Origin of the sequence: Pyramidobacter sp. C12-8 (genome assembly GCF_002007215.1) — a bacterium.
Taxonomy (GTDB): domain Bacteria; phylum Synergistota; class Synergistia; order Synergistales; family Dethiosulfovibrionaceae; genus Pyramidobacter.
This window is the reverse complement of record NZ_MUHX01000014.1, coordinates 1-57,671: the sequence shown is the minus strand read 5'-3', so window position 1 is coordinate 57,671 and position 57,671 is coordinate 1. Positions and strand designations below refer to the sequence as shown.

Here is a 57,671-nt window from a genome sequence, read left to right as displayed (position 1 = left end):
GCGGACGTGTTTATCAGCATCCATCTCAACGCCCTGCCCAAAGGGCGCCATTCCAAAGGCGTGGAAATCTATATCATGGCCCTGCCGACCGACAAAGACGCCATGACGCTGGCGAGAATCGAAAACGCCGAGATAGCCGAGGACAGTTCCGGCAAGAAGGGATCGTCGGACAAGAGAACTGAGATGCTGCTGTCGATCTTGGGCAACATGCAGCAGAATGCCAAGATCGACGAAAGCACCGATCTGGCCGAGGAGCTGTTCAAAGCGGGGCAGGAGAGCCGGCTGGACATGAAGCGAGTCGCTCAGGCGCCTTTCTGGGTGCTGCGCGGCGCGGTCATGCCGTCGGTGCTGATCGAGACGGGGTTCATCACCGAGCTGTCGGAAGCGAAGCGTTTGGCGCAGCCGGCGTATCAGCAGCGGATGGCGGAATCGATCGCATCAGGTATAATAAACTTCATCAACCGTTAATTCCCGAGAGTCCTTGGGAAAGAGATCCTATTTGAGGAGTGATCGACAGTGAACGATGAGATCTCGCGCCGGCCGCGAACGCCCGACCGTGAGGAATATTATCAGCCGCGGCGGCGCGCGCCGCTTTTCCTGCGCGTGCTGGCGCAGCTGAGCGTGATGGTGATCTTTCTGGCGGCAGGTTATTACGGGGCCGATCTGTTTTTGAAGATGCTTGATCGCAAGAACGTGCTCAAGCAGGAAAATGTCGTCTCCAACACGGAGGATCTGCAGCGTCTCCTGGCGGCCGAGGATTCGAACGACAGCGTCGTGGGGCCGCGCAAAGAGCTTGCGGTCTACCCGCTTGGACGCGACGGCATGGTGAAAGCCAGCTTGAAAGTCCTGTCCGAGGTGCAGGAAGACGAGATCATCCAAGCCGTGAACGCGATCTTCCGGGAATCTTCGGAAAGCTGGGCCAACGTCATGGAGGCAAAGCATGTCTATCGCGACGGCATCGCCGTTTATCTCGATCTGCCGCAGGGGTTCGCCGCCGGCCTGGGAAAGATGTCGGAAGAGCGCGCTTTGCTGATGCTGACGGGGATCGTGCGCACAGTCGTGGAGAATTTCCTGCCGGTCAAACAGGTCTATTTCCTTCAGGAAGGCCGCTGGGTGCAGAACGTCGGCTCGATTCGCCTTTCCGACCCCTGGGGATTGGAAAACGCGAACGGCTGAGTGAGAGATCAGCGCGCGGGAAACGCTCGTGCGCGCTGATCTTGTATTTTTTCAAAATTCTCGCGGGCAGAAAAAACTGCTTATCGTTTTATTTATGGAGGCGAAAAGAGATTCATACTTTGACGAGAGAACGGGCCGACGCACTTCGCCCCGTGACCATGGAACGGAACTGGAACATTTACTCCGAAGGGTCCTGCGTGATTTCCTGCGGGCGCACCAGAGTGCTCTGCACGGCCACGGTGGAGGACAAAGTGCCGCCCTTTTTACGCGGACAGGGCAAAGGCTGGGTGACGGCCGAATATTCGCTGCTGCCGCGTTCGACGGCGGTGCGCGTGCCGCGGGATGCCGCAAAAGGGCGAGTCAACGGACGCAGCCAGGAGATCCAGCGCCTCATCGGCCGTTCGCTGCGCGCCGCCGTGGATCTCGACGCGCTGGGCGAGCGCTGCATCACGCTCGACTGCGACGTGATCCAGGCGGACGGCGGCACGCGTACCGCTTCGATCACCGGCGCCTATGTGGCGCTGGTCGACGCGCTGCGCTGGCTGCGCGGGCAGGGGGCTTTCGAGAAACTGCCGCTCAAGTCGTCGGTGGCGGCCGTCAGCGTCGGAAAGGTGCGGGGACGGCTGCTGCTGGATCTGTGTTACGAGGAAGACAGCACCGCCGAGGTCGATTTCAACGTCGTCAAGAACGGACAGGGCGATTTTATCGAAGTGCAGGGAACGGGCGAAGGCGGCGTGTTTTCCCGCGAGGAGATGGCGGGGATGCTTGATCTGGCGTCGGCGGGAATCCACGAACTGACGGCGTTGCAGCGCCGCACGCTGCAATGGGACGACGCGGAGGTCCGTTAGATGATCGTGATGGACGGGGTTTCGCTTCAAAAGCTGGTGATCGCCAGCGGCAACCGGCACAAGTACGAAGAGTTTCGCGCTCTTCTGGCGCCGCTCGGGATCGAACTGATCTTCGGCGGCGATTGCGAACGCCCGTTGAGCGTGGAGGAGACCGGCGCCACTTTTCTGGAAAACGCGGCGCTGAAAGCCTGCGCTTGGGCAAAGCATACGGGGCTGCCCGCCATCAGCGACGACAGTGGCATCGAGGTGCGCGCGCTGAACTGGCAGCCGGGCATTTATTCTTCGCGCGTCGGCGGCGAAGACGACGAAGCCTGCCGCCAGTGGCTGATCGCCAACATGGCCGGCGAGTCGGACCGTTTCGCGCGTTACGCCGCGGCGCTCGTGCTGGCTTTTCCCGACGGAAGCGTTCATTGGCAGACGTTGGCCTACTGCAACGGCCGTGTGATTCAGGAGAAGCGCGGCGGGAACGGCTTCGGTTACGACCCGCTTTTCATTCCCGAAGGATATGACCTGACGTTCGGCGAGCTGCCGGCGGAGACGAAAGCGAAATTATCGCACCGGGCCAAGGCGTCGCAGGCTTTTATCGAGATGCTGCACCGCCTGAAAAGTTGAAAATCAGGCGCGCAGACATTCCTCTTGAGGTCGCCCCGTTGGCCGATTTCCCTCCGGCGGGACTTTGTGGTACAATCATTCGGAATTCATCGGGTAAGATGGATACGAACGATTCAGCAAAAATTTTCGGAGGTGCGCTCCAGTGAAAACTTTTCTTTCCATTGTCCAGATTCTTCTTTGCGTGGTGCTGATGGCCGTGGTTTTGCTTCAGCCGCGCAAACAAGGCCGCGGCGGTATCTTCGGCGGCGCCACGCTGGCCGATCCGACGGCCAATCAGTGGGCGCGTTTCTCCGGCCTGTCCAAGATCACCGTGATTGTCTGCGCCCTGTTCATGCTCAACTCGCTTGCTTTGATCATTCTCTGATACGAAAGAGGCCCGCGATCAATGTCAACTGCAAGCATCGAAACTCTGAAAGACGTTGCGTCGGTAGAAGTTTCCCCTGACCGTCTGCCCAGCGCGACGCACGAGGAAATCCTCAACGGTCTGACCACGGACATCTATTTCATCAGGACCCGCGATCTGCTTGACCATATGGGCCTTCTGAACACTCCCGTCGTGGCGGAGGTCTTCGCCCGCCGCAGCGGCATTTTCGCCGGCGTGGAGGAGACGGCCCGCCTTCTTCGCGGGAAAAACGTCCGCATCGACGCCGTTCCCGAGGGCACGCCCTTCAAGCCGAAAGATACGCTGATGCGCCTGACCGGGCCGTACGGCGCCTTTGGCATGTACGAGACCACGCTGCTGGGCATGTTGGCGTCTTCGACCGGCTGGGCGACGGCGGCCCGCGAATGCGTCGACGCCGCGGCCGGCAAACCCGTGCTCTGCTTCGGCGCGCGGCATGTCCATCCCGCCGTCGCGCCCGTGATGGAGCGTATCGCCGTGAAAGTCGGCGGCTGCGCCGGGGCGAGCTGCATCCTCGGTGCCAAACTGCTGGGGCAGAACCCCTCCGGCACTATCCCCCATGCCGCGATCCTGATGGCCGGCGACACACTCAAGCTGGCCAAAGTGTACGACGAGATCACGCCGGCCGGCGAAACGCGCGTCGTGCTCGTCGATACGTTCAAGGACGAGAGCGAAGAAGCGCTCCGCGTCGCCCAGGCGCTCGGGCCGCATCTGGGCGCCATCCGCCTCGACACGCCCAGCGAGCGCGGCGGCGTCGGCCCCGAATTGATCCGCGAAGTCCGTTACCGCCTCGACATGGCCGGGTTTAAACACGTCAAGATCGTCGCGACCGGCGGCCTGACGCCCGAGCGGATCCGCGTCCTTTCCGAGGCCGGAGCCGACACCTTCGGCGTGGGCAGCTACATCTGCCACGGCGCGCAGATCGACATGACGCTGGATCTCAAGGAAGTTGACGGAAAACCGGTGGCGAAACGCGGCAGATTGCCCGGACCACTGGACAATCCGCTGCTGGTGAGAGTATAATATCCAATTGTGAGAAACGCGCCTCCTCGTTCGAGCTTTGGTAGAGTTGTCACACACTTCCCTACGGCCTCTGATCGATGAAGTGACGGTTGCGCTCCAAACACTGGATCCCTTGGGTTCCCCAGAGCCCGGCGGTCCGATCTCATGCAGTATTTCAAAACAAGAACGTAAAAGGAGAGTGTTTCGAATGACCGGCAACCGGACATTCATGGCTCGCAAAGAGACCGTTCAGCGGAACTGGTTCCTGATCGACGCCACCGACGTCCCCGCGGGACGTCTGGCTTCGCGCGTCGCTCTGATCCTCACGGGCAAGAACAAGCCCATCTATACGCCTCACGTCGACACGGGCGACTTCGTCGTCATCATCAACGCCGACAAGGTCGGCCTGACCGGCAACAAACTGGAGACTTCCAAGGTCCATTCCTACAGCGGCTTTCCCGGCGGATTCAAGGAAATGACCTACGGCGAGGCGATGAAGCGCAGCTCCGTGCGCCTGCTTGAGCGTATCATCAAGGGAATGCTTCCCAAACACAATCATCTGAACTTCGGGCGCAAGCTGAAAGTCTACGCCGGCGCCAATCATCCTCACGCGGCTCAGAAGCCCGTGACGATCACTCTGTAAAGAAGGAGGAGATTCGATGGCTACTTCTTATTACTGGGGTACGGGTCGTCGCAAGAACGCGATCGCCCGCGTCCATATCGCCGCCGGCGAAGGCAAGTTCCTGGTCAACGGCCGCGAGACCGCTGAGTACTTCCCCCGCCACAACTGGCTGAGCGGGGCACTGTCTCCTCTGGTCGTGACGGGGCTCGAGGGCAAGGTCGACGTGTTCGTCAACGCCCAGGGCGGCGGCCTCACCGGCCAGTCCGGCGCGATCAGCCTCGGCCTGGCCCGCGCGCTTCTGAAGATGAATCCCGATCTTCGTCCCGTGCTGAAGAAGGCGGGACTTCTGACCCGCGACCCGCGCATGGTCGAACGCAAAAAGTTCGGTCAGAAGGGCGCCCGCGCGAAGTTCCAGTTCAGCAAGCGTTAATCCTTTTTCGACGGAAAGGCAGTTCGGCACGTTCGCGCCGGGCTGCTTTTTTTATTTGCCTCTTGACACGGAGCGCGTGAAGAGTATAATTTTCCCCATTCTTGATAAATTCCTCGATAGCTCAGTCGGCAGAGCGGGTGACTGTTAATCACTAGGTCGCAGGTTCAAGTCCTGCTCGAGGAGCCAGAAAAACGAAGGCCCTGACGCAAAAAAACGTCAGGGCCTTTTCGTATGCGGACCTTTCGGCGTGCGGAAATTTTTACAGTAGCGATTCCCAGTCGAGGGTGAGCGAGCCGTCTTCCCTGATCACGCAGGGAACGCCGACGAAGTGTTCTTGGCGCGCGTCGGCGAAGACTTCTTCCGTGTCGCGCAGTTTGAGAAACTCTTTCAGCGTTTTGATGTCGGCGTCGATGTCGCGGAAATCGACGCCGATGCCGCGCGCTTCGTACTCGCGCAGCGCGTCGACGGTGTCGGGACAGTTCATGGTGCCATAGACGGTGACTTTCATGGAAATTTCCTCCTTGGAATGAAATGGATGCGCTTGAACACAGAACGTCGATCTTATACTAATTCTTGATAGAAAGTATTAACATAGTTTTCAGGGTGCTGCGGAGGAGTTCAGTCGCTCAGGACTATTTCGACCGCTGCGCGGTCTGCGCAGCTCGCTTTGTGAATCTCCTCCGCAGCGCCTCTGTATTCGGCATTTTAATTGAGAAATAGTATTATTACCGGACTGGCGGGAAGAGTTCGAGCTGCTTCCGGGCGGATTGCCCGAGCGCTTTCTGAACAAGGCGCTTCAACCCGGCCGGCATGGGCAAGCCGGTCAGTTTGTCCGCGGAAACGGCATCGCACCCGGCCGGCGGCTGCGGCATGCGGCAGCTCCACAGATGAAGGCGCACCTGCCAGCGCGTGAACTTCAAAGTCTCTTCCAGCTCAAGGTCGAGACATGGGGCGGTAAGCCGCAGCTCGGCGGTCAGCCGGGAAAGGCAGCTTTCGGCGCTTTCGTCCGCCTCGCCGCGGAGCCATGGGATCTCGTAAAATCCGGACCACAAACCGCCGGCGGGGCGGCGGCGCACGGCGCAGCCATGGGGGACGAGGATCAGCAGCGCCGCGCCGCGGCGCCGCTCGACAACGTTCCGGCGCGTGCCGACGGGGCGCTGCGCCTGCGTGCCGGCCGCCTTGGCGGCGCACAGCCGTCCGACGGGGCACTGCGCGCATTTGCAAGTCGCCCCGGGCGTGCAGACGGTCGCGCCCAGTTCCATGAACGCTTGAGTCAGAATATGCGGCGAACCGAGTTTGAGAATGGCCGCGGCGTGGGCGGCGATCAGCGCCGTCCCCTTGGCCTTGGCGGGGTCTTCGCTCAGATCCAGCAGTCTCGAAAAAACGCGCCTGACGTTGCCGTCGACGGCCGGGACCGGCAAGTCGAAGGCGATGGAGCAGACGGCGCCGACGGTGTACGGTCCCAGACCGGGGAGCGAGCGCAGGAATTCCCGTTCGGCGGGCAGCGTCGTCAGGCCGGCGTCGCGGACGAGCTGCGCGGTTTTGCGGAGGCTGCGGGCGCGGCTGTAATAGCCGAGTCCCTGCCAACAGGCCAGGACGTCGTCTTCGCTTGCCGAAGCGAGCGACGTCAGCGTGGGGAAGCGCTCCATCCAGCGCGCGTAAAAGCTTTTCACCCGTTCCACCTGAGTCTGCTGGAGCATGGCTTCGGAGACGAGGATGCGGTAGGGATCGCGGTCGAGGCGCCAGGGCAGGTCGCGCTTGTGGGAATTATACCATGCGGTCAGCGCTTCGGCGGCTTCGAGGTGAAACTTTTCGGCGTTCATCGGCGGGGCGCATTCCGCAGGGCGCCCGCGGCGTCGTCCTGCGAAGAAAAAAGTTGGCGGGCGGTGAAATGGCGTTTGAGCACGTGAATGACCTCTGAATAGTTCCGGAATGAAAGCGAAGTACCGCTATTATACCAGCCTCCGCGTTTCGGAGAACGATGATTTGCGACAAAACGCGCCGACGCCGCCATTTTTTTGCCGCCGTGTAGTAGAATAGACGAGTTGGGAGGTGGACTGATGCATGAGTTCTCGCTGGTGAAGGCGGTCATCGATTCCGTCGAGTCTCTGGCGGAGGAGAACGGCTGGAAGAGGATAGAAAAAGTGACGCTGCGCATCGGCGCCATGCGTCAGGTCGTGCCGGAAGTCATGAAATTCGCCTTTGCGGCGGCGTCCCGGGATTCGCGGTTGCAGGGCGCGGAATTGGACATCGAGCCGGTTCCGATCCTCGTCAGCTGTCCGCGCTGCGGCCGCACGTGGGGCGAGGAGCGCATGAGCGTGCTGTGTCCTTTCTGCGGTTCGCCCGACGCGCAGATGGAGCAGGGCATGGAACTGAACATTGATTCGATCGAGGTGGAAGACGATGACGCGAAAAAAAATTGACGTACAGCAGGCCGTCATGGCGGCGGATCTTGGCTATGCGCAGAAAATCAGGGACCTTCTCGCGGAAAAGGGGATCCTGATGGTCAATCTGATCGGTTCGCCCGGCTCCGGCAAAACGATGCTGCTGGAGCGGACCCTGACCGGTCTCGATCTGAAGTGCGCGGTGATCGAAGGCGACGTGGCCACCGACCGCGACGCGCAGCGGATCAGGGCGACCGGCACGCCCAGCGTGCAGATCAACACGAACGGCGGCTGCCATCTGGAAGCGAACTGGGTGGCCGGCACGCTGGAACAGCTGCCGCTCGACGAACTCGACCTGATCTTCGTGGAGAACGTGGGCAACCTGGTCTGCCCCGCCGAGTTCGATATCGGCGAAGACTGCAAGGTGGCCGTCTCCAGCCTGCCCGAGGGTTCCGACAAGCCGCTCAAGTACCCGCTGCTTTTCTCCGAAGCGGCCGCCGTGGTGCTGACGAAAATCGATCTGAAACCGTACGTCGATTTCGACGAAACGCTTTACTGGGACGACGTCACGCGGCTCAACCCCAAGGCGCGCCGCCTGCGCCTGTCCAGCCTCAGCGGCGAAGGTTTGGAGTTCTGGATCAAGATGCTGTACGACTGGCGCGAGGCGAAGAAGGCTTGCCGAAGGCCGTGATCGGACGGCGGAGAGCGCATGAGGAAGACAGATGACTGATCCCGAAAAACTGCTGAAGGGGCTGAACGAGGCTCAGCGCGAAGCCGTGACCTTCACGGGGGCGCCGCAGCTCGTGCTGGCCGGGGCGGGAAGCGGCAAGACGCGCGTGCTGACGAGCAAGATCGCCTGGCTGATCGCCGCGCAGGACGTCAAACCGTGGCGCGTGCTGGCGGTGACCTTTACCAACAAGGCGGCGCGGGAAATGAGCGAACGCGTCGAGAAACTGCTGGGCGGTTCGCTGGGCGGCGCGCAGATCTGCACGTTTCACTCGTATGGGCTGAACCTGCTTTTCCGCAACCGCGAACTGCTGCGCGACCGGGGCTACAACCCCAGCTTCGTGATCTACGACCGTTCCGATTCCCTGACGGCCGTCAAACACGTCATGCAGGAACTGAACATCGACACCGAGAAATTCGCGCCCTCGTGGGCGCTGAACAGGATCTCGGAAATCAAATCTTCCGCCGACCCCGCTTCGGTGCAGTTTTCCGCCTACGACAACTTCATGGGCGACGTGTACGAAAAATACTCGCAGGCGCTCAGGGAGCAGGGCGCGTTCGATTTCGACGACCTGATCGCGGTGCCTCTGGCCCTGCTGAAAAGCGATCCCGAACTGCTCGAGCGCGAGCGGGAGCGCCTGCAGTGGGTGCTCGTCGACGAATATCAGGACGTCAACGGCTCGCAGTATCAGATGATGAGGCTGCTCGTCGGCGGTTCGAACAACCTGATGGTCGTGGGCGACCCCGACCAGTCCATCTACGGCTGGCGCGGCGCGAATTACGCCACGATCATGAACTTCGAGCGCGATTTCCCCAACGCCAAGGTGACGCTGCTGGAGCAGAACTACCGTTCCACCGCCATGATCCTCGACGCCTCGAACCGTCTGATCCGGCACAACAAAAACCGCCGCGAGAAAAACCTGCGCACGGACCGGGAAGAAGGCCAGAAAGTCAGCGTCTGGTATCTGCGCGACGAAAAGGCGGAGGCCGAAGCGCTGGCGCGCGAGATCGTCGGCCTCACCGCGGCGTATCATTACGGCGACATCGCCGTCCTCTACCGCATGAACGCCCTCAGCCGCGTGCTCGAACAGGCGCTGATTGAAGCCGGCATTCCGTACCGCATCGTGCGCGGCACCAGCTTCTACGACCGCAAGGAAGTCCGCGACGTCGTCGCGTTCATGCGCCTGGCCGTCAACCCGTGGGATCTCGTGGCCCTGAACCGCGTCGGCAACCTGCCGGCCCGCGCCCTCGGGCCGAAGAGCCTCGAGAAGCTGAGCGCCTGGATGCGGGAAAACGCCAAAGGCGCGGCGGAAGACGTGTGGGGGACCGTGAAAGTGAAAAAAGGTGGCCTGACCGGCAAGGCCGCCGAGGGCGTCGCGCAGCTGGCCGGCCACATGCTGACGCTGCTGGAGCGCCAGCACAGCCTGCCGCTGGCGCTCGATTGGATCCTGAACGGCGTTGGTTACGAGAATCTGCTGATGAAAGCCGAGCCCGCCGATTGGGAAGAGCGCGTGGAAAACGTGCGCGAACTGCTCTCCATCGCGCCGGAAGGAGAAAATCTCGCCGAGGTGCTGGACCAGGTCTCGCTCTACACCGACATGGACACGCAGAACGAAGCGCGCGACGCCGTCAACCTGTCGTCGCTTCACGCCGCCAAGGGGCTCGAATTCCCCGTCGTCTTCATGACCGGCATGGAGGAGGGGATCTTTCCCCACAGCCGCAGTTCCGACAGCCAGGAAGAACTGGAAGAGGAACGCCGTCTCTGCTACGTCGGCATGACGCGCGCCGAGGAAAGGCTCTACATGAGCGGCGCGCGTCAGCGCCGTCTGTTCGGGGCCGTGCTGCGGGAGGGCTTCTCGCGCTTCCTGGCGGAACTGCCCGACGAGTGTACGGAAGTCTTCGAGCAGAAGGAGGAACCCGAACGTTATGGCTACGGTCGTTATCGCCCTTACCGGCGAGCCGGGCGCTGGTAAGTCCACGGCGGCGCAGTGGTTCCGCGCCCGCGGCGCCGCGCTGCTGGACGCCGACGGGATCGTCCGCGGGCTCTGGGACGGCGGCGAACTGCCCCAAAAGGCGCGCGCCCGCTGGGGAGGATCGGTGTTCGGCGCCGACGGGAAGATCGACAGAAAAGCGGTCTCGGCGCGGGTCTTTGCCGACGAGGAGGAATACCGCTGGCTCTGCCGCGCCACCCACCCCGTCGTTTTGTCCAGGATGGAGGCGGCTCTGCCGGAAGAAGGCGTCGTCGTGGCCGAGATCCCCATGCTGTTCGAGGCGGGACGTCCCGACTGGGTGGACAAAGTGCTGTTCATGGCCGCCGCCCCGCGGCTCCGCGCGGAGCGCAACCGCTCCCGCGGGCTCGACGAGACCGAACTGGCGCGGCGGGAACGGTTCTTTATGGACCGCGAGCGGCGCATGGCGCTGTCCGACTGGGTGCTCTGCAACGACGGTTCCGTGGAGAATCTGGAGGCGCAATTGGAAAAAATCTGGCGGGAAATCCAAGCTCTGCGATCCCGCCGCGAAGCGCAAACTGACTGTTGAAAAGGTGAATCCGCATCATGAATCGATTCTTTGCCGAAGCCGGACGGGAATTTATTTCCCTGCTGCCGGCCGTGCCCGCGATCCTGTGGGCCATTTCGTTCCACGAGTTTTGCCATGGCTGGGTCGCGCTGCGCTGCGGCGATCCTACGGCGAAAGACGCCGGGCGCTTGACCCTGAACCCCATGGCGCATTTCGACCTGTGGGGAGCTCTGTGCATGTTTCTGTTCCACTTTGGCTGGGCGCGTCCCGTGCCGATCGACCCCTACAATTTCAGACGCCCGCGCCGCGACCTGTTCCTCGTCTCCGTCGCGGGAGTCGCGGGCAACATCCTCACCGCCGTCGCCGCCGGACTGGCGATCCGCGGGCTGATCCGTTTTTCCCCCGCGGCGCTTTTCGGCAATTACGGCCTGCAGCAGGTGCTGATCGCTTTCGTGACGATCAACCTGAACTTCGCCGTGTTCAATCTGATCCCGGTGCCGCCGCTCGACGGTTCCAAACTGCTGGCCCTCGTCCTGCCGCGGACGGCCCGTCCCGCGTTCGAGTGGCTCGATCGTTACAGCCTGCCGGTGCTGCTGGCCCTGATCTACCTCGGCGTCGTCGGGCGCCTTATGTCCCCGGCCGTCCGCTGGGGGCTGCGTCTGATCCTGGGCTAGACGCAAGGCGGCGTGCTGCGGAAGGATCGGAGGCTGATGATGGAAATTCTCGCTCGCTCGGCAGGGACCGCCGCGCTTTTCGCCGTCGGCTGCGCGGGGGCCCGCGGCGCAAAAAAGATGGGCTGGCCTGCCGCGGCCATGCTCGGTTCGCTGTTCCTGCTGGGGCTTCTCAACCTGTCGGGGCTCCGGCTGCCCTTTTATCAGGCGCCGGTGTCCTTCGTTTCCAAGGTCTTGAGCGGCGTCATCCTCGGACAGCGGATCGACCGCCATATGGCGAACGCGGTCGGGAAGATGCTTTTTCCCGTCTCGCTGGCGTCGTGTTGGATGGTCATGGCTTCCGTTGCGACCGGCGTGCTGCTGTTCGCCTTCGCCGGCGGCAGACTTTCGCTGATGACCTGTCTGGCTTCCTCGGCGGCCGGCGGCATCGCGGAAATGTCGATCTTCGCCATGTCCGCCGGCGCCGACGTGGGCATCGTGGCTTTCTTTCAGTCCGTGCGAATCATCGTGCTTTACGTGACGCTGCCGTTTTCCACGGCCTGGCTGGCGCGCCGCGCGTCCGGCGCCGTCCTGCCGAAAGCGCCGGCGGCGGGCGCGGCAACGAGAGCCTCCTTTTCGCCCGGCGAGATTGCCCGCTTCGCGGCCGTCACTGGCGCGCTGGCGCTGCTTTTCGAGGCGGCGCATTTTCCGTCGGCGTACATGATCGGGGCTATGTGCGGAGCCGGCGCCATGAATCTTCGCTCGGGGAAGGTGATGACCCTCCCGCCGTGGCTGCGCAGTGCCGCTCAGATCTGTCTGAGCATGACCATCAGCGTGGGCCTGTCGCCGAGCACGATTCACCTGGCGAGGGAACTCTTCTTCCCGCTGGCGTTTTCCGTGGCGCTGATTCAGGCCCTTTCCTTCCTGCTCGCCTGGATCATGCACCGCCTCACCCGCTGGGACGCGATGACCTCCGTGCTTGCCACCTGTCCCGGCGGCCTCAGCCAAGTGGTGTTCTTTGCGGAGGATCTGCGCGCCGACCCGTTGATCGTCGGCGTCTTCCACGCCGTGCGCATGATCTCCATCGTCGTCTGCGTGCCTCTGATCGCGCGGCTCTTTGCCTGATACTATTTCTCAATCAAAAGGCCGGACGTAAGGGCGCGGCGAGGGAGTTCAGTCGCTCGGAACTCCCTCGCCGCGCCCAGTAAATTATGATAATGCGTTTTATCAAGAAAGAGTATGAGTCGTGTACGAAAAAAAATGACCTGCGCCGAAGCGACGGCGGAGGTCATTTTTTATCTGCGTTCATGCTGGATTTTTCATTTCATCCTGATTTTCGATGACGTCTTTTCGGTGAAAACCGGTATCAGAGAATCTCCACGACGGTGACCTCGAAGTTCAGTTCCTTGCCGGCCAGGGAATGGTTGGCGTCGAGCGTGACGGAACCGTCGTCTTTGACCGCGGCGACGGTGACAGGGCAGCGTCCCATCTGAAGCTGATCGCCGACGTGCGGCGTGTAGCCTTTGGGCATGCGGTTCGCTTCGACGGTGACGAGCATGTCGTCGCGGCGCCGGCCGTACGCTTCTTCGGGGGCGAGCTTGAGGTTTTTCGTTTCGCCGACGGCCATGCCCTCGACGCCCTTGTCGAAGCCGGCGATCATCTGGCCGGCGCCGACGGTGAACTCCAGCGGCGGACGCTTATTGAGCACGGAAGAATCGAAAACGGAACCGTCGTTCAACGTTCCTGTGTAGTGCACGCGGATCTTGTCGCCTTTTCTTACGGTCTGAGACATGACTCATTCTCCCTTTTCTATTTTTTCGATGATTTCCATCAGTTCTTCCCAGCGGCTCGTCGCGGCCTCGAGTTCCGCGCCGGCGTCCGCAAGGTCTTTCATGAGGGCCTGGACTCTGACGGAATCCAACAGCACTTCCGGCCGGCAGAGCTCTCGTTCGTCCTCCTTTTTGCGCTTTTCCAGGCCGTCGATGCGCTCTTCCAGCGCGGCGAGTTCGTCCGCGTAAACTTTTTTACGGCGGTAGATTTCGTTGCGCCGCTGCGCTTCTTCGCGCTTTTGGTCGCGTTCGCCGCCGCGGCGTTTCACATCGGGGCCGGCGTGAGGAGCATCTTGCGCGAGCGACGCCTGGCGCTGCTCGATGAAACGGCTGTAGTTGCCGGCGTAGTCGTACAGGGCTCCGTCGCGCAGTTCCCAAACGCGCTGCGCGAGCTGGTTCAGGAAATAGCGGTCGTGCGAGACGATCAGCAGCGTGCCGTCGTAGGCGAGCAGAGCCTGCTGAAAAAGCTCCCGCGTGATCATGTCGAGGTGGTTGGTCGGTTCGTCGAGGATCAGGAAGTTCGACGGGTTCATGAGGATCTTGACGAGGGAAAGGCGCGACTTCTCGCCGCCGGAAAGCACGTTGACGGGCTTGTGAATGTCGTCGCCGCTGAACAGGAACGAGCCGAGCAGAGCGCGTTTTTCCGCCTCGGACATATCCATGTTGAGCGGATAAATTTCCTGCCAGACGGTGCGGTCGTAGTTCAGATTTTCGGCGCTCTCCTGCGAGAAAAACGCGGGCAGCACGTGGTAGCCGGTTTCGCAGCTTCCGGAAGTGGGGCGCTCTTTGCCTGAAATGAGGCGCGAAAGCGTGGATTTGCCGGCGCCGTTCGCGCCGACGAGGGCGATTTTCTGCCCTCGTTCGACGGTCGCGTTGAGGCGCTCAAAGACGCGGCGCGTTCCGTAGGCCATGCCGAGATCGGTCAGCGTCAGGACGATATGCCCGCTGGGCGGGCAGGGCGGAAATTTCAGCGTCACGCGACGGGCCGCCGTCTCCGTCCGGATGATCTGGATCTTTTCAAGCGTCTTGACGCGGCTTTGCACCTGCGCGGCCTTTGTGGCTTTGTAGCGGAAGCGTTCGATGAATTCTTTCGTTCTGGCGATCTCCTCTTTTTGGCGGGCGGCGGCCTGCTCGAGCTGGGCTTTCCGCTCTTCCGAGGCGCGCAGATAATCGGAGAAGTTGCCCTTGTAAACGCGGATCCTGCCGGAATGGAGCTCGGCGATGCTTTTCATGACCTTGTCCATAAAGACGCGGTCATGGGAAATGGCCACGAGCGTGCCGCGATAGTTGGAAAGCCAGTTTTCCAGCCATTCCATGCTTTCCGTGTCGAGGTGGTTGGTCGGTTCGTCGAGGAGCAGGATGTCGGGGCGCGACAACAGCAGCCCGGCCAGCGTGACGCGCATCTTCCAGCCGCCTGAGAACTCGCCGCAGGGCCTGGCGTCGTCGCCATCATGAAACCCCAGCCCGTGCAGCGCCTTGCGCGACAGCGCTTCAAAAGAATAGCCGCCGAGGTTTTCATAGGCGGCGGCCGCTTCATCGTGGAGCTTCATCAGACGGACATGTTCGCTTTCAGGCGCGGCGGCGAGCTCTTCGGAACATCGTTTGAGCCGTTTCTCCGCCGCCGTAATGCCGGTACGGTCTTTGAGGTACTGCATCAGCGTGACGTCGGGAAGCTCCGCCAGATCCTGGGGCAGGTAACCGACTGTTGCGGAAAGAGGGGAGACGGCGATGCCGCCGCTGTCGGCGGTCACTTGCCCGACCATGGCGCGCAGCAGCGTGGTTTTGCCGACGCCGTTGGGGCCGACGAGTCCCGTCCGGCTTCCGGTGTCGATCTGCCAGTTCAGGCCATCGAAAATTTTCCGGCCTCCGGCAAAGGTCAGATTGAGGTCTCTGATCTGTATCATGGCGACGGACGCCCGTCTTTTCCCGTGGATTTCAGGATGAGCCGGCGGCGGATTTCATCGGCGCGGAGTTCAAGCTGCTTTTCCATATCCTGTTTCAGGGCCTCGAGCGCGCGCCGGTGATCGTCGTTGAGCTGTTCGATCTGATAGTGGGCGCGGTTGAGTTCGTGCGCTTTGTCTTCGAGAACGTTTTTCAGGGCTTCCATCTGCGACTGATACTGCTGTCCCGTTTGCAGCTGGATCAGCGACAGCTTGCGCTCGTACTCGCGCTGCTGGTCGGCAAAGCGGCGCTCCAGTTCGGAAGCGGCCGCTTCGCGACGGGCCAGATCGTTCTGCAGCTTTTCCAGCTGCTGTTTCTGTTCGCGTTTGCTGCGCGCCAGTTCCTCCAGCGCCGCATTTTTTTCGTGCTCGGCGATGCTGCCCAGGGACTGGGTCCTGGCGACGGTTTCGGCGGCGCTGCGGGCGCGGTCTTCCGCGATCTGAACGCTTTCGTGCAGAGCCACTTTCTCCTGCTCGTACTTCAGAGTCAGCGCGTCGACTTCCGTTTTGTGTTTGCGGACGGCTCTGACCGCTTCGGTATTCAGCTCTTCGATGCGAGCGCGAAGGTGAGCGGCTTCTTCTTTCGCGGTCCGCAGCTGGCTTTCGGCTTCTTCGATGCGGCGGGCGTCGACGCGGTAAATGGAAACCTGCTCCTTGAGCTGCTTTATTTCGAGCTTCAGCGAGGCTTCGCTGCGGCGCGCTTCGGAAAGCTCCATCTGAGCGTCCATAAGATTTTTTCGGAGCGTTTCCAGTTCGTTCTCCCTTTCGTCGAGCCGCTTGCGGAGCACAATCGTTTCGCGGGCGTTCTGCTCTTTTTCGTTGAGCAGAAGGTCTTTCTGGCGTTCGGCGGTTCGAAATATCTGCTTGCCGAACGTTTCGATCTGCGCGAGAGCCCGGCGGAACGCTTCTTCGTCAGGGATGGGATCGACGGCGCTTGTGTCAATTTGTTCCTGCATACGGCTGGCCTTCCTGTTGAGAGATGGATGGTATTGCGTTTTTCGCTTTATCGTTCGCGGTCTTTCCTGAAACAGGAGAAACTGGCGAATTTTCGCGGACGCGGTTTGGAAACGCCCTGCTCGTTGCGGGGCGGTCTGCTTTCATGATGGAGATCCCTTTCCCGGATCCGGTCTTCGTCGAACGGCCGTGCGCCGCGAAAGGGGCGCTCCTGAGGATTGCGTCCGGCATGAAAGTCGCGGTCGGTATGGCTCCGGCGATTGTCGTAAGGACGCTCCGAACGACCGGCGTACGAAACTCGTTCGTTGCCGAAGCCGCGCTCGTAGAATCCGCGGCGTTCCCTGTCGTCAGGCGCATAGGGACGTCTGGGCGCGTCGGAGAAACGGGGACGCCGCTCCTGATCGTACGGACGCCGATTCTGCGAAGGCGAATCGGAACGTCTCTGATATTCGGGCTCTTTGTCGCGGAAATTTTCTCGGAACGGACGCGGACCGCTCGGCCGTTCGAAGGCGCGGCGTTCGTCGCGCTCTCCGAAATCGGGGCGGTCGAAGGGACGTCGTTCCGGGCGTCGGGATCTTTCTTCGGACGCCGCTTCGTGAAAGCGGCGCGATTCCGAAAACCCCTCGCGGCTGCCCCTATCGTAGCTGTCGTAGGGCTGGTGGCGGTATTCCCGGTGCGGCCCCTCGGCGCGTCGGAACGAGCGCGGCTCGCCGCGATCGTTTTCGAACGGCCGCCGCTCTCTTTCGAACGGGCGGTCTTCGTCCCGACGGAAGGAGCGGCGCTCTTCCGAAAAACGCGGGCGTTCGGCGAAATCCCGGCGCTCCCCGAAATCTCTGTCCTCCCGGTACGTCTTTTGGGGACGGTCCGGACGGTCGGCAGGCCGGAAAGGACGCCTCTCGCGGTGACGGTCTTCGGAAGAAGGCCGCTCAAAAGAAGGCCGGCGGTCCTTCCCGGAACTGAATTCGCCGCCGCCGGCGTCCCCCTTTGTCTGTTCGGACGTTTGCCGCCTGCGGGGGTCTCTCCAGCCGCAAAACTCTTTGTCGTCGGTGGGGCCGGTTTTGATCGTCATGTCTTCGGTTTTCTCCTCCTTGAATTTCTGCCGCTCCGCTTTGGAGATTTCATACCTGTGGCTGCGCGCCGCTTCCATCTGTCTGACGATGTCCTCGTCGGTGGGCTTTTTGAACCCCAGCGCTTCGGCGGCCGCGCTCCCGGCGGTGAAGCCGGTGCTCCAGCATTCCTGAAGGTTGTAGCCGCCGGTCGGCCCGTCGACGTCGATCATCTCGCCGGCGAAGTAGAGGTTGGGGACGAGCTTCGAGGCCATGGTCTCCGGCTCGATCTCGTCGGTGCTCACGCCGCCGCTGGTGACGATGGCGTGCCTGAACCCAAGAAGTTCCGTGGGCGTGACGACGAAATCCTTGATCGTGTTCCTGAGCGCGAGCCGCTCGTCGGCCGTGGTCTCGCCGCAGGGCTTCCCCATGTCGAGCCTGGCCATTTTGAGCACTTCGGGGATGATCTGCGCGGGCAGCATTTTTCTCAGCGCAAAGCGCAGCGCGTCGCCGCCGAATTCCCGGAAATCGCGTTCGATGCGCGCGTCGAGACGTTCCGGCTCGAGCGCCGGTTTGAGGTCGATATGGACGGTCGTGCGGCCCGTCTGGCGCAGGCAGTTCCCCACGCCGGCGGCCAGGTCCATGACGATGGCGCCGGAAATGCCGAACGGCGTGAAATCCATCTCTCCGAAGCGTTCGTCCACGGTTTCGCCGTTGTGGCGGACCGTGACGCGCACGTTTTTGAGCTTCAGACCGGACAGCCGATCGTCGAAGCGTTCCACGACCTTGATCGGGCACAGCGCCGGCGTCGTCTCGACGATCTCGTGGCCGGCCTTGCGGGCCCAGCGGTAGCCGTCGCCGGTGGAACCCGTGTGGGGGAAAGATAGCCCCCCCGTCGCGAGGATGAAGGCGCGCCCTTCGATTTCCTCGCGTCCCGTGGTGACGCGGCGGACTGTGCCGCCGAGAATGTCGAGAGAGCGAACTTCTATCCCGCGCAGCACCTGGACGCCGCCGTCCTTCAGAGCGGTCCACAGCGCGTTGACGACCGACGAAGCGTCCTGCCCCTCGCGGGGATAGAGGCGATGCCCGCGTTCGTGCGTCGACACTACGCCGCGGCGCAGAAAAAACGCGGCGGTTTCCTTGGCGCCGAACGTGCGAAGCGCCGGCAGCAAAAATTTCCCGCCGCGGCGATAATCTTTCGATAAAAGTTCCGGATCCTCCTGATCGTGGGCAAAGTTGCAGCGTCCCCGGCCGGTGATCATCAATTTGCGCCCCAGCTCGCGGTTCTTTTCGAGCAGAACCGTGCGGGCGCCGTATTGTGCGGCGCGGGCCGCCGCCATCATCCCGGCCGGACCGCCGCCGACAACGACAACGTCAAATGTGCTCATCAGCAAATCTCCTTCGGCTTTTTACGCCAGACGCATGAATGTTTTAATACTATCACGACAACCCTTTTTTGTGTGATGTTATAATATGAACGTTTCGATCTCTTTCTGCGAAGCTGTTTTTTCGAACGAAGACTTTTCGGGATGCATTTTATGGAGGTGCTCTGCATGAAAAAAACGGCGCTTTTTATTATCGACGTTCAGAATGACTTCTGTGAAAACGGCGCTTTGGCGGTCCCGGACGGCAACGCGGTCGTCCCGGTGTGCAACCGGCTGATCCAGATGGCCGCCGAACGCGGCTGCCCGGTGTTGGCCAGCCGCGACTGGCATCCTGCCAATCATTGCAGCTTCAAGGACTGCGGCGGTTCCTGGCCGATGCACTGCGTGGCCGGGCAGGACGGGGCGGAGTTCCATCCCGATCTGCAGCTGCCGGTGGACGTGATGGTATTCAACAAGGGAACGGACGCGAACGCCGAAGCCTATTCGGCGTTCGACGGCACGCAGGCCGCCGGCGTGCTCCATGACGCGGGCATCGAGCGTCTGATCATCTGCGGGCTGGCGACGGATTATTGTGTCAAGGCCAGCGTCCTCGACGCGCTGCAGGCGGGGTTCGACGTGCTGGTGGTCAGCGACGGCTGCCGCGCCGTCAACGTGAATCCGGACGACGGCGAAAAGGCTTTCGCCGAGATGGAAGCCGCCGGAGCGGCGGTCCTGCCTCTTGCCAAGGTCGAATTCTGATGTTCCCGGGGTGAGCAAGCGCCTGAGGAAGTGTGAAATGTTCAAAAAACTTCTCGCTCTCGCGGTGTCGGCCGCCGTTTTTTTGGGCATGCGCGAGCGGCTTCCGGCGGCCGTTCAGAAATACGAAAAAGATGCGATCGCATACGACGAAACGGTGCTCTTTCGGGACGCCGAAACTCGCCGGCGCTTCCTCGATGAAATCGAATCGTCGTTTCTTAAAGATTACGACGCGCTCTGGCAGCGCGAGGGGATGAGCGCCAAGCTGACGGCGGCGGCGGACCGGGTATTTGCTGACAACTTGTCGGGCGGCCGGCTGACGGGGGCCCTTCGGGTCGCCATGGATCTGGACGGCGTTGTCCAGCGGATCCAGGACAAAATCCCCGAGGCGTTCCGCGGCGATTACGACCGTTTCCTTGCGATCATGGAGGACTCTTTCACCGATGCATATCTGGACCGCCTTTCGGCGTACGACCGGGCGCTGCTGGCCTCGCGGGTGGGGGCTCTCGTCAACGCCCCGTCGGTGCGGATCTTTTTCGAGGCGCAGGTGCGCCACGCCGCCGCCCAGGGCAGCGCCGTCCTCGGCGAGTCTCTGACGAAGGAGATCCGGGGGCGCCCCGAACTCTCTTTGGCCGGTTCCACCGCTTTTCTGGGCCTGATGCTGGGGCGCAAGCTCTTGCGCCGCACGCTGGGGAGAAAAGCTCTGTCCGTTTTCGGCAAGGGGCTGGGCAGAAAAGTTCTCATGGCCGCCGCCGGGGTCGGCGCGCTGGTCACGTTGGGCTGGGCTCTTTATGACATCGGTTCCTTTTCCGTGGAAGTCTGGGGATCGCCGGCACAACTCCGCGAGGCTCTGCTCGTTCGCTACGACGATTATTATCGGATGGAAGCTCCGCAAATTTACTGGCAGACGCTGAGAAAGGGAGTCCGCTCCGAGCTCGACGAGATCCAGAGACGCATGGCCCGCCGCGACGAAGACACGAAGGCCATTCTTGCTTCCGCGACGTTCCGCCGCATGACCGAGCGCATGTCCGAAGTCGAGCAGAAGAATTTTATCGACCGCCTGATCAGCGTCAGGCCGCTTGACGATTCCCTGAGTTACAGTTCGATCGTGGAGAATTTCGGCCGAATTCTCGTCGAGAGCGAAGCGGAGGACATCGCCGCTTTCAGGGAGATTTTGGCGCAGGGTGACCCGCTGCTGGCCCGTCAGTGGTTCGGCGTCGCGGGAAGGGAATATTTTTCTCTTTTCCGAAACCTGCCCCGGCTCGTCTGGGACAAATACCTCCCCAATGCGGCTTCACTGCAAACGCTCAGATGGCTCGCGCTTCGTCCAAGAGCGGTGCGGGAAGTTGCGGCGCAGCTTCCCGCCGACAGCGTGCAGTGGGTCATGAACGAAGCGCCGCAAGCGCAGGCGGAGCGCTTTTTCGCGGACGGTAAGACGCCCGACGAGATCGGCCGGGAGATCGAGCGAATGAAATCTCTGCCCAAGGCGGCGCGCATTCCATGGCAGAGCGGCTGGGCCTATCTGTTTCACAGGGCGGGAAACTACGCGCTCTCCGCGGGGATCGCTCTGGCGCTGCTGGTCGTTGTCCGGCTCTGCCGAAAATATCTGTGCTGATGCCGCGGCAGTTTATGGGGGAGAGATGACGGACGATGGATAAAAAAGAGATCGCCCTTTCCACAGGGACTGTCCCGCCGGCGCGCATCGCAGAACTCGGGCTTGTGACCGGCAGCTGCGTGATCAGCACCTCGATCCTGGGCGACGCGTTGGCTACTCTCAGGAACATGTCGGTGGGCGGCGAGCTGAAACAATACACCGAGCTGCTGCGGATGAGTACCGAAAAAGCCATCGAGCGGCTCGGCGAAAAAGCTTGCGAGAAGGGGGCCGACGGGGTCTACGCGATCCAGTTCATGGCGCCGCAGGTCGCCGGCGGCGCCGCCGAAGTCGTTGCGGTCGGCACAGCTTATAAATTCAACGACACATAGCAGCACATAGCACAGAGGCCGTCTCGCCAGTTCGGGGAGACGGCCTCTGTGTCGTTGGATTTATTTGACCGCGCTCTTTTCGCGGGCGGCTCTTTTGCCGAGTTCCATGCGCAGGGAAATCCTGCGCCGCTTGACGTTCACGTCGATGACGTAGACCTCCACCGCCATGCCGGGATGAAGCACGGTGGAAATGTCCTTCACGTAGCGCCCCATCTGGCTGACGTGGACGAGCCCGTCCTGATGCACGCCGATGTTGACGAACGCGCCGAAAGCCGTGACGTTGGAGACGATGCCCGGCAGTTTCATGCCCGGTTCGAGGTCAGTCAGTTCGCGCACGTTGGGGTCGAAGGAAAAGATTTCCAACGCGCTGCGGGGGTCGCGCCCGGGCTTTTCCAGTTCGGAGAGAATGTCCTCGAGCGTCGGCAGGCCGACCTCGTCGGTGACGTAGCGATTCAAGTCGATCTTGCCGCGCAGGTCTTTGGCGGCGATCAGCTCGGCGACGGAGCAGTTCTGATCCGCGGCGATGGCGTCGACGATGCCGTAATTCTCGGGATGGACGGCGCTGGCGTCGAGTGGATTCTCGGCGTCGCGGATGCGCAAAAAGCCGGCGGCCTGCTGGTAGGCTTTGGGGCCCAGACGGGGAACTTTCAGCACGTCCTGACGCCGCTTGAAAGCTCCCTCGTTTTCGCGGAATTTCACGACGTTCTCTGCCAGCAACGGCGTCAGGCCGGAAACGTAGGACAGCAGTTTGGCGCTGGCGGTGTTCAGATCGACGCCGACGGCGTTGACGCACGAGACGACGGTGTCGTCCAGGGCGTTTTTGAGTTGCTTTTGATCGACGTCGTGTTGATACTGCCCGACGCCGATCGACTTGGGATCGATCTTCACGAGCTCCGCCAGCGGGTCCATGAGACGCCGCCCGATCGAAACGGCGCCGCGGACCGTCACGTCCTGATCGGGGAATTCCTTGCGGGCCAGTTCCGAAGCCGAATAGACGGAAGCGCCGCTTTCGCTGACGACGATAATGGGGATGTCCAGATCAAGGCCGCGCAGGAACTCTTCCGTTTCCCGGCTGGCCGTGCCGTTGCCGACGGCGACCGCATCGGGCTTGAAGTGCGCGGCCAGCGCGCGGATGGTTTCGCCGGCCTGGGCGTACTGGGCGTCGGAGCGCTGGATGAAAATGACCGTGTGGTGCAGCAGATCGCCTTTCGAATCGAGGCAGACGACTTTGCACCCGGTCCTGATCCCCGGATCGATGGCCATGATGGGGCGGGCGCCGAAAGGCGAAGCCATCAGCAACTCGCGGAGATTGCGGGCGAAAATGGCGATGGCGTCGGCGTCGGCGCGCTTTTTCAGAGTGCTGCGGGCTTCCGTTTCCATGGAAGGCGCCAGCAGGCGGCGATAGCCGTCGGTGACGGCCGCTTCGACTTGCTTGGAATCTTCGCCGCTTCCCGTGACGTAACGCGCGTAAAGCTTTTCCAGCGCCAGTTTTTCTTCGGGGCGGACCGAGAAGGAGAGATAGCCCTCCTTTTCCCCGCGCATCACCGCCAGCAGACGATGGGAAGGGACGCGCAGGAGCGGCTCTTTCCAGTCGAAATAATCGGCGTACGTCGCCGCTTCCGGTTCCTCTTTCTTTTTTTCGACGACCGAGGAAACGCAGACGCCGAAGCGGACAAAAATCACGCGCATGTCCTGGCGGACTGCCGGATTTTCGCTGACGTTCTCGGCGATGATGTCGCGCGCGCCGGCCAGCGCGGCTTCGGCGTCGGCGACGCCTTTTTCCTCGTTCACATAGTCTGCGGCCAGTTCCTGCGGGGCGCGCCCCTTTTGTTCCAGCAGGGCGTCAGCCAGCGGCTGGAGTCCCGCTTCACGGGCGATCAGGGCGCGCGTCCGGCGCTTGGGACGGAAGGGGAGATAGGCGTCTTCCAGAGCGGTCATCGTCGCAGCGGCGTCGATCGTCTTTTTCAGCTCTTCCGTAAGGATGCCGCGCTCGCTCAGCGATCCCAGAATCGCCTCGCGCCGCTTTTCGAGTTCTTCGATTCGGGCCAGCCCGTCGCGGATCGCGGTGATCGCGACTTCATCGAGGGAACCGGTTTTTTCTTTGCGATAGCGGGCGATGAAAGGGACTGTGCATCCTTCCGCAAGAAGTTCGGCGACGGCGCAGACGCCGCCGACGGGAAGTTTCAATTCCTGGGCGATACGCCCTGTATAATCGGCCATAAATGGAGAACTCCTTTCAATGTGCTGTGCAAGACTGCCGAGACTCCCGCATATCTTACCTAAAGCCGGCTTCAATGTCCATGCCCCGAGAACGAAAAATAAGCCCCGCATAAAACGGGGCTTGCAACCGACACTTTGTTACATCGAGACGGATGCGTTTTTGGCGTTGAGAATCTTCCGGCAGAAAATATAAAGCGCGATGATCGCCGCCGTCCCGCCCAGAGAGATCGCGGAACTCTTCCACATGGAAGCGATCCCGAAGGCGGCAAAAAGAACGCGGCTCCACATCGGAATCTTGCCGCCGCAGTAGCCGGTGAAACTGAAGCCGATGCCGAACACCAACGTCACGCCGCTGATGATGGAAATGACGTTGTGCGTCCAGTCGAGTTGGAGCAGCAGACCGCCGTCGTAACAGAACGCAAAGGGAATGACGAAGGCCAAAAATCCCAGCCGGCAGGCGGCCCATCCCGTCTTGTTGGGCGAATCCTCGGCGATGGACGCCGCGGCGTACGCGGCAAGGGCGACGGGAGGCGTGATGTTGGAGATGATCGCATAATAGAACACGAACATGTGGGCGGCGATGCTGTTGAAGTGAAGCTGACCGAGCGCCGGAACGCTCAATGACGCCGCGAGAATGTAGGCGCTCGTCGTCGGCAGCCCCATGCCGAGGATCAGACAGACCACGGCGATCAGCAGCAGCGTGAGCACGGGAATGCCGTGGGACACCGAAAGGACCGCACTGACGATTTTCGGGCCGATGCCGGAAAGAGCTATGGCTCCGAGAACGAAGCCGGCCGAAGCGCAGGCGGTGCAGACCACGGGGATTCCTTTGGCGCCGTCGTGAATGGCGCGCAGGATGCCCTTTGGCCCCATGCGGCGCTTGGGATTGGGCAGCGAAACGCCCCAGGCCAAGACGATGCCGGCGATGGCGGCATACATGGGCGTGTAGCCGTCGAGGAGCAGATAGACGAGAAGAATTATGGGCGACATCATGTAGGCGCGTTTCAGCACGCTCTTTTTCTCGGGCAGCTCTTCGGGCGGCAGCCCCCTGAGCCCGTCGCGCTTGGCGGTCAAGTGGACCATGACGAGGACGGCGGCGTAGTAGAGCAGCGCCGGAAGAATCGCGGCGACGACGATCCGGCTGAAGGGAACGTTGAGGAACGAAGCCATCACGAAAGCTCCGGCTCCCATAACCGGCGGCATGATCTGACCGCCGGAACTTGCCACGGCTTCGACCGCGCCCGCAAAATAGGGCTTGTAGCCGATGCGCTTCATGAGGGGAATCGTGAACGTTCCCGTGCCGTACACATTGGCGACGGCGGAACCGGAAATCGAGCCGAAAAGACAGGAACTGACGACCGCGATTTTGGCGGGACCGCCGGCCTGAGTTCCCGTGAAGGCCTGAGCGAATTCCATGAAATACTCGCCGACGCCGCTGTTCTCGAGAAAGCCGCCGAAGATCAGGAAGATCATGACCAGCGTCGCCGAAACGCCCAGCGAAGACGAGTAAATGCCCTCGTCGGTCAGGTACATTTCCTCGATCAAAAGTTTGAAAGCGCCCGAGAACCAGTCGCAGAAATTGGCGAGAGAGAAGTTGCCCAGCGTCCCGCTCTGCGTGGCGATGTCGGTCATCATGTAATACATGCAGTAGCCCATAAAAGCGAGCGAGACGAGAATGATGGGAAGCCCCACGGCGCGGCGAGTCGCCTCAATCAAAGCGAGGACGACGATCGTGCCGAGAATCAGCTGGATTGCCGTAATCTCGTCGACGCCGATCATGCGCTCGACGATCATGTTGTAGTTGAGCATGATATAGATGCCGGGCACAGCGGAAACAACAGCGAAACACCAGTCGTACCACGGCACGGCCGTCTGGGGCTGCGCCGATTTTTTGTTTTCGAACATGGGATAGACGACGAAGACCATCGGCAGGACCCATGTGAGGTGAATCGCTCTTTGAAGGTACGCTTCGAAGGCTCCGAAAACCGCGGTATAAAGGTGAAAGATCCCCATGGTCAGTACGTAAAGCCACAGACCTTTCGCAACGATTCCATCGAGTTTCCTTTTTGTCATCGACCATCATCCTTTTTTGTCAGCTGCGCGATCTCGTCATGCTACGAGCAAGGAATCTCAGGAAGTACAGAAGAAGGCAGGCCTGGAGCCTGCCTTCTTGGGGATTTCCCCGTTCGCGCTTCGATATTTTTTTTGAGACGATTTGCGGCGCGCGCCCAAGCGGAGCCACGTATCCTTATTGGATTTTGCCGCTGGCCTCGTTCCAGAACTTCACGGCGCCGGGATGAGACTCGAGCCCCTTGGCGGGAACGGCCGTCTTGGGATCGAGCTCGGCGATATCCTTCACGCCCTTGGCCAGCATTTCCACGTTGTTGTACATGGATTTGCAGAGATCGTAAACGACCTGATCGTCGAGATCGCCGCGCACCACGATACTTGTGTAGTCGCCGACGACTTTGACGGGCTCGGCGCTGGCGGGAACGGACTTGTAAATGCCGGGGTCGATCAGGAAGGTGACGGTGCCGATCGCTTCACCCACTTTGTCCAGCGCTTCCTGGCTCATACCGAGCAGGACGACGTCGGTGGTGCTTTCGATCTGCATGACGATCGCGGCGACTTTGCCGACGGAGAAGGCGAACACGTCAAGGTGATTGTCCGCGATCAGATCCGCGCCGCCCGAATAGGAGGCGTACTCGACCGTGCCGCCCCATTCTTTGAACGCTTTGCGGTAGTCGATGCCGAATCCGGACTCGAAAACGTTCTTGACGACGAATTCGGATCCCGTGCCCGTCTTCAGCGTGGCAAAACGGAAGGCGAGCTTCTTGTTGACCAGATCGTCGACGGTCTTGATGCCGTTCTTCTCGGTAAAGTCCTTGCGGGCGATGAAGTAGGTGTATTGAGTGTACAGGTTGGCAAGGAGCTTGGCGTTGTCGCTTTTCGTTTTGAACGTGCCGAGGTCGGTGCCCTTCTGAGCCACGGCAATCATGGAAGTGTTGGAGAAGCCGAGATCGCCCTTTCTCATGTGTGCGTTGATGATGTTGGCGACCGCGCCGCCCGTGACGCTGGTGGTGGGCATGACTTCCTTGCTCCAGAGATCGGCCAGCTCTCCTCCCAGAGCGAACCAGTTGCCGCCCGGAGGTCCCGCCATAAATTTGAGCTGCGCCGGCGTGTCAGCCCCGGCAGCGCTCCCCCAAAGTGCGGAAAGAACGACACACAACGCCAATATTTTCTTCATTCACACAGACCTCCTCATTGTATTTTATTCATACGGGATCTTATTATAATTAAGCGTGGAAAGCGATGGATCCGCGAACGTCCCCTCGTGCGCAATGCCCGGACCTCCGTACTTTCCAAAGTATACTAGCGCTCTGGGATTTGTGTCAAGAAGCAACTTTTCAATATGTATTTTTTGTTTTTCGCTCGCCGTCTTTCACTGGAAGCCAAAGGGCGGCAATTATCCCGGCAAGCGAAAAAACTCCGCAGATGGTACAATGAGGGATATTCGAAACGACGGCATGAATCCAGCGTTCTAACGCTTACGAGAAAGAGAGGCGAGTCCCTTTGCGGCGAGGCATCGTATTTGATTTCGATCTGACGCTGGTCGACAGCGCCGGGGGAATCTGCGCAAACTTAAACGCTCTGGCCGCAGAGAAAAAACTGCGGCGCCTGCAGCTTGCCGAAGTGCGCCGGACGATCGGCTGGGCGCTGGCCGACGCGATGCGGTCTTTCTGGGGAGACGGCCCCATAGAAGAGGAATGGCTGCCGCGCTACCGTTCGTTTTTTGAGGAACGGAATTATGCCGGCGTCGTGCCTTTTCCGGAAACCGTGCCGGCTCTCAGGAAATTGCGCTTGCGCGGAGCGCGGCTGGGGATCGCCACAAACCGTCTCACCCCGCTGGGAATCGTGCGGGCGGCGGGGCTGGATACGCTCTGTCCGATCATCGTCGGGATCGATGGATTCAGTCCCAAACCGGATCCGGCGATCGTTCTGGAGGCGCTGCGGCAAATGGGGCTGAAAGCCGACGAAGGCGTTTACGTCGGCGATACGGATATCGACATGAAAACGGCGGTCAACGCCGGAGTCGCCGGCGTCGGCGTGACGACCGGCAATCATGATGCGACGGCGCTGAAGGAAAGCGGCGCTTCGCATGTCATCGAGAATCTCAGCGAATTGCCGGAGCTGTGGGAGGAAATAAAATGAATCGGAGAAGCGTCAATCCTTTTGCAAGACGAATGGGAGAAGGCTCCGTCGGCTGGCGGCAGTGGAACGCGGAAACTCTTCGGCGCGCCGCGTCTCTTGACCGTCCGCTCTGCCTGTGTGTGATCAACAACGGCAGCCGCTGGAGCCACATGATGAAGGCCAATTTCGAGGAACCAGAGATCATCGGAATGCTCAACAACGACTTCATTCCCGTGCTGGCCGACAGCGACGACGTGCCTCATCTCGCGCTGGCCGCCCGCGCCATGGCGCAGATCATGCTTGGCCACGCCGGCTGGCCGCTGTTCATCTTCATGACGCCGGAGAAAAAACCGATCTTCGCCTGCTCGTACCTGCCCAAGCAAAGCGAGATCCCCGAAAGTCCCGGATTGCTCGAGGTCCTGCGGCGCATCAAGTGGCTGTGGCTGATGAAGCGGCCGCAGATCGACGAAGCGTCCGCCAGTTACGGGGCTCAGCTCGAAGAAGCGCTTTCGCCGTATACGGCGCCGCTCGAAGAGGGGCTTGAGGCGCGGGCCGCCGGGCAACTGCTCGCGGAAATGGACCTCCAAAACGGCGGCTGGGGGACGGCCCCGAAATTTCCCCAGGCCCCGAAACTGCTTTTGTGTTCCTATCTCGGGCGGAAAAGCGAAAAGCTCCGCGTCCATTTTGACCGCTCCCTGGCGGCGCTGTTCAGGGAAGGCCTGTACGATCATCTTGATGCCGGATTTCACGACTACTGTTGCGATCGGGAATGGCAGATCCCTTATCTGGGCAAGCATCTTGCCCAGAACGCGGCCGTCCTGGAAGTGTTTATCGAGGCCCTGAGGGAAGCTCCCAGTCCCAGCTACCGCAGAGTCGTCGAGGACAGCGTCGCTCTGCTGAGGCGCACCTTGAGCGAAGAAAACGGGCTGCTGTGTTCCGGGGACGACGTCCGCGATATGGGGGCCGTCGACCGCTACTATTTGTGGAGCAAAGATGAAATCGACGGGCTTCTTCACGAAGGCTCGGACGCCTTCTGCCGCGTCTATGGGGTCACTCCCGAAGGGAATTACAGCGATCCGCTGACGCAGAAAAAGACCGGCGGAAATGTTTTGCGTCTCTCTGCCATGCCTGAAAGCGATGAACGGGCTCTCGAGCTTTGGGAAAAGACCGAGAGCGCGCGGAGGATCCTGAGGGAATGCCGTTCGCGCCGTAAGAGCCCGGAAAAGGAAGCGCGCATTTCGGTGAGGGCCAACGCCTGTTTTGCGGCCGTGCTTGCGCAGGCTTCCGACGTCTTGGGACGGAAAGAGTATCAGGCGCAGGCCGAGGAGATCATGAAGAGCCTGTCGACCGTGGCGGTTTCACGGAACGACCTGTGCCATACGCTTTACGACGGCCTTCGCGACGGCGAAGGCGGGCTGGAAGATTATGCGTCGTTTATATGGGCGAGCCTGAAGGTGTATCGTGCGTTGGGCTCCGCGTCATGGCTTGAGGCCGCCGAAAAGTGGAGCGCGCGGGCCGATGAACTTTTTGGGGCTCGCGGGGCAATGCGCCTTGTCCGGGAGGGGACTCTCGAGATCCTGCCGGCGTGGGATGCCGGCGACGATTTTTTGCCTTCAGGAAACGGCATGATGGTGAATAATCTGCTCGAACTTTATCGCGTCACCGCAGACGAACGATGGCTGACGCGCGCGCGGAGTATTGTCGATGCTTTTGGCGGAGCGCTCAACGAATATCCGGCGGCGTGCGCCTCGCTCACGCTGGGAGCTTTGAGGCTAAAGGAGCTGTTTCGGAGGAAAGCGGCTCATAAGAGTCCTGTTGTGTGAACGCCTCGCAGCGAAGGGCACTTCAGAAATGGCGCCGAAACGGCGTTCGCGTAATTTCCCCGGCACGCCTCCTTGGGGACATGCCGAACATTTCTGCCCGCCGGCGGAAGCGCAAAAATCTTTTCCGTGGTAGAATACTCAGCGTTGCTCCTCCATGCGCCGGATGATAAAAACAGAAAAGGCACGTTCTGTGCGCAAATGAAAATGGAGAAGTTCCCGGTTCCCGTCTCTTTCGGACAGGGACCGGGATTCTTTCGTTTTTTGTGTATTTAGTGTTCTTTGGGTTTAAGTCAATACTATTTCTAGTGGCATTTTTTACCGGGACGAGGTAGAATGATTTTGCCGTTTCGTAAAAGATCCGCACAGAGGATTCACTTTTAAAAATTCCACAGAACGGGAGACCTGTCCATGTATAAATCGATGAAAGAGCGCTTTCGGGATTCGCTGGATATGGGGCTGCTTGAAAACCCTCTGGTGCCGCGCCAGTCGGAGAACGCGCGCTGGCTTTTGGAGCAGCGCTATTATGCCGACCGCTACGACCCGGAGACGGGCGGGCTGCGCAAGGAGCGCAGTTTCGAGGAATTCGCGCGCCGCGTCTCGCGCATCGTCTGCACGGCCGAGAGTCTGTACCGCAAGGCCGACGACATCGAATGGCTCCGCCGGCTGGAAAAAAATCTTTTCGCCGATCTCGTGGAGGGACGCTTTATTTTCAACTCACCGTGCCTTTTCGCTTCCGGCGCGGGCATGACCCGAGTGCCGGAGCTGGCGGAGCTGATCTACCGCTCGCCTGACGAGATGGATCTGGCGGACTACCGGCGCCTGTACGACAACAAGACGGACAATCAGCAGCTCTTCGCCTGCTTTGTGATCGACATCCCCGACAGCATCGAGGGCATCTTCGACTCGGTGCGCGACGCCGCCATCATCAGCAAGTACGGCGGCGGCGTGGGCGGCAACTTCGGCCATCTGCGCGAGCGCGGCGCCGACATCAAGGGCGGCACCGGCGGCAAGGCGTCGGGGCCCGTCTCGTTCATGGAGACGTGGAACACCATGGGCTGCGTCGTGGTGCAGGGCGGCCGCCGCCGCGCGGCGCTGATGGGCATGCTGCCCGACGACCATCCCGACATCGAGCAGTTTATGGACGCCAAGACGGAAGAGGGCAAGCTGTCGTATTTCAACATCTCCGTCTGCGTCTCCGACGAGCTGGTCAGCGCCGCGCGCGAGAAACGCCCTTTCGCGCTCCGCTCCCGCGCCAACGGCAAGGCGGCGCGTACGGTACAGGGCGACGAGCTGTGGAACAAACTGTGCCAGAACGCCTGGCGCCGCGGCGATCCCGGCGTGTTCTTCATCGATCGCGCCAACGCCGACAATCTGCTCAAGCTCTCGGGGGACTTCGACATCGAGTCCACCAACCCCTGCGGCGAGCAGCCGTTGCCGACGTACACGAGCTGTAACCTCGGCTCCGTCAATTTGGTCAAATTCGTCCGCCCCGACGAGACGGGCCGCCGAAGCTTCGATATGGAAGGTTTCATGGACCAGGTGTACCGGTCCATCTACTACCTCGATCTCGTCATCGACGCCACCAGCTACCCGCTGCCGCGCATCGGCGAGCGCACCAAGCGCATCCGCCCCGTGGGGCTGGGGCTGATGGGGCTGGCCGACGCGGCGATTTTGAGCGGCGACGTCTACGGCTCCGACTCGTTCAAAAGTTTCTGCGATTCTCTGGGCGCCCATATGTCCGGCGCGGCGCTGATGGCGACGGTCGATGCGGTCGCGCACATGGGCAAAGAGCCTTTTTCCGAGAGTTTCGCCGTGGCGAAGCTGTTCGAGGGAGAGCATCGCGCCCACGGCGGCGAGCTCTTCGCGCGCCAGTGGATCGAGGAGATGGACCGCGACTCCTACCGCGAGTTCGTCGCCCAGATGCGGTCGCACGGCCAAGTTCCCTACACGCTGCTGAACACACTGGAAGTCCTGCCGGAGGTGCTCGGCGCCGACGCGCTGCCCGAGCTGAAACGGCTGATGACGGCGCTGCTGGAAGGGAAGCTGCGCAACAGCCGCCGCCTTTCCATCGCGCCGACCGGTTCGATCTCGATGATCTTCGACAGCTCGGCAGGCATCGAGCCGAACTTCGCCTGGCGCTGGAGCCGCAAGGTGATGAAGTCCGACGGCGACGGCTGGGAAGTGCGCGAATATTTCCACCCGCTGATCACGCAGAAGGAAGCGGAGGAACTGCGCGGTTCGGGCGTCATTTCCGATCCGCGCTACGTGACGGCTTACGACATTTCACCGGAGCAGCACGTGGACGTCACGGGCATCTTCGCGCGCTACGTGGACAGCGGCATCAGCAAGACCGTCAACCTGCCTTCGTCGGCCACCGTGGACGACGTGCGCAAGGTGTACGAGACCTGTTACGACATGGGCTGCAAGGGCATCACGATCTACCGCGACGGCTCGCGCGACAACCAGCCCATCGAGACGAAGAAGGAAAGCGAATCTAAGAGCGAAGCGCCGGCCACGGTGACGCGGGCCGAAGCGGAGGAAAAACCGAGCGCCGAGGAAGCGTCTCAGCCGGCGGGGCTGGAACGCGCCGCCGAGGAGCACGAACACGTTCCTTACAGCAGCAAGGTGAAGCAGCGTTCCACGCCGATCGTCTTCGGCAAGACGATCAAGGACCGCACGCCCTGGGGCAGTCTGTGGGTGACGCTGAACTACGACGGCAACGAGCCGTTCGAAGTGTTCGCCTCGCTGGGCAAGAGCGGCTCGGAGCTGAAAGCCATGACCGAAGCGATCTCGCGCGTGATCTCCATCGGCCTGCGTTCGGGCTGTCATCTGGAGGATTTCATCGGCACGCTGCGCGGCATTTCCGGCAAGGAATACTGGATGTTCGACTGCGACGACGACGAAATGGTGCGCTCGATCCCCGACGCCGTGGCGCTGCTGCTGCAGAAACTGATCGAACAGCGGAGCGGCGCGGCGGCGAGGAGCGCGGGCGAGCCGCGCAGCGAACTGATCTGCCCCGAATGCGGCGCGCCGATGGAAATGGTGGCCGGCTGCGCGTATTGTTTCAGCTGTGGCTATTCGCCCTGCAAATAAAAGAACACAATGAGCTTTTCCTGTCGAATCTGTAAAACTGTGCTATGATTCGATGGAAAAACTCTTTTGAGTTCCGTCTTTGAAAAGCGCCGCCGAAGGCTCGAAAGAGGCTCGGCGGCGCTTTGTTTTTGGGAACAAGTTTTTTGACTGGAGGCCATTCGATGACGGAAAAGAAAACGGTACAGTTCGACGATCTGCTTCATTTCAAGTTCCTTTCGTGCCCGCGGCTTTCGCCGGACGGCGCGCTGGCGGTCTATCAGGTCGCCCAAGCCGACCTCGAAAAGGACGGCTACAACACCAACCTGTGGTTGTACGACTGCGGCGCGGGCGTCTCTCGCCAGATCACCTTTTCCAACGCGGACAAGACCGCGCGCTGGACGCCGGACGGCAAAGCGCTGATCTTCGCGTCGAAGCGCGACGCCTCGCTGGAGAAGGATGTTACGGCGCTCTACCGGCTGGAACTTGACGGCGGTGAAGCCCGCCGGCTGGGCGTCGTACCGCTGCCCGTGAACGATCTGTGGCCGCTGCCGGACGGCAGGATCCTGCTCAATGCCGTGTATACGCCGGAAGAACCCAACCCCGAGAACGCGCAGTATAAAGTTTACACGCAGATCCCGTTCTGGCAGAACGGCAAGAACTTTACCGGCCAGCGCCGCAGCGCCCTGGCGCTGTGGGATCCCCGTTCCGGCGAGCTCAGGCGCCTCACGCCCGACCGCATGGACGCGCTCGACTGCACGCTGTCGCCCTGCGGCGGTGCGGCGCTGCTGGTGGCCGAAGAGTACGAAAAAGTCAAGCCGCTGTGCAATCACGTCTGGCGCCTCGATCTCAAAAGCGGCGCGATGGAGCGCCTCAGCGAGGGGCTTGAGTACAGCTTCAAGACGGCCGGCTGGAGCGGCGGGCGCGTCATCGTCCTCGCCAGCGACATGAAGCGTTACGGCATGAACGAGAACGCCCTGGTCTTCGAGCTGAAGGACAAAAAGCTGACCTGCCTGACGCCGGATCTCGACACCAGCTTCCACAACAGCATGGTCGGCGACTGCCGTTACGGCGTGGAAACGCAGTACGGCCTGATCGACGGCGACGGTCTGTATTACATTTCCACGCAGGGGACGAGCAGTCAGATCCACTTCAACGACCTGAACGGGCACGACCGCAACCTGACGCCCGGTCTGCTTTCGGCCGACTGCTTCGACGTGCGCGGCGGGCGCGTGCTCGCCGTGGGCTTCCGAGGTCTGCAGCTGCAGGAACTGTACGCTGTCGGAAACGACGGCGAGACGCAGCTGACGCATCACAACGACTCTTTCATGGCGCAGTTCCAGCTTTCTCAGCCCGAACACTATACGGTGGACAACGGCGAGGGGCTGATGATCGACTGCTGGTATATGAAACCGGTGGGCGCGGAGCCGGGCAAAAAGTATCCGACGATCTTCGACATCCACGGCGGCCCCAAGGCGACGTACGGCGCGCTGTATTTCCACGAGGCCCAGTGCTGGGCGGCGCTCGGCTACGCGGTGATCTTCTGCAATCCGCGCGGCGGCGACGGGCGCGGCAACGAGTTCGCGGACATCCGCGGCTTCTACGGCGTCAAGGACTATCAGGACTTCAACGCCATGCTCGACTGGGCGGTCGCGCATCTTGACTTTATCGACGCGGAGCGCCTGGGCGTGACCGGCGGATCGTACGGCGGCTACATGACCAACTGGATGATCTCGCACAGCGACCGCTTCAAGTGCGCGGCCTCGCAGCGCGGCATCTGCAACTGGATCTCCTTCGACGGCGTCAGCGACATCGGCTGGTATTTCGGCACAGACCAGCAGGGCGGCAGCGGTCCGCTGACCGATCCGGAGGGCGCGTGGAACGCCTCGCCGCTCAAGTACGTAGGGAACGTGAAGACGCCGACGCTGTTCATCCATTCCGAAGAGGACCGCCGCTGCCCGGACGAGCAGGTGTTCCAGTTCTACACGGCCTTGCAGGTCCTCGGCGTGGAGACGCGGCTGTGCTATTTCCTCGGCGAGAATCACGAGCTGAGCCGCTCGGGCAAGCCTCGCAGCCGTCTGGCCCGTCTGCGCGAGATCACCGGCTGGATGGACCGCTTCCTGAAAAAATAGGACGCGTCGGATCGCTCGCAGCCGACCATTTCACTGAAAACGCGGGGAAAATTTTCCCCGTTCTCACTATTATTTCTTGATTGAAACGCTGAATAGCAGGAGCGCCTCGCGGCAGATTCACAAAGTGATCTGCGCAGACCGCGCAGCGGTTGAGATACTCCTGAGCGGCGGAGTCCCTCGAAGACTCATTTGTCGTTTTCTATCAAGAATCAGCATTAAAACGATTCTCCCGTTTCGCGCGTGTCATGCGAAACGGGAGAATCGTCATTTCTTGGAGGGCTTTCGTGTCGCCAGAAACAGCTTTATGAAGATACAAACCGGGAAAAGAGGCGCGATCGAAAGCAGCGGAGAGACAAAAAAGAAAATGTAGGCGGCAAGCAAAAACAGAAACGCAATCACTGAAATCCAGAACGCATCGATATTCTTCTGCGTACTTTGCGGTTTCATGGCCATGAAGCCGAGAATCGAAAAAACGATCAGCATGACGAAGAGAACGATCATTGCATATGATTTGGCCGCTGAAATATTCATGAGCAGATGCCTCCGGGATTTTCTACATTCTTTGCCTTGACAGGCTTCGAGACCATGATAGTATAGACTCGTTCTTTTACGCTTTTCCAAATCTTACCATGAAAATATGAAACGAGGAAGTTATCGGACTCGCCGTCCGGCGACTTTCCGAAAGGATGATAAAATGACGCGGCCGGAGAAATGCAGCGCGTTGATATTGGCTGCCGGCAAGGGAACGAGAATGCAGAGCGCGGTCCCCAAGGTGATGCAGCCTCTCCTCGAAGAGCCGATGCTTTACTATGTTTTACGAGCGCTGCGAGCCGCCGGCATCGACGACATCGCCGTTGTGGTCGGACACGGAGGGCAACACGTCGAGGCATGGCTCGCGCAGAATGCCCCCGACGCCAAAGTGATCTGGCAAAAAGAGCAGCTTGGCACCGGACATGCGGTCATGACCGCTGCCGATTGGATCAGAGAGCGGGAGCGCATTTTGGTCGTGAACGGCGACATGCCGATGATCACCGAGCAAGAGATCGGCGCCTTTCTTGACCAGGCGGACGCGGCGGACGCGGCGTTCATGACCTGCGATCTGGACGAGCCGGCTTCCTACGGGCGCGTCGTCAGGAGCGGGGGCGGCGTCCGTATCGTGGAGGCAAAGGACGCGTCGCCTGAGCAGCTGCGCATATCTGAAATAAACGCCGGCGTCTACGTGTTCGCTGCCCCCATGCTTCTTGAGGGCCTTTCCGGCTTGACTCAGAACAACAGTCAACGGGAATATTACATTGTCGATCTCGTTTCCTGGGCCTGCCGTCGCGGCCTGAACGTCGTTCCGGTGAAGCTTGGCGCCGAGAATCTCGCCGGCGTGAACAATCCTCTCGAGCTTGCCGCGCTTTCGCTGAAAATGCGGGACCGCCTCCTCGCGAAGTGGATGCTCAAAGGGGTAAAATGCGTTGACCCGAGCACGGCGTGGGTCTCGCCGCGGGTCGTGTTTCACGGCGAAGCGTTCCTTTCCCCGAACGTCCAGATCTGGGGATGCAGCGAGATCGGCGCGGGCTGCCGCCTCGGCTCGGGAACGATCCTCCGCCGCTGCATATTGAAAGACAACGTGCAGTGTCTCGGCTATGTGGTCGCCGAGGATATCGTCGCGGAAGAAAACGTGAAGATGGGGCCTTTCTGTTTCTTGCGGGATGGCACGCATCTTCTGAGGGATTCTTTTGCCGGAAAATTCGTCGAGATCAAAAACAGCGAGATCGGCGAAGGGACGAAAGTTCCTCATCTGAGCTATATGGGGGACGCCGTGATCGGCGCGGAAACCAATATCGGCGCGGCATCCGTCACATGCAACTACGACGGCGTCAATAAAAACAAAACGCGGATCGGGGCCCGCTGTTTCATCGGCAGCGACACGATGTTCGTCGCCCCAGTGAACATCGGCGACGGCGCCGTGGTCGGCGCAGGGTCGGTCATCACTCGGGACGTCCCCGCGGGAGCGCTCGCCGTGGCGAGAAATCGTCAGGTCGTGCGCGAGGGATGGACACAAAGAAAAAAGGCTGAGCACGAAAAAAATATGGAGGCTTGAAAGATGATGTCGAGCGAGAGGCAGATCATGGTTATTTCCGGTACCGCTCATCCCGAGTTCGCGGAGAAAGTGAGCCAGGAACTGGGGATCAGGCTGGCAAACGTTACCCATTACAACTTCGCCGACGGAGAGGTGGGCTTCCGCATCGAAGAGAGCGTCCGCGGCGCAGACGTGTATGTGATCCAGCCGACGTGCAAGCCCGTCAACGACAACCTGATGGAACTGCTGATCATGGTCGACGCGCTGAAGAGAGCCTCCGCGGGAAGGATCAACCTTGTCATGCCCTATTTCGGTTATGCCCGTCAGGATCGCCAGGCCAAGGGGCGGGAGCCGATCTCTGCAAAACTGGTCGCGAATATGATCGAGCACGCCGGCACCGACCGCGTCGTTACGGCAGACCTGCACGCGCGGCAGATCCAGGGTTTTTTTGACATTCCCGTGGATCACCTCTTGGGAGTGCCGCTTTTGGCCGGCTGGTTCAAAGAGCATCTTATCGGCGACCAGGACACCAGTCAATTCGTCGTCGTATCGCCCGACGCCGGCGGGGTCGTCCGCGCCCGGAAACTTGCGACCCTCCTCAGAGCGGAGATTTCCATCGTCGATAAACGCCGCCGTCACGACATGGCCAATATTTGCGAGGTCATGGAAATCATCGGCACCGACGTGGCCGATAAAACGTGCATCATCATCGACGATATGATCGATACGGCCGGCACGATCGTCAACGCGGCCAAAGCGTTGGAAAGCTTGGGCGCCAAGGAAGTCTACTGTTCGGCGACCCATGGCCTGCTCTCCGGCCCCGCCATCGATCGTCTTAGCGACGATGCCGTCACAAAAGTCGTTGTGACCGACACGATCCCATTGCCAGCGGAAAGGAAATTGGATAAAATAGTGCAAGTGTCCATGGCCCCGGTTTTCGCCGAGGCTATTCGAAGGATTCACACTGACGGTTCCGTGAGCGATCTTTTTGAGTGATTTCGGACCCGCCATTGTAAATAATTTTTTTGAGGAGGCTCTTTGTATTATGTCAGAAGCAGTTCAGATTGTTCTCGAGAATCGCGAGGGTTCGGGGTCGGCGTATTGCGGCCGTTTGCGCAAGGAAGGCTTTCTTCCCGCCGTCGTTTATGGTCCGGCCCTCGAGCAGACGTACTCCGTTAAAGTGGAGACCAAAACGATGCTGCCCTACCTGATGTCGGACGATGTGAAGAAGACCGTCTTTGCCGCGAAACTTCCCAACGGGGAAGTGAAAAACTGCGTGATCAAGTCCGCCACGAAGAATTACGCCACGGACCGGCTGCTGCACATCGACTTTTACTGCGCGAACGAATAAGCACTTGCGTCTCATTGCAGGGCTTGGCAATCCCGGCACGGATTACGCTTTAACGCGGCATAACGTCGGCTGGGATGTGATCGACTGTGTCGTGGATCGTCTGCAGGCCGGCGAGCCGTCGACAAAATTCGGCGGCGCCTGTTGGGGGCCGTTGAATGTCGGCGACGAACGGGTCGTGTTTCTCAAACCCTATACGTACATGAACAACAGCGGCATAGCCGTGGGGGAAGTCGCCCGTTTCTACAAGATCGAGCCGAGGGATATCCTCGTGGTCGTGGACGATATCAACCTGCCGTTGGGGCGTATGAGGATTCGTTCGAAAGGCTCCGCCGGGGGGCATAACGGGTTGAAATCCGTCATCGCTCATCTTAACAGCGGGGATTTTCCGCGTCTGCGTCTCGGCGTCGATCCCTGCCCGTCGCGCTACGATATGGCCGCTTGGGTGACGGGGCGTTTTTCCGCTGACGATCGCCGCATCATTGACAGGTCAATTGAAAAAGCTTCAGCTTTTTGTCTGGAGTGGTGTTCGTCTGGCGCAGAAAAACTTATGAACCGCGTGAACAGTTGTGATGTACGTTCTGTAAACGGCGAAGCATGACGCTTTCGCCGTTTTTTGTTTATGATCGCCATAAGCGAAAGAGAGGTGAAGAACTCTGACTTCTCGCTTAAGTGACGTCGATTCTCGGCTTTGGGCGCGCGGCGCGTCGGTCGGCATTCCTCTGGAAGGCGCCGGGCTGGCGTGTTCCCTGCGCGGATGTGAAAAGGTTCTTGTCCTTGTGCCGACGCGCCAGGAGGCGCTGGCTCTGGATTCCGATTTGAAAGTGCTGGAGGTCGGAGAAAGCCGTCTGCTCGAAGAGCCCCCCTTGGACAGCGAGAAGCTGCGGAACGGGGATTCGTTTCTGCGGCGCGGTCATACGCTTTCGGGATGGCTCAACGCAGAGAGCGGGATGTTGGTGACCACCCCGGGAGCGTTGGTCACGCCGTTTCGCTTCGGCAAAGCGGGACTGACTTTGGCGGCCGGCGCGCGCTTGGGACGAGATGCGCTTGCGTCCTGGCTTGCCGAAAACGGCTATCGGCGGGCGGAGTTGGTGTGGCAGCCCGGCGAGTTTGCGGTTCGCGGCGGTATCGTCGATTTTTTCGATCCCTCCGAAAAGGCGCCTCTGCGCGTCGAATTTTTTGACGAGGACGTGGAATCGATCCGTTTTTTTCAGCCCCGCTCGCAGAGAAGTTTTCAAAATCTGCCGCATTTCATTGTGCGCAGCGTCAATCGCAGCGAAGACGAAGAGCGCGAAAGGGCCTGGGGCAGTTACGGAACGCTGCTGGTCCAACCCCGCAGACTCGAGGACAGCTTTGCGGCTTTTTGCGAGCTCTACAACGCGCTTGTCGAAGAAAAACAACGGCTTGCGCCCGACGCGTTCGAAAGGTTTTTGCTGGACACGGGGCGTTTGCCGCGGTTGAGAGTATCGCCTCCCGGGGAGGGAGTTCACCAGGACACCCTCGATTTCGGCGTCGTTCCTTATTTCCGGGGCGATCTGAGAGCGGCCCGCGCGTACGTCGACAGCCATCTGCAGGCGGGATTCAAGATCCATATCGCCAGCCGCAACTTGACCGGGGATTCGTTTCCTGAGCAGGTCTTTTTCCATCGGGGCAGCAGTTTAAGCGGCGGCGTCGTGGTGAAGGACCGGAACGAGATCTGGATTTCCGACGCGGAACTTTTCGGCATCAACGAAGTTGCCGAAGAAGAGATCAATCACGGCATGCCTTTGGACCTTGAGGCGAGCTTGAAGAAGGACCAATGGGTCATTCATGAAAAATATGGCGTCTGCCAGCTTGTGGGAACATCGGTTGAGAATTTTGGCGGCCAGAATTACGAAACCATCGTTCTGCGGTTCGCCGACAACGAAAGGCTGATTATCCCTACCGCTGAGCTTTTTCGCCTCACCCCGTGGAACGGTAACGGCGTCCCCGAGCTCGACAGCCTCAAGTCGAAGCGCTGGCGTTCGGCATGGAAAAAAGCGGAAGCGCAGATCGAAGCGGAAGCGCAGGGGCTCCTGAATCTCTACGCCCAGCGCGAACTGGCCGACGGGCGGGCTTTTGGACGCGACGGCGACCTGCTGAAACGCTTTGAAGAGAGCTTCCCCTACAAAGAAACCGTCGATCAGCTTCGGGCGATCCGCGACGTCAAGCACGACATGGAACGCCGCTGGCCTATGGATCGTCTCATTGTCGGAGACGTCGGTTACGGCAAAACCGAGGTCGTGCTGCGCGCGGCGATCAAGGCCGTCGAAAATGGCGCGCAGGCGGCGATTATTGCGCCGACAACGGTTTTGGCCCTCCAGCATTATCGCACCTGCGTCGCCAGAGTCGGCGAACTTCCGATCCGTGTCGAGCTGCTTTCGCGGATGATCCCTAAGAAAAAGCAGAAGGAAATTCTCGACGAAACGGCAAACGGCCGTGTCGATATCCTGATCGGCACCCATCGCCTTTTTCAGGACGACATTCGATTCAAAGACTTGGGACTGCTGATAATCGACGAAGAACACCGTTTTGGCGTCAAACATAAAGAGCGGCTGAAAGTGGCGCACCCCGGGCTGGACGTGCTTTCTCTTTCGGCGACGCCGATTCCCAGAAGCCTTTCCATGGCTCTGCGCGGCATCCGGGACATTTCCGTGATCGCCACTTCGCCGCGGGGGCGCGGCGAGGTCTTTACCGTGACCTCCCGCTGGAATCCCGGTCTGGCGCATGACGCAATTCTCCGCGAGCTCATGCGAGGCGGGCAGGTATACTATCTGCATAACCACATCGACGACATAGAACAGATCGCGGCGCGTCTTGCCAACCGTTTTCCCGGACACCGCACGGCCGTCGCTCACGGGCAAATGGGAGAGCGCGAGCTCGAGAAAACGATGAACGAGTTCTATGACGGCAGAATTGAAATCCTGGTGTGTACGACGATCATCGAAAGCGGGCTCGACGTGCCGCGGGCCAACACGCTGATCGTCGACGACGTCAGGCGTCTCGGCCTGGCACAGATGCATCAGATACGCGGCCGCATCGGGCGGCGCAGCGAGAACGCTTACGCCCTGTTTTTTTATGAATCCGAAGAAAGCGGCGGGCAGACCCGCGAACGCCTCGAAGCCCTGGGCGCCGTCGGCTCGCAGAATGGCGGTTATCAGCTGGCGCAGCGCGACCTCGAGATCCGCGGGGCGGGCGAGATCCTCGGAACGGAACAGCATGGCTTCAAGGAACGCATTGGCTACACCCTTTATCTGAAAAAATTGAAGGAGTACGTCGACCAGCTGCGAGGGATCGAAATAAAGCCCGCGCTGGTCGATTTGGCCATGCCGCTGGTGATCCCTGTGGATTATGTCCCGCAGGCGGAACTGCGCATCGGGCTGTACAGACGCTTATTGTCCCCCTTGAGCGCTCGGGAATACGAGGAAATGCAGGCGGAACTCCTTGATCGGTATGGCTCTTTGCCCGAGCAAGTTCAAGGGCTGCTTGACGCGGCTCTGGTCCGCGGCGAAGGCGGGGCTCTCGGGATAGAGAAGCTCCGGGTCTCGAAGGCTTTTGTCGCTCTTGAGGGACCTTTGCGGGAAGACCTCTTCCTGCCTCCGCGCTGGATCGCGAAAAGCGGCGCGCGCCTCGGCCCCGGCGGCGTCAACGGACTGCATGCCGCCGCCGGGGAACTGATGAAAAAATTCGTTTCCCGGCCGTGACATTTCCTATGTGAGGAGGCAAAAGAATGGACAAGGAGCTCGGTCGTTTTTCCGAACTCATAGAGACCATGAAAAAACTGCGCTCTCCAGACGGCTGTCCCTGGGACCGCAAGCAGGATTACGAGTCTCTCCGTCCGCATATCATCGAAGAAGCCTACGAGTTGGTAGACGCCATTGAACGCCGCGAGACCGACGGGAACATGAAACACGTTCTTGAAGAATGCGGGGATTTGCTGCTTCAGGTGATTTTTATCGGCACCATTGCAGAGGAAAACGGCGATTTTTCAATCGACGACATTCCGAGGATCATAACCGAGAAACTCGTCCGCCGTCATCCCCACATTTTTGGCACGCCGTCGGCCGAGGCGCACGAGAGCGCTCCGGCCGGCTGGGAGGAAATAAAACGCCAGGAACGCCAGGCGGAACAGACACGGGACGTTTCCGTTTTGACGGGAGTGCCGCGCCGTCTGCCCGCTTTGACGAAGGCTTACAGGATTCAAGAGAAAGCCGCCGGCGTAGGATTCGATTGGCCTCAAGGAGAACAGACGCCGGTCGTGGAGAAGATCAGGGAAGAGCTCGCCGAAGTCTGCGAAGTCCTCGACGCTGATAAAAAACAGGAACTCGCCGGGGAAATCGGCGATCTCCTGTTTGCGACCGTGAACCTTTCACGGCGCTGCGGCATTGACCCGGACTTGGCTTTGTCAAGGACGAATGCGAAATTCGAACGTCGGTTCCGTTATATTGAAACGCAGATTGAGCAGGACGGCAAAAAATGGAATGACCTTTCATTGAACGATTTAATATATTTATGGAATCAAGCGAAGAAAGCTTCCTTGTGATATAGTAATCGCATTGGCAATTATTCTCGAACGAAAACAAAAATTGAAATATATCTTTGTAGGAGGGAATTTACATGGTTTCAAAGAAAACACGTTCTTCAGCCGCCGTTGAGGACGAAAAAGCGGACGTCCAAGAGAAAATGCCGCCGGCCGAAGAGCCTGCCGCACAGGAGAGCGCCCGCGAAATTTCCGCAACGCGCAGGGTGGAGATCACTGAAACAGTGCTCCGCGACGCTCATCAGTCGCTGATGGCTACGCGCATGTCCCTTGATGACATGCTCCCGGTACTGGATCAGATGGACGAGATCGGCTACCATTCCTTGGAAGTCTGGGGCGGAGCGACCTTTGACGCCTGCATGCGTTTCCTCGACGAAGATCCCTGGGAAAGACTGCGCACCCTGAAGAAACATTTTAAGAAGACCAAGCTGCAAATGCTTTTGAGAGGGCAGAATCTCGTGGGATACCGTCATTACGCCGACGATACCGCCAAAGAGTTCGTGAAGCGGGCCGTTGGCAACGGTATTGACATCATCAGGATTTTCGACGCTCTGAACGACCTTCGCAACGTCGAAGTGACGGCTGCCCAGACAAAGGCGGAAGGAGCGCACCTTCAGCTCTGCATCGCCTATACGACTTCTCCGGTGCATACGGTAGAGGCCTTTGTGAAATTGGCTTCGCAGATGAAAGACCTTGGCGCCGATTCGATTTGCATCAAGGACATGGCCGGGTTGTTGACGCCGACGGCTGCCAAGGAACTGGTCTATGGCATCAAACAGGCGACGGCGCTGCCGATCCAGGTGCATTCGCACTATACGTGCGGGCTCGCAGGACTGGCTTATTACGCCGCGATCGAAGCCGGCGCCGATGTCATCGACTGTGCTTTGTCTCCCTTCTCGATGGGGACCAGTCAGCCGTGCACCGAGACCTTTGTGGCCGCCCTTGCCGGCAGTCAGTGGGACACGGGGCTCGATATCCGTCGGCTGACGCCGATTTCCAATCATTTCAAGAAGATACGCTCTAAATACGACAAGATCTTCGTAAAGGTCCAGGGCGCGAATACGGATATTCTGCTCGCGCAGATTCCCGGCGGCATGTATTCGAATCTCGTGAACCAGCTGAAAGAAGCCGGGCAGCAGGATAAGCTGTCGCAAGTCCTGGAGGAAGTCCCTTATGTCCGCGCGGCCATGGGGTATCCGCCCCTGGTGACGCCAAGCAGCCAGATTGTCGGCACGCAGGCCACGCTTAACGTGCTTTCCGGAGAGCGGTGGAAAATCATTCCCAAGGAAGTGTATAATATCTTCAAGGGAATGTATGGCCAGACGCCCGCGCCGATGGACCCGGAAATCCAGAAAAAAGTTCTTGGCGGGGATAAGCCGATCACCTGCCGTCCCGCCGACCTTATCGAGCCGGAGCTGGAAAAGGCCCGAAAAGAAGTGGCGTCATGGATCACCCAGCCCGAGGACGTGCTGACCTATGTGCTTTTCCCGGCGGTCGCCAAGGAGTTTCTGGTGAAGAAGTACGCCCGCGAAACGATGACCGATATCGGCCTGAACGAGTTCGTGGATGGTTCAGCATATCCCGTGTAAGAGCCTGAGAGCTTGCGGCGTTTGTATTTGGACTTTATAAAAAAGGAGGGGCGGCTTTTCCGTCCCTCCATACTGTGTTTGTTGTATGAAACTTTCGTGTGGAAGTGGGGGAGGTATTACCATAGACGGAGTCTATACAATGCAGTTGGAATGTTCTGATCCCGCGCTGTTGATGAGAATCTGCGGACGGGACGACGAAAACCTCGAATTTCTCGAGTCAAAGCGAAAGGTCCGCGTTCTCAGGCGGGGAGAACTGATCACCGTCGCCGGAGATGAAGAAAAAGACGTACGTCAGGCCCATGCCCTTTTGTTGCAGGTGCGCGATGCGGCGCAGGATGGCCACCAGTTTCGCCTGCAGGATTTTCGCTATATGCTTGAGACTCTGCGCAAGAACGGCCGTGTCGATATCGCTTCGCTCTATTCGGAACTGCTGTGCATCACTTACCGGGGCAAGCCTGTCAGGCCGCGTACCGCCCGGCAGCTTGAATACGTAAAGGCGATGGAGAAGAACACGGTGATTTTCGGGATTGGACCGGCAGGGACGGGGAAAACGTATCTTGCGGTCTGTCAGGCCGTGAATCAGCTTAAAAACGGAAACGTGAGCCGCGTCATCCTTGTGCGCCCGGCAGTCGAGGCGGGCGAAAGTCTGGGTTTTTTGCCCGGCGATCTTCGTGAAAAGGTGGAACCTTACCTCCGCCCGTTATACGACGCTTTTTTTGAACTTCTTTCCCCCGAAAAATTCGCCCGTTACGCTGACAAAGGGATCATTGAAATCGCCCCTCTTGCTTACATGCGGGGGCGGACCCTCAACGACAGCTTTGTCATCCTCGACGAGGCTCAAAATACAACGCCCGAACAAATGAAGATGTTCCTGACTCGTATCGGTTTTGGTTCCAAGGCGGTCATTACCGGCGATCTCACTCAGGTTGACCTGCCTAACGGCAAGCAGTCGGGACTGAGACTCGTTCAGGGGATCCTCAAAGATATCGAAGGGATTTCTTTTATCCACCTGCAAAATGAAGACGTGGTGCGGCACGAGATTGTCCAAAAAATTGTCGCTGCCTATGATCGATATGAGGCATCACAGAAGAAATAACTGCGAGGAAACAGACGATGAATATTGATCAACTGGATCGGACTCAGTGGAGGAAACTTTTTCAGAGTTCCTGCAAGTACGTTGTGAAATTCCTCCCTTATGCGATTGCCGCTTTTGTGGCCATGGTCGTCGTGCAGGTACGATGGTACACGGTTGATTCCGACTCTTACTTCATTCCCGGCGCGACCGCTCAACGGGCGTATTACGCCGTTCGCGACATGAATTACGACGACAACGAAGCGACGGAAAAGCTGCGCGAGGAAGTTGCCGACGGAATCATCGGGGTCGTCGTCAAAGGACATATGAAAAGCGAAGTCGGTTTTGACGATGAATGCGAGATCCTCTTGAACCGGCCGCTCGACGACAGGATTTTGCCCAAGGAACTCCGCGAGCTCTTGGATGCCGCGCCTCTGGACACACGGGAGCAGATTGTCGCTACCGTCCGTTCGATCCATGACGATCTTCAGCGCAACGTGAATTTGTCTGCGGACGAAAAGGACGAGTTCATATGGCAGCGTATCGGTCTGATAGAGACGAACCCTTCTTCCGCAAACATCATTTATCAGATTCTCGTCGGGCTGTCCGAAGGCGATCAAAAGGTCGACCCCGATCTGACGGAGCGTATAAAATCGCTGGCGGCCTCCGATATCGAACAGACCAAACACATATTTTATGCCGGCGACCGGATCGTCAACAAAGGGGAAATCGTGACGCCGCAGCTTGCGAGGATCTTGAAACTCCAAGGGTATCCCGAGGGGCGTTTCCCGATGACGTCCCTTGTCTTCGCCGTCATCGTGGCCTGTATAAGCGTCCTCTGGATCCGCAAGACCATGACCCACGTTTTTATAAGCACGACGTATCATGGAGACTGGACTTATTCGTTCTTTCTCTTGTTGTTGGGCTGGCTCTTTCAGATCGGCGTGATTTATTGGGGCGTCAACGGCGTCGGCGTTTTTCCCGTGATTGCGATGATCTACCTCACGCTTCCCGACATCGGCGCGTTGAATTGCGCTGTCGCCGTGACGTTGAGCGCGTCGATCATCACCTCGGGATACGATGTCACCGCGTTTGCCATCAATGCAATTTCGGGGTGCGCCGGAGCCATTTTGGGAATCTCCCTTTTCAAAAGGAATTATTCGCGCTCCGCCGTCTGGATCCATGTGTTCGTTCTCGGCATCGCGATGCTTGGGGTCGCCTCGGTGCTCCAATGGGGGTTGACCAATCTGATGAGCGTTCGTCAGGCGGCTATTATGTTTACGGCGTGCTTGCTGTTGAGCTTTATGGTTATCGTCTTGCTGCCGCTGCTGGAGATACTCTTCGATATCGTTTCTCCTTTGCAGCTCGTAGAGCTGACGCAGCCTTCCCATCCGCTGCTGAAAAGGATGCAGGTCGAGGCTCCCGGCACTTATCATCACAGCCAGATGGTGGGGAATCTGGCCGAGGCGGCGGCCGAGAAGATCGGTCTGAATCCGATGTTGCTCCGGGCGGGAGCCTGTTTTCATGACATTGGAAAGCTGAAACGGCCGCAATCGTTTATCGAGAACCAAATTTCGGGAATAAACGCTCATGATGAGATGTCGCCGGCTTTATCCGCGCTTGTGATCCTGTCGCATGTGAAAGACGGGCTGGAACTTGCCGACGAATATCGTCTGCCGTCGCAGATAAAAGCGTTTATCGCGGAACATCATGGCACGACCTGCCTGACGTATTTTTATCGAAAGGCGCTCCAGGCGGGGTTGAAAGCGGACGAGAGTCAATTCTGTTATCCCGGACCGAGGCCGCAAAGCAAGGAAACCGGCGTCCTGATGATTGCCGATTCGACGGAGGCCGCGGCCCGAGCGGAGAGCGCAAATATCAAGGGCATTCTCGATCTCACTCGCCTTGCCGACAACGTGGTGCAGTCCAAGATAAGCACCGGTCAGCTGGACGAAGTCCCCTTCACCCTGAAAGACCTCTCGGATATCAAAGCGGCGCTGGTCAGTACGTTGCGCTCGATGTATCATACGCGCGACATCAAACCGCTGAAATCGTTGCCTGAAGAGCAAGGAAAGGAGACTGACGATGCGCATGGCTCCTCGAACATTGTCGCGGTTCAAGCTAAAGCAGCGGCGGCGAAAGAATCCTGAAGTCCGCATTCTCATCGCCAGTGACATCGATCAGGATCCCCTGCTGACGTTGGCAAAAACGAATATCGCCACTTTCGAAAGGCTGGCGGCGGACTTATATGACGTACATTGGCCAGCGTGGCGCGCGCATGGGGGACTGCAGATCTCTCTGCAGTTCCTGGATGAGACGCGGATGGCCGAAGTGAACGATGAATACCGTCAGGTCCACGCCCCAACGGATGTGTTGAGCTTCCCTTTTTTTGAGAAAGAAGGCAGGTTTGCCCCCGACGCTCAGCTGCCGCCTCTTCTCCTCGGCGATATTGTGGTGTGTCCCGCGGTCGTTAGAAAGAACGCCGTGGAACATCATGTATCGGGAGAATCGGAACTGGCGCTCGTTGTTTTTCACGGCATGCTGCACCTTCTGGCATGGGATCACGACACGCCGGAGAAACAAGAGAGAATGTGGAGCGTGCAGGAACATTTCAGAGATCTTTTTCTGAAGGGACTGTCCGCTCCGGCTGCCGGTAACGCGGGGCGCGAGAAAAAATGACGTCTTTTGTCGTCCTCCTTTTGACCGTCGTCTTTCTCGTGATGCTGAGCGGCTATCTGAGCGTGGGCGAAGCGGCGATTTCTTCGGTCAGCGCAGCCAAGGCCCAGGCATTCGGCGAAGACAACGCAAAACTGGCTCCGCTGGTTGATTGGGAACTTGCTGAAAGACAAAAAGTGATTATTGCCATCTTGGTGGCGCATAATCTCTTTTCCGTCGCCGCCAGTTCATTCGCGACGGTCTTGGCGACGGACTTCTGGGGTGAAAAAGGCGTTTTTTGGGCTACGGTCATCATGACGATCCTCATGGTCCTTTTTGCCGACTTCCTGCCCAAATGTATCGGTATGGCCCTCGGTGAAAGGAATTTCAACGTCATCCTGCCGGGCTTGCGCGCGGTTTCCGTCGTCTTCAGCCCCCTTATTTGGATTTTGGAGAAGATCGTGGCCTTTTTCAGCGGCTTGTTTCACGTCGATATGACGCTGGAAAGCGCGGTCGTCACACGGGATGAAATAGAACAGCTTGTAAAACACGGAGAAGAATCCGGGGCTATCGAAGCTTCGGAACGCAGAATGATCGACGGCGTTATCGCTTTCGACGAGACCAGAGTGTCGGAGATCATGGTCCCTCGCGTGTCCATGGACGCGCTGGAGGTGAATGAGACTATCGCCGACGTCGTTTCTCTCATGCAAAATTGGGAACATTCGAGGATTCCCGTCTTTCGCGAAACGCCGGACGACATCGTCGGCGTCGTTTACCTCAAAGACATGATTCCCTATCTGCGGGCCGGCAAGATGGATACCCCTCTCAGCGCTTTTATGCGGCGGGCGCTCTTCGTCCCGGAAACGATGAAAGTCAATGACCTGTTCGGCATGATGCGCGGCAAACACGTTCATTTTGCGGTGGTCGTGGATGAATATGGCGGCACGGCGGGAATCGTCACTCTTGAAGACCTGCTTGAAGAGATTGTCGGTGATATACGCGACGAATACGACGAGGAGTCGGCCCCTATCGTGCAGTTGAACGAGAACTCGTACCGGGTGAAATGCACGGAGTCGCTCGAGGATCTCGGAGCCGTCGTGGGATACGACTTTGACTGCAATGACGTTGATTCCGTCGGCGGCTATGTTCTCGACAAGTTTATGGGGTTTCCCGAGAAAGGCGATATTTACCGCGATGATGACTGGACGATAAAGGTCACTGACGTAGGAGAACATCGCGTGAATGAAGTCATCTTTACGCGATCCGCGCATGAAGTTCAGAAGGAACGTCACACCAAAGCGCAGGAGGAATGATTTTTGGACGCTTTGCCTCAATTATGTACGGCGATAGTTATTCTGTTGTTCCTTTCGGCTTTTTTCAGTGCGTCCGAGATGGCGCTGACGGCCGCCAGCAGCACGAGAATGAAATTGCTGGCCGAGGAATATCCCTTTCTGGAACGCTTCGTAGATTGGGTCAATGAGGACCGGTATCAGGCGATTTCGGCGATTCTCGTCGGCAACAATCTTGTCAACGTGGCGGCGAGCGTTACCGCCACGGCGCTGGCGACGTCGTTGATTGACGAACACGGCGTCGCTTCCGCCGTCGTCGTGATGAGCATTTTGATCATCATTTTCGGCGAAGTGATTCCCAAGTGCGTGGCGATGGCGAAGGGCGAACGCCTGCTTGTCGTGGCTCTCCCGCTCGTGCGTTTTTTCAGCTGGCTCGTGACGCCGTTGATCTGGGGGATGGAGCAGTTTGCGAGAATAGCCAGTTACATCACGGGTTTGGACCTTTCTCTGAAAGATTCTTTCGTTACCAAAGAGGAAATAGGGCAAGTCGTGAAGATCGGCGAAGCCTCCGGCGCAATCGAAGAATCCGAACGCCAGATGATCGACGGCGTCATTTCCTTTGACGAGATCCGCGTCTCCGAGATCATGATCCCCCGTACTCAGATGCACATGATCGAATCGGAGCGGACGGTGGACGACGCGCTTCAGTTTATTGAAAAGATGGGGGATTCCCGGGTTCCCGTTTTTACGGACACCCCGGATCACATCGACGGGATCGTTCTCGTCAAGGATCTGCTTGCGGCCTTGATGAAAGGGCAAAAAAACGAGCCGGTCACCAAGTTCATGAGGACGCCGCTGTTCGTGCCCGAAACGATGTACGTGCCCAAGCTCTTCAGAATAATGCAAAACGTCCGTATGCACATGGCGGTCGTCGTCGACGAGTACGGCGGCACGGCGGGACTGATCACTCTCGAGGATCTTCTGGAGGAGATCGTCGGCGAAATCCAGGATGAATACGATAAAGAAGAACAAACGGTGACACGTCTCTCCGATGATTCTTACAGAGCGAAAGCCAGTATTTCCCTTGAAGAGCTCAACGACGTTCTGAACAGTCATTTCGTCTGCGACGACGTCGACACGTTGGGAGGGTTTTTACTGGATCAGTTCGGCGATTTTCCCCGCGAAGGGGATACCGTCGCGTTGGACGGCTGGCTTTTCGAGATCGTCAGCATGGATGGCCATCGGATTAATGACGTTGTGATCCGCAGGGACACATCGGAGGCAGGAGAATAGATCAAAGTGCAGACAGATTTTCGTGCGGGAATCGTCGCCGTCATCGGCCGGCCCAATGTGGGCAAATCGTCGCTCCTCAATAGGATCCTCAAGTACAAGCTGTCGATCGTTTCTGCGAAACCCCAGACGACCCGCGACAACATTCTGGGGCTTTACAATGGAGCGGCGAGTCAGATCCTTTTCGTCGATACGCCCGGCATTCACGCTCCTTTGAACAAGCTCGGCGAACGTCTGGTCGAGCGCGCGGTCTCGGGGCTTGAGGATGCCAATGTCGTCCTTTATGTCGTGACGATCGACGATCGTCCCGAGCAGAGCGAAAACGACCGCATCCTGAAAGTCCTTCGCGATTATCCCAGCATCCCTGTCGTGTTGGCGGTCAATAAGGTGGACCTTCCCGGTTCCAGAAGCAAAATACTGCCTCTCATCGACCGTTTTACGAAGAAAATCAAGCTGCGCGACGTCGTTCCGGTATCGGCAAAAGACGGCACCAACGGCGAAGTTCTCGTCAGAACCCTTGAGAGCTTGCTTCCTGTCGCGGCGCCGCTCTATCCGGACGATATGATCACGGACAGGACGGAGCGTTTCATCGCGCAGGAACTGATTCGCGAAAAGATCATCGCGTCCACCGACGAGGAAGTGCCGCACAGCGTCGCCGTGGAGATCGAAGAGTTCAAGTCGCCCGACGAATACCCGGAGCGCAGGGACTTGTTCGTCCGCGCCACGGTCTATGTGGAGCGGGAAGGCCAACGAGCCATCATTCTCGGCAGAAAAGGGGAAAAGATCAAGACCATCGGCACGGCCGCCCGGAAAGCGCTGGAAGAGATGACGGGACATAAAACGTATCTTGAACTTTGGGTTAAGGTTAACAAAGGATGGAGAGACTCGGAAAAGGAATTGAAAAGACTGGGATACGAATAGACCTTCCGGAGGAGACGTCTCAGCGTCTCATCAAGCGGACGGGCGTCGTGCTGCGGCGCGGAAACTACATGGAAGGCGATATCGCCGCATTGTTGTTTTTAAAAAGCGCCGGCACGAATTGGGTGTACGTCCCCGGAGCCTCGAAAGGGTCGATGCGTTTCGGCGGCGCCTTGGAGCCTTTCGTCTGGGGACATTACCAGCTTTATCAGTCAAAAAGAAAGACGTATCTGAAGGAAATCGAAGTCACCGAGGACTTCTGGGCGTTGCGACGCTATCCGCGGGCCGTGATCCAGGCCGTTCGCTGGGCGAAGATGTTTGAACGGCACTTGATTCCCGGTTATCCCTACGACGATTTGTTGGCTCTCTTCTATTGGGCGTTGAAGGCGCTGAGCGAAGGCGCCGCGCCGGAACTGCTCGATGCGCGTTTTTTATGGCGCTGGCTCCTCAGCTGGGGGATCGCGCCTGATCTGCTCTCCTGCAGCGCCTGTGGAAAGCCTTTGGGCGGACGCGCCGTCTGGCAGGAGGGGACCTTTGTCTGTACGAACTGCGCTCGCGGGCAGAGCCCGGTCGACATCGATGAATTCGCGGCTTACGCCCTTTCGAAAAGCTTTGTACCGGAGAACGGCACATCGAAATTGTTGGAACAGGCCCGAAATGTCCGGCAACTCTTTGTGAGAAACCTTGATGATAATCGATAGTTTGAATTGGAGGTCGCGTGTGGAATGAACTTTCAGGATATCATGCTGAGATTGCAACGCTATTGGGCGGATCAGGGATGCATCGTACAGCAGCCCTACGACATCGAGGTCGGGGCCGGCACGATGCATCCGGCTACGTCGCTTCGGGTCATCGGCCCCGAACCCTGGAACGTTGCCTATGTGCAGCCGTCTCGCCGTCCGGCGGATGGGCGTTACGGCGACAACCCCAACCGTCTGCAGCATTATTACCAGTTCCAGGTGATCATGAAGCCGGCGCCGGAGAACATCCAGTCGCTTTACATCAACAGCCTTGCCGCGCTGGGGATCGATCCCCGCGAGCATGATATCCGTTTCGTCGAGGACGATTGGGAGTCTGCGGCGATCGGCGCCTGGGGGCTCGGCTGGGAAGTCTGGCTCGACGGCATGGAAGTGACCCAGTTCACCTATTTCCAGCAGGTCGGCGGCGTCAATATGGAAGCGGTGCCCGCAGAAATAACGTACGGCCTTGAACGTATCGCCATGTTCGTTCAGAAAGCCGACAACGTTTACGATTTGAAGTGGAACGACAAGGTGACCTATGGAGATGTCCATCATCAGGGAGAAGTCGAGAACTCCATATATAACTTCGAGGTGGCCGACGTCGCCATGCTTGCGGAAATATTTTCCCTGTACGAGAAGGAAAGCTTGCGTCTTGCCGATCAGGCTTTGGTTCTGCCCGCCTGGGACTGCGTGCTGAAGTGCTCGCAGATTTTCAATCTTCTCGATGCCCGCGGCGCGATCAGCGTCACGCAGCGCACGGGGTATGTTTCGCGCATCCGCGCGATTGCGTCGAAGTGCTGCTCAGCCTATGCACAGCAGCGGAAAGATATGGGCTATCCGCTCATGAAAAAATTTTAAAGGGGGACGGACCGATGGAAAGAGATCTGATTCTGGAGATTGGAACGGAAGAGATACCGTCCCGTTTTATGCCAAGCGCCTTGCGTGACATCGCCCAATACGCCGAGGAAGAGTTTGCCGCGCAGCGTCTCGGGCATGGGCGCATAGAGGTGATGGGCACTCCCCGCCGCCTCGTGCTGTTGGTCCGTTCCGTTGCGGAACGTCAGGAGGACCTCTCCGAAGAGCACAAAGGGCCGGCGTGGAAATCCGCTTTCGACGGCACGGGAACGCCGACTCGTGCGGCAGAAGGTTTTGCCAAAAGCAAAGGCATTGCCGTCGAACAGCTGGAAAGCCGCAACGTCAACGGCGTGGATTATGCGTTCGCCGTCATCAATCACAAGGGCGGCGCCGCGGACGCCTTGCTTCCGGACATGATGAAGCACATCGTCTCCCATATCGTTTTTCCCAAAAACATGTACTGGTACGACCCCAGCGTTCGCTTCGCCCGCCCGATCCGCTGGCTGCTCTGCCTGATCGGAGCGAAAGTCGTCGAGTTTGAGCTGAACGGCATGAAAAGCGGCCGGACCACCTGCGGACATCGTTTCATGGGAGCTCCTTCCGTGGAGATCGAGTCGAGCGACGATTATCTGACCGTCATGTACGACAACTGGGTCATTGTCGATCAGAAGAAGCGCGAGGAGAAAATGCGCGCCGCCATTGCCGGCATCGAAAAAGAGCTTGACGGCGTCGTCGAGCTTGCCCCCCCTCTGGTTCAGGAGAATCTTTATCTTGTCGAGTATCCCGTGCCCTTTTACGGCTCGTTTGACCGCAAGTATCTGGAGATCCCCGAAGAAGTCCTGACGACCTCGATGAAAGACAACCAGAAATATTTTGCCGTTCACGACCACAGCGGCAAATTGATGCCCTGTTTTGTCGGCGTCAGCAACAATCTGGTTCCCAATATGGAGCTGGTTCGGGAAGGAAATGAACGGGTTCTGCGCGCCCGCCTGGAAGACGCCGTTTTCTTCTGGAAGGAAGATCTGAAACGTCCCCTCTCGGCGCGGGTCGAGGACCTGAAAAACGTCATCTACCAGGAAAAGCTGGGTTCCGTCTACGACAAGACCATGGAAATGGTCAAGATCTCCCGAAAGATTTGCGACCTCCTCGGCAGCAAGGACGACGTCAAGCTGGTCGAACGCGCGGCCTACCTTTCGAAAGCGGATCTTGTCACCGGCATGGTCGGCGAATTTTCCGAACTCCAGGGGATCATGGGCCGTGAATACGCCCTGAAAAACGGAGAGGATCCGCGGGTCGCCAAGGCCATCGCCGAGCAGTACATGCCGACCGCGGCGGGAAACGAACTTCCTTCCGACGTGATCGGCGCCGTCGTGGGAATTGCCGAACGGGCCTTCAACATGGTCGGGGCCTACAAGCTGGGGTTCCAGCCGACAGGGTCGCAGGATCCTTACGGCCTCCGCCGCGCCATCCGCTGCATCAACGAGATCCTCTGGGGACTTCGCCTCGACCTCGATCTGGAGGCGCTGCTCGCTTTCATCGCCCAGGACCTCGAAGTTGGCGGCGAAGCGTTGAACTCGCTGCTGGAGTTCATAAGGCAGCGCACGCTCATTCAGCTCAAGGAAAAAGAATACGGCCACGAACTGATCGAACTGGCGCTCTCCGTGACAGGATTCCGTCCCCTGCAGACGCTTTATCTGCTGGGCGCGTTCGCGGAAGTGAAGCAGGAAGACTGGTTCACGAAGCTGGTCAATTCCGCGGTGCGGGTGAAGAACATCCTGACGAAGGCCGAGAACGTTTCGAGCTCCGTGGATCCTTCGCTTTGCGTCAAGGCTGCCGAAAAGGATCTTTATGCGGCCGTGAACGAGGCGGAGAAGCCCGTGGAAGCCGCTCTGCAGAAAAACGACTGGAACGGGCTGATGAACGTCCTGGCCCAGCTTTCCCCGGCCGTTTCGGCCTTCTTCGACGACGTGATGGTCATGGACGAGGACGCGGCCGTCCGCGCCAATCGTCTCGCGCTGCTGTCCCATTGTCAGAATCTCTTTATGCGCGTCGGAGATCTCAGCAAAGTCAAATAGACTGAAGGGCATTTTATGACATTACGTGTTTCCATCGTTTCCGATTCGACAGGAGAGACTGCCGAAAGCATGCTCCACGCGGCGCTGGCCCAGTTCGACGGCCTCGACGTGACGATCGAGCGCCATCGGTCGGTTCGCGAAGTCGCTCAAGTCCACGGGATCGCCAGCGATTTTTATCAGCGCGGCGGGCATTTGATCGTCAGCACTCTGGTCAAATCCGACGTGTTGGCGGCGTTGGTTGCCGACACGAAAAAGTACAACTTAGGCTATGTGTCCATGATGGGCCCCCTGGTCGAAGAGATCTGCCGCCTCACGGGACGGCAGCCCATGCAGCGCCCGGGAGTGAACCGCCGCGTTGACGGCGATTACCTGCGCCGCGTCAAGGCCATCGAATTCACGCTCCGCTGCGACGATGGACAATCCCCCGAGCTGATGACCGCCGCTGACATCGTCTTGTTCGGCGTGTCTCGGGCCGGAAAAACGCCCCTCTCGATCTGGCTTGCCCTGAAAGGATACGCCGTCTCGAACGTTCCTTTGCTGCCCGGCGTCGCTCCCGATCCCCGCATCTGGAATGTGAGCGTGGAAAAGAGAGTCGGGCTCCTGATCTCGGCTGAGCGCTTAAGAGAGATCCGCTGCGAACGGATCGTCGCCATGGGGCTCGACCCGCAGCGAGCGGCATATGCCGATATCGACAAGATCAGGGCGGAACTGGACGACGCCCGTTCTTTGATGGAGAAGCTCCAGTGCCGCGTTTACGACAGCACGGACCATTCTTATGAAGAGCTGGCGCGTAATATCCTCGAAGATTTGAAAATGCTGTAGCAAAAAGCGGGCATCTGAATATCTCAGATGCCCGCTTTTTGCGCTCTTTGAACGCCGGGGAACCTCGTGCCGCACGCGGTCTAGCAGCCGAACAGCGAAGAAGCTTCTTTCATGGCGTCGATAATCGGAACTCCGAAGGGACAGCGCTTCTCGCAGCTGCCGCAGGCAATGCATTCGGAGGCGTGGTGAGGCAGCAGTGCATAGTGCTCGCGCGCCGTCTCCGGGATCTGCTCCTGGGTTTTGGCAAGATTGAGGAATTTATTGACGGAAGCGACGTTGATGCCTTTGGGGCACGGGGCGCAACGGCCGCAGTACATGCAGTGCCCTTGCCAGGAAAAACGCGTCATCCCCTGCATGACGGGCACATAATCCCGTTGCTGCGGCGTCGCCGTACACCAGTCGACGGCGGCGCGGAGCTCCGCCTGCGTCCTGCAGCCGATCATGACGGCGGCCACGGCGGGACGAGTCAAAGCGTATTCGATACACTGCACCGGCGTGAAGGCGCGCCCGAAAGGCGAATTCCGCTCGCTGAGCAGGTCGCCGCCGCCGTAGGTTTTCATGACGTCGATCCCCACGCCTTGACGCGCGCACAGTTCGTAGAGACTCTCACGTCCTGGATCCATGTTGTGCAGATCTTTCATATAGCTTTCATCGGCCCAGAGATCCTCCACGTTTTCGCCGGCAGGCTGCATGTCGTAGCAGGGATTGACGGCGAACAGCAGCACGTCGATCAGCCCCGTTTCAACGGCCAGCGACGCGACGTGCGGATTATGGCTGCTCAGTCCGAGGAAGCGGATCTGCCCCCTCTCCTTCAATCGCCGAGCGTATTGAATGATCTCGCCGTCGAACACCGCGCGAAAGTCCTCTTCCGCGTCGATGTAATGGATCATGCCGACGTCGATGTAATCCGTCCCCAGGCGCGCCAGCAAATCCCGGAAAGCCCTCTCCGTCCTGACGGGATCACGCGTGCGCAGGTACTGACCGTTTTCCCAGACAGAACACAGGTGCCCCTGAACGATGAATCTCTCCCGCCGTTCTCTCAGCGCCTCCCCAAAAGCGGAGCGGAGCTGCGGATCGGAAGAATAGCAGTCGAAAAAGTTGATCCCCAAATCCTGCGCGCAGTCGAAATCCTTCCTGACGGCTTCCGGAGTTTTGCCCGTGAAGCCTTCGCACCCCAACGCGATCGCGCTGACAGAAAGCCCGGTGTGCCCGAGAGGTCTGTATTCCATAGCGAACTCCCCATGTCGATTCTGACGTGTGATATGATCTCGCGACTTCAATGTATCACATGAAGGGGGCTGCACGTCAAGCGGGAAAACTCATCCCGGGGTAAATTTTCAGAGTAAATGCAACCTCGTCAAAGTAAATGCGACGGGGTTGCATTTACTTTGACAGGACAAAAGCAGCAAGCAGTCATTACGAACACATAATAACGATCAAGATTGCGCTAACGGAACAAATTCAAGGGGATGAAAAGCTGTTACGAGGAAATTGTCCGAAAAAAGTGCATACAAAAGTGATCCTCAACTGAAAGCAAAATTTTCAGTTCAGAGTTAATGCAATCAAGAAATTAAAAAGGAGCCGTTATTTACCGGCGAGAAGAGTCCGCTTTAAACAGATATCCTGTGGCGGAATAAGTTCGAGTCCGAGTAAATGCAATACATCCTCGCCATACAGGTTGATAAAGATCTCTGCAGGAGATTTTCCGTTAAATTTTT

General features: G+C 59.2%; 49 protein-coding genes and 1 tRNA gene (1 of these 50 running past the window's edge). 39 read left to right on the top strand and 11 right to left on the bottom strand.

Translation table 11 applies throughout. The features are described from left to right. From B0D78_RS06930 to B0D78_RS06890, 9 genes are all read left to right on the top strand, one after another. A protein-coding gene (locus B0D78_RS06930) for an N-acetylmuramoyl-L-alanine amidase family protein (protein WP_168170043.1) crosses the window boundary here: on the top strand, positions 1-468 show its 3' portion. Its footprint begins 1,152 nt before the window's first position; the window shows 468 of its 1,620 coding nt (coding positions 1,153-1,620); its start codon lies off the left edge, out of view; its stop codon occupies positions 466-468. A gap of 48 nt (positions 469-516) precedes the next feature. Continuing rightward, positions 517-1,176 (top strand): hypothetical protein, encoded by a 660-nt coding sequence (locus B0D78_RS06925; protein WP_078016250.1) that lies wholly within the window; start codon positions 517-519, stop codon positions 1,174-1,176. A 110-nt stretch (positions 1,177-1,286) separates the two neighbouring features. Continuing rightward, on the top strand, positions 1,287-2,024 hold the full coding sequence (gene rph, locus B0D78_RS06920; protein ID WP_078016254.1) for a ribonuclease PH: 738 nt from the start codon (positions 1,287-1,289) through the stop codon (positions 2,022-2,024). Continuing rightward, complete coding sequence (rdgB, locus tag B0D78_RS06915) at positions 2,025-2,636, top strand: RdgB/HAM1 family non-canonical purine NTP pyrophosphatase (RefSeq protein WP_078016249.1); 612 nt, start codon at positions 2,025-2,027, stop codon at positions 2,634-2,636. 142 nt (positions 2,637-2,778) lie between these two features. Beyond that, positions 2,779-3,000, top strand: a complete 222-nt coding sequence (secG, locus tag B0D78_RS06910) for a preprotein translocase subunit SecG (protein ID WP_078016248.1) — start codon at positions 2,779-2,781, stop codon at positions 2,998-3,000. Positions 3,001-3,021: 21 nt separating this feature from the next. Further along, positions 3,022-4,059, top strand: a complete 1,038-nt coding sequence (locus B0D78_RS06905; RefSeq protein WP_078016247.1) for a nicotinate phosphoribosyltransferase — start codon at positions 3,022-3,024, stop codon at positions 4,057-4,059. A 187-nt stretch (positions 4,060-4,246) separates the two neighbouring features. Beyond that, on the top strand, positions 4,247-4,681 hold the full coding sequence (rplM, locus tag B0D78_RS06900; protein ID WP_078016246.1) for a 50S ribosomal protein L13: 435 nt from the start codon (positions 4,247-4,249) through the stop codon (positions 4,679-4,681). 16 nt (positions 4,682-4,697) lie between these two features. Further along, the gene (gene rpsI, locus B0D78_RS06895) at positions 4,698-5,090 is read left to right on the top strand and encodes a 30S ribosomal protein S9 (protein ID WP_009166148.1); all 393 of its coding nucleotides are present in this window, start codon (positions 4,698-4,700) and stop codon (positions 5,088-5,090) included. 110 nt (positions 5,091-5,200) lie between these two features. Then, a tRNA-Asn gene (locus tag B0D78_RS06890) sits at positions 5,201-5,276 on the top strand. Between the two features lie 73 nt (positions 5,277-5,349). Here the strand turns inward: B0D78_RS06890 and B0D78_RS06885 are convergent. Then, positions 5,350-5,598 carry a hypothetical protein gene (locus B0D78_RS06885; protein WP_078016245.1) on the bottom strand — a complete coding sequence of 83 codons (249 nt, stop codon included), beginning with the start codon at positions 5,596-5,598 and terminating at the stop codon, positions 5,350-5,352. Positions 5,599-5,815: 217 nt separating this feature from the next. Next, positions 5,816-6,913, bottom strand: coding sequence for an A/G-specific adenine glycosylase (locus B0D78_RS06880; protein ID WP_078016244.1), 1,098 nt, complete (start codon positions 6,911-6,913; stop codon positions 5,816-5,818). A gap of 237 nt (positions 6,914-7,150) precedes the next feature. Here B0D78_RS06880 and hypA point away from each other — a divergent pair, with 237 nt between their 5' ends. The 6 genes from hypA to B0D78_RS06850 are packed head-to-tail and all read left to right on the top strand — an operon-like array spanning position 7,151 to position 12,492. Continuing rightward, positions 7,151-7,513 carry a hydrogenase maturation nickel metallochaperone HypA gene (hypA, locus tag B0D78_RS06875; RefSeq protein WP_078016243.1) on the top strand — a complete coding sequence of 121 codons (363 nt, stop codon included), beginning with the start codon at positions 7,151-7,153 and terminating at the stop codon, positions 7,511-7,513. Beyond that, positions 7,494-8,165: a hydrogenase nickel incorporation protein HypB gene (hypB, locus tag B0D78_RS06870; protein ID WP_168170042.1), complete on the top strand. Its 672-nt coding sequence runs from the start codon at positions 7,494-7,496 to the stop codon at positions 8,163-8,165. Before hypA ends, hypB begins: the two co-directional genes overlap by 20 nt. A gap of 31 nt (positions 8,166-8,196) precedes the next feature. Then, complete coding sequence (locus tag B0D78_RS06865; protein WP_078016241.1) at positions 8,197-10,173, top strand: ATP-dependent helicase; 1,977 nt, start codon at positions 8,197-8,199, stop codon at positions 10,171-10,173. Beyond that, positions 10,127-10,738: a dephospho-CoA kinase gene (gene coaE, locus B0D78_RS06860; RefSeq protein ID WP_078016240.1), complete on the top strand. Its 612-nt coding sequence runs from the start codon at positions 10,127-10,129 to the stop codon at positions 10,736-10,738. The genes B0D78_RS06865 and coaE overlap by 47 nt, the downstream gene beginning before the upstream one ends. Positions 10,739-10,755: 17 nt before the next feature. Continuing rightward, on the top strand, positions 10,756-11,391 hold the full coding sequence (locus B0D78_RS06855; RefSeq protein WP_078016239.1) for a site-2 protease family protein: 636 nt from the start codon (positions 10,756-10,758) through the stop codon (positions 11,389-11,391). A 39-nt stretch (positions 11,392-11,430) separates the two neighbouring features. Next, positions 11,431-12,492, top strand: a complete 1,062-nt coding sequence (locus tag B0D78_RS06850) for an AbrB family transcriptional regulator (protein ID WP_158606300.1) — start codon at positions 11,431-11,433, stop codon at positions 12,490-12,492. Between the two features lie 241 nt (positions 12,493-12,733). On the opposite strand, the gene B0D78_RS06845 is transcribed toward B0D78_RS06850, so the two are convergent. From B0D78_RS06845 to B0D78_RS06830, 4 genes are read right to left on the bottom strand one after another with little or no spacing between them, the layout of a single operon-like run. After that, on the bottom strand, positions 12,734-13,159 hold the full coding sequence (locus B0D78_RS06845) for an FKBP-type peptidyl-prolyl cis-trans isomerase (RefSeq protein WP_078016237.1): 426 nt from the start codon (positions 13,157-13,159) through the stop codon (positions 12,734-12,736). A 3-nt stretch (positions 13,160-13,162) separates the two neighbouring features. Continuing rightward, positions 13,163-15,100 carry an ABC-F family ATP-binding cassette domain-containing protein gene (locus B0D78_RS06840; protein WP_078016236.1) on the bottom strand — a complete coding sequence of 646 codons (1,938 nt, stop codon included), beginning with the start codon at positions 15,098-15,100 and terminating at the stop codon, positions 13,163-13,165. Beyond that, a complete protein-coding gene (locus tag B0D78_RS06835; RefSeq protein ID WP_078016235.1) occupies positions 15,097-16,092 on the bottom strand; it encodes a hypothetical protein in 996 nt (331 codons plus the stop codon). Before B0D78_RS06835 ends, B0D78_RS06840 begins: the two co-directional genes overlap by 4 nt. Before the next feature lie 47 nt (positions 16,093-16,139). Continuing rightward, positions 16,140-18,524, bottom strand: a complete 2,385-nt coding sequence (locus tag B0D78_RS06830) for an aminoacetone oxidase family FAD-binding enzyme (RefSeq protein ID WP_078016234.1) — start codon at positions 18,522-18,524, stop codon at positions 16,140-16,142. A gap of 141 nt (positions 18,525-18,665) precedes the next feature. On the opposite strand from B0D78_RS06830, the gene B0D78_RS06825 reads away from it, so the two are divergent. The 3 genes from B0D78_RS06825 to B0D78_RS06815 are packed head-to-tail and all read left to right on the top strand — an operon-like array spanning position 18,666 to position 21,239. After that, positions 18,666-19,259, top strand: a complete 594-nt coding sequence (locus tag B0D78_RS06825; RefSeq protein ID WP_240496133.1) for an isochorismatase family protein — start codon at positions 18,666-18,668, stop codon at positions 19,257-19,259. A gap of 37 nt (positions 19,260-19,296) precedes the next feature. Then, a complete protein-coding gene (locus B0D78_RS06820; protein WP_009166162.1) occupies positions 19,297-20,871 on the top strand; it encodes a hypothetical protein in 1,575 nt (524 codons plus the stop codon). Positions 20,872-20,906: 35 nt separating this feature from the next. Next, positions 20,907-21,239, top strand: a complete 333-nt coding sequence (locus B0D78_RS06815) for a YbjQ family protein (RefSeq protein WP_009166163.1) — start codon at positions 20,907-20,909, stop codon at positions 21,237-21,239. Between the two features lie 60 nt (positions 21,240-21,299). Here the strand turns inward: B0D78_RS06815 and B0D78_RS06810 are convergent, their stop codons facing one another. The 3 genes from B0D78_RS06810 to B0D78_RS06800 all read right to left on the bottom strand — a co-directional run bounded on the left by B0D78_RS06810 (position 21,300) and on the right by B0D78_RS06800 (position 26,706). Further along, positions 21,300-23,459 (bottom strand): Tex family protein, encoded by a 2,160-nt coding sequence (locus tag B0D78_RS06810; protein ID WP_078016232.1) that lies wholly within the window; start codon positions 23,457-23,459, stop codon positions 21,300-21,302. Between the two features lie 138 nt (positions 23,460-23,597). Continuing rightward, entirely contained in the window at positions 23,598-25,532 is a 1,935-nt protein-coding gene (locus B0D78_RS06805; protein ID WP_009166165.1) for a TRAP transporter permease, read from the bottom strand. 175 nt (positions 25,533-25,707) lie between these two features. Next, a complete protein-coding gene (locus B0D78_RS06800; RefSeq protein WP_078016231.1) occupies positions 25,708-26,706 on the bottom strand; it encodes a TAXI family TRAP transporter solute-binding subunit in 999 nt (332 codons plus the stop codon). A 326-nt stretch (positions 26,707-27,032) separates the two neighbouring features. Between B0D78_RS06800 and B0D78_RS06795 the strand changes: the two genes are divergently transcribed. The 4 genes from B0D78_RS06795 to B0D78_RS06780 all read left to right on the top strand — a co-directional run bounded on the left by B0D78_RS06795 (position 27,033) and on the right by B0D78_RS06780 (position 34,674). Then, positions 27,033-27,671 carry an HAD family hydrolase gene (locus B0D78_RS06795; protein ID WP_009166168.1) on the top strand — a complete coding sequence of 213 codons (639 nt, stop codon included), beginning with the start codon at positions 27,033-27,035 and terminating at the stop codon, positions 27,669-27,671. Further along, entirely contained in the window at positions 27,668-29,473 is a 1,806-nt protein-coding gene (locus B0D78_RS06790; protein ID WP_078016229.1) for a thioredoxin domain-containing protein, read from the top strand. Before B0D78_RS06795 ends, B0D78_RS06790 begins: the two co-directional genes overlap by 4 nt. Positions 29,474-29,881: 408 nt before the next feature. After that, on the top strand, positions 29,882-32,566 hold the full coding sequence (locus B0D78_RS06785) for an adenosylcobalamin-dependent ribonucleoside-diphosphate reductase (RefSeq protein ID WP_078016228.1): 2,685 nt from the start codon (positions 29,882-29,884) through the stop codon (positions 32,564-32,566). Positions 32,567-32,727: 161 nt separating this feature from the next. Further along, positions 32,728-34,674, top strand: coding sequence for a S9 family peptidase (locus tag B0D78_RS06780; RefSeq protein WP_078016227.1), 1,947 nt, complete (start codon positions 32,728-32,730; stop codon positions 34,672-34,674). A 264-nt stretch (positions 34,675-34,938) separates the two neighbouring features. On the opposite strand, the gene B0D78_RS06775 is transcribed toward B0D78_RS06780, so the two are convergent. After that, a complete protein-coding gene (locus B0D78_RS06775) occupies positions 34,939-35,205 on the bottom strand; it encodes a hypothetical protein (RefSeq protein ID WP_078016226.1) in 267 nt (88 codons plus the stop codon). Positions 35,206-35,368: 163 nt separating this feature from the next. Between B0D78_RS06775 and glmU the strand changes: the two genes are divergently transcribed. The 17 genes from glmU to B0D78_RS06690 all read left to right on the top strand — a co-directional run bounded on the left by glmU (position 35,369) and on the right by B0D78_RS06690 (position 55,953). Further along, entirely contained in the window at positions 35,369-36,763 is a 1,395-nt protein-coding gene (glmU, locus tag B0D78_RS06770; protein WP_078016225.1) for a bifunctional UDP-N-acetylglucosamine diphosphorylase/glucosamine-1-phosphate N-acetyltransferase GlmU, read from the top strand. A gap of 3 nt (positions 36,764-36,766) precedes the next feature. Continuing rightward, on the top strand, positions 36,767-37,738 hold the full coding sequence (locus B0D78_RS06765) for a ribose-phosphate diphosphokinase (RefSeq protein WP_078016224.1): 972 nt from the start codon (positions 36,767-36,769) through the stop codon (positions 37,736-37,738). Positions 37,739-37,787: 49 nt separating this feature from the next. Continuing rightward, complete coding sequence (locus B0D78_RS06760) at positions 37,788-38,093, top strand: 50S ribosomal protein L25 (RefSeq protein ID WP_009166178.1); 306 nt, start codon at positions 37,788-37,790, stop codon at positions 38,091-38,093. A 4-nt stretch (positions 38,094-38,097) separates the two neighbouring features. Next, complete coding sequence (gene pth, locus B0D78_RS06755) at positions 38,098-38,691, top strand: aminoacyl-tRNA hydrolase (protein ID WP_078016223.1); 594 nt, start codon at positions 38,098-38,100, stop codon at positions 38,689-38,691. A 178-nt stretch (positions 38,692-38,869) separates the two neighbouring features. Then, entirely contained in the window at positions 38,870-41,812 is a 2,943-nt protein-coding gene (locus B0D78_RS06750; protein ID WP_240496132.1) for a DEAD/DEAH box helicase, read from the top strand. A 26-nt stretch (positions 41,813-41,838) separates the two neighbouring features. Beyond that, on the top strand, positions 41,839-42,651 hold the full coding sequence (gene mazG, locus B0D78_RS06745) for a nucleoside triphosphate pyrophosphohydrolase (protein WP_078016221.1): 813 nt from the start codon (positions 41,839-41,841) through the stop codon (positions 42,649-42,651). A gap of 74 nt (positions 42,652-42,725) precedes the next feature. Next, complete coding sequence (locus tag B0D78_RS06740; RefSeq protein WP_078016220.1) at positions 42,726-44,237, top strand: pyruvate carboxylase subunit B; 1,512 nt, start codon at positions 42,726-42,728, stop codon at positions 44,235-44,237. 139 nt (positions 44,238-44,376) lie between these two features. Further along, positions 44,377-45,333: a PhoH family protein gene (locus tag B0D78_RS06735; protein WP_078016219.1), complete on the top strand. Its 957-nt coding sequence runs from the start codon at positions 44,377-44,379 to the stop codon at positions 45,331-45,333. Between the two features lie 83 nt (positions 45,334-45,416). Beyond that, positions 45,417-47,459, top strand: coding sequence for an HD family phosphohydrolase (locus tag B0D78_RS06730; protein ID WP_168170041.1), 2,043 nt, complete (start codon positions 45,417-45,419; stop codon positions 47,457-47,459). Further along, positions 47,395-47,988, top strand: a complete 594-nt coding sequence (ybeY, locus tag B0D78_RS06725; protein ID WP_078016217.1) for an rRNA maturation RNase YbeY — start codon at positions 47,395-47,397, stop codon at positions 47,986-47,988. Before B0D78_RS06730 ends, ybeY begins: the two co-directional genes overlap by 65 nt. A 20-nt stretch (positions 47,989-48,008) precedes the next feature. Then, positions 48,009-49,277: a hemolysin family protein gene (locus B0D78_RS06720; RefSeq protein ID WP_168170040.1), complete on the top strand. Its 1,269-nt coding sequence runs from the start codon at positions 48,009-48,011 to the stop codon at positions 49,275-49,277. Between the two features lie 3 nt (positions 49,278-49,280). Beyond that, entirely contained in the window at positions 49,281-50,546 is a 1,266-nt protein-coding gene (locus B0D78_RS06715; RefSeq protein ID WP_078016215.1) for a hemolysin family protein, read from the top strand. 6 nt (positions 50,547-50,552) lie between these two features. Beyond that, a complete protein-coding gene (gene era / locus B0D78_RS06710) occupies positions 50,553-51,464 on the top strand; it encodes a GTPase Era (RefSeq protein WP_078016214.1) in 912 nt (303 codons plus the stop codon). Continuing rightward, positions 51,419-52,162 (top strand): DNA repair protein RecO, encoded by a 744-nt coding sequence (gene recO / locus B0D78_RS06705; RefSeq protein ID WP_078016213.1) that lies wholly within the window; start codon positions 51,419-51,421, stop codon positions 52,160-52,162. Before era ends, recO begins: the two co-directional genes overlap by 46 nt. 24 nt (positions 52,163-52,186) lie before the next feature. Continuing rightward, on the top strand, positions 52,187-53,059 hold the full coding sequence (locus B0D78_RS06700; protein WP_078016212.1) for a glycine--tRNA ligase subunit alpha: 873 nt from the start codon (positions 52,187-52,189) through the stop codon (positions 53,057-53,059). A gap of 14 nt (positions 53,060-53,073) precedes the next feature. Then, entirely contained in the window at positions 53,074-55,131 is a 2,058-nt protein-coding gene (gene glyS, locus B0D78_RS06695; RefSeq protein WP_078016211.1) for a glycine--tRNA ligase subunit beta, read from the top strand. A 15-nt stretch (positions 55,132-55,146) separates the two neighbouring features. Continuing rightward, complete coding sequence (locus B0D78_RS06690) at positions 55,147-55,953, top strand: pyruvate, water dikinase regulatory protein (RefSeq protein WP_078016210.1); 807 nt, start codon at positions 55,147-55,149, stop codon at positions 55,951-55,953. Positions 55,954-56,033: 80 nt separating this feature from the next. On the opposite strand, the gene B0D78_RS06685 is transcribed toward B0D78_RS06690, so the two are convergent. Further along, on the bottom strand, positions 56,034-57,182 hold the full coding sequence (locus B0D78_RS06685; RefSeq protein WP_078016209.1) for an aldo/keto reductase: 1,149 nt from the start codon (positions 57,180-57,182) through the stop codon (positions 56,034-56,036). Positions 57,183-57,671: the final 489 nt, after the last annotated feature.

Excerpts from the sequence above, each read along its gene's own strand:
- B0D78_RS06800 (WP_078016231.1), bottom strand. The coding sequence starts at position 26,706 with ATGAAGAAAATATTGGCGTTGTGTGTCGTTCTTTCCGCACTTTGGGGG.
- glyS (WP_078016211.1), top strand. The coding sequence starts at position 53,074 with ATGGAAAGAGATCTGATTCTGGAGATTGGAACGGAAGAGATACCGTCC.
- B0D78_RS06850 (WP_158606300.1), top strand. The coding sequence starts at position 11,431 with ATGGAAATTCTCGCTCGCTCGGCAGGGACCGCCGCGCTTTTCGCCGTC.
- B0D78_RS06805 (WP_009166165.1), bottom strand. The coding sequence starts at position 25,532 with ATGACAAAAAGGAAACTCGATGGAATCGTTGCGAAAGGTCTGTGGCTT.
- B0D78_RS06840 (WP_078016236.1), bottom strand. The coding sequence starts at position 15,100 with ATGATACAGATCAGAGACCTCAATCTGACCTTTGCCGGAGGCCGGAAA.
- B0D78_RS06835 (WP_078016235.1), bottom strand. The coding sequence starts at position 16,092 with ATGCAGGAACAAATTGACACAAGCGCCGTCGATCCCATCCCTGACGAA.
- B0D78_RS06845 (WP_078016237.1), bottom strand. The coding sequence starts at position 13,159 with ATGTCTCAGACCGTAAGAAAAGGCGACAAGATCCGCGTGCACTACACA.
- ybeY (WP_078016217.1), top strand. The coding sequence starts at position 47,395 with ATGCGCATGGCTCCTCGAACATTGTCGCGGTTCAAGCTAAAGCAGCGG.
- B0D78_RS06765 (WP_078016224.1), top strand. The coding sequence starts at position 36,767 with ATGATGTCGAGCGAGAGGCAGATCATGGTTATTTCCGGTACCGCTCAT.
- rdgB (WP_078016249.1), top strand. The coding sequence starts at position 2,025 with ATGATCGTGATGGACGGGGTTTCGCTTCAAAAGCTGGTGATCGCCAGC.
- B0D78_RS06815 (WP_009166163.1), top strand. The coding sequence starts at position 20,907 with ATGGATAAAAAAGAGATCGCCCTTTCCACAGGGACTGTCCCGCCGGCG.
- hypA (WP_078016243.1), top strand. The coding sequence starts at position 7,151 with ATGCATGAGTTCTCGCTGGTGAAGGCGGTCATCGATTCCGTCGAGTCT.
- B0D78_RS06760 (WP_009166178.1), top strand. The coding sequence starts at position 37,788 with ATGTCAGAAGCAGTTCAGATTGTTCTCGAGAATCGCGAGGGTTCGGGG.
- B0D78_RS06775 (WP_078016226.1), bottom strand. The coding sequence starts at position 35,205 with ATGAATATTTCAGCGGCCAAATCATATGCAATGATCGTTCTCTTCGTC.
- B0D78_RS06700 (WP_078016212.1), top strand. The coding sequence starts at position 52,187 with ATGAACTTTCAGGATATCATGCTGAGATTGCAACGCTATTGGGCGGAT.
- B0D78_RS06785 (WP_078016228.1), top strand. The coding sequence starts at position 29,882 with ATGTATAAATCGATGAAAGAGCGCTTTCGGGATTCGCTGGATATGGGG.
- rpsI (WP_009166148.1), top strand. The coding sequence starts at position 4,698 with ATGGCTACTTCTTATTACTGGGGTACGGGTCGTCGCAAGAACGCGATC.
- B0D78_RS06830 (WP_078016234.1), bottom strand. The coding sequence starts at position 18,524 with ATGAGCACATTTGACGTTGTCGTTGTCGGCGGCGGTCCGGCCGGGATG.
- B0D78_RS06735 (WP_078016219.1), top strand. The coding sequence starts at position 44,377 with ATGCAGTTGGAATGTTCTGATCCCGCGCTGTTGATGAGAATCTGCGGA.
- B0D78_RS06780 (WP_078016227.1), top strand. The coding sequence starts at position 32,728 with ATGACGGAAAAGAAAACGGTACAGTTCGACGATCTGCTTCATTTCAAG.
- coaE (WP_078016240.1), top strand. The coding sequence starts at position 10,127 with ATGGCTACGGTCGTTATCGCCCTTACCGGCGAGCCGGGCGCTGGTAAG.
- hypB (WP_168170042.1), top strand. The coding sequence starts at position 7,494 with ATGACGCGAAAAAAAATTGACGTACAGCAGGCCGTCATGGCGGCGGAT.
- B0D78_RS06820 (WP_009166162.1), top strand. The coding sequence starts at position 19,297 with ATGTTCAAAAAACTTCTCGCTCTCGCGGTGTCGGCCGCCGTTTTTTTG.
- rplM (WP_078016246.1), top strand. The coding sequence starts at position 4,247 with ATGACCGGCAACCGGACATTCATGGCTCGCAAAGAGACCGTTCAGCGG.
- B0D78_RS06790 (WP_078016229.1), top strand. The coding sequence starts at position 27,668 with ATGAATCGGAGAAGCGTCAATCCTTTTGCAAGACGAATGGGAGAAGGC.
- B0D78_RS06740 (WP_078016220.1), top strand. The coding sequence starts at position 42,726 with ATGGTTTCAAAGAAAACACGTTCTTCAGCCGCCGTTGAGGACGAAAAA.
- B0D78_RS06685 (WP_078016209.1), bottom strand. The coding sequence starts at position 57,182 with ATGGAATACAGACCTCTCGGGCACACCGGGCTTTCTGTCAGCGCGATC.
- B0D78_RS06905 (WP_078016247.1), top strand. The coding sequence starts at position 3,022 with ATGTCAACTGCAAGCATCGAAACTCTGAAAGACGTTGCGTCGGTAGAA.
- B0D78_RS06855 (WP_078016239.1), top strand. The coding sequence starts at position 10,756 with ATGAATCGATTCTTTGCCGAAGCCGGACGGGAATTTATTTCCCTGCTG.
- recO (WP_078016213.1), top strand. The coding sequence starts at position 51,419 with ATGGAGAGACTCGGAAAAGGAATTGAAAAGACTGGGATACGAATAGAC.
- B0D78_RS06885 (WP_078016245.1), bottom strand. The coding sequence starts at position 5,598 with ATGAAAGTCACCGTCTATGGCACCATGAACTGTCCCGACACCGTCGAC.
- B0D78_RS06825 (WP_240496133.1), top strand. The coding sequence starts at position 18,666 with ATGCATTTTATGGAGGTGCTCTGCATGAAAAAAACGGCGCTTTTTATT.
- B0D78_RS06690 (WP_078016210.1), top strand. The coding sequence starts at position 55,147 with ATGACATTACGTGTTTCCATCGTTTCCGATTCGACAGGAGAGACTGCC.
- mazG (WP_078016221.1), top strand. The coding sequence starts at position 41,839 with ATGGACAAGGAGCTCGGTCGTTTTTCCGAACTCATAGAGACCATGAAA.
- B0D78_RS06865 (WP_078016241.1), top strand. The coding sequence starts at position 8,197 with ATGACTGATCCCGAAAAACTGCTGAAGGGGCTGAACGAGGCTCAGCGC.
- B0D78_RS06880 (WP_078016244.1), bottom strand. The coding sequence starts at position 6,913 with ATGAACGCCGAAAAGTTTCACCTCGAAGCCGCCGAAGCGCTGACCGCA.
- glmU (WP_078016225.1), top strand. The coding sequence starts at position 35,369 with ATGACGCGGCCGGAGAAATGCAGCGCGTTGATATTGGCTGCCGGCAAG.
- B0D78_RS06810 (WP_078016232.1), bottom strand. The coding sequence starts at position 23,459 with ATGGCCGATTATACAGGGCGTATCGCCCAGGAATTGAAACTTCCCGTC.